At 52.5% G+C, this 55,938-nt stretch carries 55 protein-coding genes, 1 other RNA gene and 1 pseudogene (2 of these 57 cut by a window edge); 29 read left to right on the top strand and 28 right to left on the bottom strand.

Translation table 11 applies throughout. The annotated features are described in order from the left end of the window. Positions 1-560 carry the 3' portion of a thiamine-phosphate kinase gene (gene thiL, locus WHR59_RS18200; RefSeq protein ID WP_043015387.1) on the top strand. Its footprint begins 418 nt before the window's first position, so the window shows 560 of its 978 coding nt (coding positions 419-978); its start codon lies off the left edge, out of view; it ends in the stop codon at positions 558-560. After that, entirely contained in the window at positions 538-1,056 is a 519-nt protein-coding gene (gene pgpA, locus WHR59_RS18195) for a phosphatidylglycerophosphatase A (protein ID WP_003021578.1), read from the top strand. Before thiL ends, pgpA begins: the two co-directional genes overlap by 23 nt. Before the next feature lie 57 nt (positions 1,057-1,113). Here pgpA and yajO read toward each other — a convergent pair whose 3' ends face one another. Genes yajO through xseB form a run of 4 tightly spaced genes read right to left on the bottom strand, consistent with a single transcriptional unit; the run spans position 1,114 to position 5,174 of the window. Next, a complete protein-coding gene (yajO, locus tag WHR59_RS18190) occupies positions 1,114-2,088 on the bottom strand; it encodes a 1-deoxyxylulose-5-phosphate synthase YajO (RefSeq protein WP_043015388.1) in 975 nt (324 codons plus the stop codon). Between the two features lie 56 nt (positions 2,089-2,144). Further along, the gene (gene dxs, locus WHR59_RS18185; RefSeq protein WP_043015389.1) at positions 2,145-4,007 is read right to left on the bottom strand and encodes a 1-deoxy-D-xylulose-5-phosphate synthase; all 1,863 of its coding nucleotides are present in this window, start codon (positions 4,005-4,007) and stop codon (positions 2,145-2,147) included. Between the two features lie 24 nt (positions 4,008-4,031). After that, positions 4,032-4,931: a (2E,6E)-farnesyl diphosphate synthase gene (gene ispA / locus WHR59_RS18180; protein WP_043015390.1), complete on the bottom strand. Its 900-nt coding sequence runs from the start codon at positions 4,929-4,931 to the stop codon at positions 4,032-4,034. Further along, entirely contained in the window at positions 4,932-5,174 is a 243-nt protein-coding gene (gene xseB, locus WHR59_RS18175) for an exodeoxyribonuclease VII small subunit (RefSeq protein WP_038638224.1), read from the bottom strand. Between the two features lie 208 nt (positions 5,175-5,382). On the opposite strand from xseB, the gene thiI reads away from it, so the two are divergent. Beyond that, on the top strand, positions 5,383-6,831 hold the full coding sequence (thiI, locus tag WHR59_RS18170; protein ID WP_043015391.1) for a tRNA uracil 4-sulfurtransferase ThiI: 1,449 nt from the start codon (positions 5,383-5,385) through the stop codon (positions 6,829-6,831). A 65-nt stretch (positions 6,832-6,896) separates the two neighbouring features. Here thiI and WHR59_RS18165 read toward each other — a convergent pair whose 3' ends face one another. The 3 genes from WHR59_RS18165 to panE are packed head-to-tail and all read right to left on the bottom strand — an operon-like array spanning position 6,897 to position 9,446. Beyond that, complete coding sequence (locus WHR59_RS18165) at positions 6,897-7,949, bottom strand: hypothetical protein (protein ID WP_043015392.1); 1,053 nt, start codon at positions 7,947-7,949, stop codon at positions 6,897-6,899. 32 nt (positions 7,950-7,981) lie between these two features. Next, positions 7,982-8,572 carry a protein deglycase YajL gene (gene yajL, locus WHR59_RS18160; RefSeq protein WP_043015393.1) on the bottom strand — a complete coding sequence of 197 codons (591 nt, stop codon included), beginning with the start codon at positions 8,570-8,572 and terminating at the stop codon, positions 7,982-7,984. After that, positions 8,535-9,446 carry a 2-dehydropantoate 2-reductase gene (gene panE / locus WHR59_RS18155; RefSeq protein ID WP_043015394.1) on the bottom strand — a complete coding sequence of 304 codons (912 nt, stop codon included), beginning with the start codon at positions 9,444-9,446 and terminating at the stop codon, positions 8,535-8,537. The genes yajL and panE overlap by 38 nt, the downstream gene beginning before the upstream one ends. Positions 9,447-9,620: 174 nt before the next feature. Between panE and WHR59_RS18150 the strand changes: the two genes are divergently transcribed. Further along, complete coding sequence (locus WHR59_RS18150) at positions 9,621-10,112, top strand: YajQ family cyclic di-GMP-binding protein (RefSeq protein ID WP_003831002.1); 492 nt, start codon at positions 9,621-9,623, stop codon at positions 10,110-10,112. 94 nt (positions 10,113-10,206) lie between these two features. On the opposite strand, the gene WHR59_RS18145 is transcribed toward WHR59_RS18150, so the two are convergent. Further along, positions 10,207-11,571, bottom strand: coding sequence for an MFS transporter (locus tag WHR59_RS18145; RefSeq protein WP_043015395.1), 1,365 nt, complete (start codon positions 11,569-11,571; stop codon positions 10,207-10,209). Positions 11,572-11,820: 249 nt separating this feature from the next. On the opposite strand from WHR59_RS18145, the gene WHR59_RS18140 reads away from it, so the two are divergent. Beyond that, a complete protein-coding gene (locus WHR59_RS18140; RefSeq protein ID WP_043015396.1) occupies positions 11,821-12,180 on the top strand; it encodes a DUF1493 family protein in 360 nt (119 codons plus the stop codon). A 64-nt stretch (positions 12,181-12,244) separates the two neighbouring features. Here WHR59_RS18140 and cyoE read toward each other — a convergent pair whose 3' ends face one another. The 7 genes from cyoE to WHR59_RS18105 form a co-directional block, all read right to left on the bottom strand. Continuing rightward, a complete protein-coding gene (gene cyoE, locus WHR59_RS18135; RefSeq protein ID WP_100194043.1) occupies positions 12,245-13,135 on the bottom strand; it encodes a heme o synthase in 891 nt (296 codons plus the stop codon). Between the two features lie 11 nt (positions 13,136-13,146). Then, positions 13,147-13,476, bottom strand: coding sequence for a cytochrome o ubiquinol oxidase subunit IV (locus WHR59_RS18130; RefSeq protein WP_043015398.1), 330 nt, complete (start codon positions 13,474-13,476; stop codon positions 13,147-13,149). Beyond that, a complete protein-coding gene (locus WHR59_RS18125) occupies positions 13,476-14,090 on the bottom strand; it encodes a cytochrome o ubiquinol oxidase subunit III (protein ID WP_003021608.1) in 615 nt (204 codons plus the stop codon). The genes WHR59_RS18130 and WHR59_RS18125 overlap by 1 nt, the downstream gene beginning before the upstream one ends. Then, positions 14,080-16,071, bottom strand: coding sequence for a cytochrome o ubiquinol oxidase subunit I (cyoB, locus tag WHR59_RS18120; RefSeq protein ID WP_043015399.1), 1,992 nt, complete (start codon positions 16,069-16,071; stop codon positions 14,080-14,082). Before cyoB ends, WHR59_RS18125 begins: the two co-directional genes overlap by 11 nt. Before the next feature lie 19 nt (positions 16,072-16,090). Further along, positions 16,091-17,038, bottom strand: a complete 948-nt coding sequence (cyoA, locus tag WHR59_RS18115) for a cytochrome o ubiquinol oxidase subunit II (protein WP_043015400.1) — start codon at positions 17,036-17,038, stop codon at positions 16,091-16,093. 459 nt (positions 17,039-17,497) lie between these two features. After that, complete coding sequence (gene ampG / locus WHR59_RS18110; protein WP_043015401.1) at positions 17,498-18,973, bottom strand: muropeptide MFS transporter AmpG; 1,476 nt, start codon at positions 18,971-18,973, stop codon at positions 17,498-17,500. A 44-nt stretch (positions 18,974-19,017) separates the two neighbouring features. Next, the gene (locus WHR59_RS18105; protein ID WP_016152050.1) at positions 19,018-19,596 is read right to left on the bottom strand and encodes a lipoprotein; all 579 of its coding nucleotides are present in this window, start codon (positions 19,594-19,596) and stop codon (positions 19,018-19,020) included. 306 nt (positions 19,597-19,902) lie between these two features. Here WHR59_RS18105 and bolA point away from each other — a divergent pair, with 306 nt between their 5' ends. The 9 genes from bolA to fadM all read left to right on the top strand — a co-directional run bounded on the left by bolA (position 19,903) and on the right by fadM (position 30,319). Continuing rightward, a complete protein-coding gene (gene bolA / locus WHR59_RS18100) occupies positions 19,903-20,220 on the top strand; it encodes a transcriptional regulator BolA (RefSeq protein WP_003021619.1) in 318 nt (105 codons plus the stop codon). Positions 20,221-20,564: 344 nt separating this feature from the next. Further along, the gene (gene tig, locus WHR59_RS18095; protein WP_003021622.1) at positions 20,565-21,863 is read left to right on the top strand and encodes a trigger factor; all 1,299 of its coding nucleotides are present in this window, start codon (positions 20,565-20,567) and stop codon (positions 21,861-21,863) included. A 247-nt stretch (positions 21,864-22,110) separates the two neighbouring features. Beyond that, positions 22,111-22,734 carry an ATP-dependent Clp endopeptidase proteolytic subunit ClpP gene (gene clpP, locus WHR59_RS18090; RefSeq protein ID WP_003021624.1) on the top strand — a complete coding sequence of 208 codons (624 nt, stop codon included), beginning with the start codon at positions 22,111-22,113 and terminating at the stop codon, positions 22,732-22,734. A 126-nt stretch (positions 22,735-22,860) separates the two neighbouring features. After that, a complete protein-coding gene (gene clpX / locus WHR59_RS18085) occupies positions 22,861-24,135 on the top strand; it encodes an ATP-dependent protease ATP-binding subunit ClpX (protein ID WP_003831013.1) in 1,275 nt (424 codons plus the stop codon). A 184-nt stretch (positions 24,136-24,319) separates the two neighbouring features. Continuing rightward, positions 24,320-26,674, top strand: a complete 2,355-nt coding sequence (lon, locus tag WHR59_RS18080; RefSeq protein ID WP_038638272.1) for an endopeptidase La — start codon at positions 24,320-24,322, stop codon at positions 26,672-26,674. 208 nt (positions 26,675-26,882) lie between these two features. After that, positions 26,883-27,155, top strand: coding sequence for a nucleoid-associated protein HU-beta (gene hupB, locus WHR59_RS18075; RefSeq protein ID WP_003021629.1), 273 nt, complete (start codon positions 26,883-26,885; stop codon positions 27,153-27,155). 267 nt (positions 27,156-27,422) lie between these two features. Beyond that, entirely contained in the window at positions 27,423-29,297 is a 1,875-nt protein-coding gene (gene ppiD / locus WHR59_RS18070; RefSeq protein WP_043015402.1) for a peptidylprolyl isomerase, read from the top strand. A gap of 146 nt (positions 29,298-29,443) precedes the next feature. Next, the gene (locus WHR59_RS18065) at positions 29,444-29,818 is read left to right on the top strand and encodes a helix-hairpin-helix domain-containing protein (protein ID WP_043015403.1); all 375 of its coding nucleotides are present in this window, start codon (positions 29,444-29,446) and stop codon (positions 29,816-29,818) included. 102 nt (positions 29,819-29,920) lie between these two features. After that, a complete protein-coding gene (gene fadM / locus WHR59_RS18060) occupies positions 29,921-30,319 on the top strand; it encodes a long-chain acyl-CoA thioesterase FadM (RefSeq protein WP_016152055.1) in 399 nt (132 codons plus the stop codon). A 59-nt stretch (positions 30,320-30,378) separates the two neighbouring features. On the opposite strand, the gene queC is transcribed toward fadM, so the two are convergent. Both queC and WHR59_RS18050 read right to left on the bottom strand, forming a co-directional pair. Further along, positions 30,379-31,074, bottom strand: a complete 696-nt coding sequence (queC, locus tag WHR59_RS18055) for a 7-cyano-7-deazaguanine synthase QueC (protein WP_043015404.1) — start codon at positions 31,072-31,074, stop codon at positions 30,379-30,381. Positions 31,075-31,139: 65 nt separating this feature from the next. After that, complete coding sequence (locus WHR59_RS18050) at positions 31,140-32,840, bottom strand: SgrR family transcriptional regulator (protein ID WP_100194046.1); 1,701 nt, start codon at positions 32,838-32,840, stop codon at positions 31,140-31,142. A gap of 100 nt (positions 32,841-32,940) precedes the next feature. Between WHR59_RS18050 and cof the strand changes: the two genes are divergently transcribed. Then, on the top strand, positions 32,941-33,759 hold the full coding sequence (cof, locus tag WHR59_RS18045) for an HMP-PP phosphatase (protein ID WP_047413023.1): 819 nt from the start codon (positions 32,941-32,943) through the stop codon (positions 33,757-33,759). A gap of 50 nt (positions 33,760-33,809) precedes the next feature. Here the strand turns inward: cof and WHR59_RS18040 are convergent, their stop codons facing one another. Further along, positions 33,810-34,865 (bottom strand): PLP-dependent cysteine synthase family protein, encoded by a 1,056-nt coding sequence (locus WHR59_RS18040; RefSeq protein WP_220133950.1) that lies wholly within the window; start codon positions 34,863-34,865, stop codon positions 33,810-33,812. Positions 34,866-34,981: 116 nt separating this feature from the next. Here WHR59_RS18040 and decR point away from each other — a divergent pair, with 116 nt between their 5' ends. From decR to amtB, 5 genes are all read left to right on the top strand, one after another. Next, positions 34,982-35,440: a DNA-binding transcriptional regulator DecR gene (decR, locus tag WHR59_RS18035; protein ID WP_003831023.1), complete on the top strand. Its 459-nt coding sequence runs from the start codon at positions 34,982-34,984 to the stop codon at positions 35,438-35,440. A gap of 44 nt (positions 35,441-35,484) precedes the next feature. Then, positions 35,485-37,257: a SmdA family multidrug ABC transporter permease/ATP-binding protein gene (locus tag WHR59_RS18030; RefSeq protein WP_043015407.1), complete on the top strand. Its 1,773-nt coding sequence runs from the start codon at positions 35,485-35,487 to the stop codon at positions 37,255-37,257. Further along, complete coding sequence (locus tag WHR59_RS18025; RefSeq protein WP_338843348.1) at positions 37,250-39,028, top strand: SmdB family multidrug efflux ABC transporter permease/ATP-binding protein; 1,779 nt, start codon at positions 37,250-37,252, stop codon at positions 39,026-39,028. Before WHR59_RS18030 ends, WHR59_RS18025 begins: the two co-directional genes overlap by 8 nt. A 248-nt stretch (positions 39,029-39,276) precedes the next feature. Continuing rightward, a complete protein-coding gene (gene glnK / locus WHR59_RS18020) occupies positions 39,277-39,615 on the top strand; it encodes a P-II family nitrogen regulator (protein ID WP_003021657.1) in 339 nt (112 codons plus the stop codon). A 31-nt stretch (positions 39,616-39,646) separates the two neighbouring features. After that, the gene (gene amtB, locus WHR59_RS18015) at positions 39,647-40,933 is read left to right on the top strand and encodes an ammonium transporter AmtB (RefSeq protein ID WP_008783954.1); all 1,287 of its coding nucleotides are present in this window, start codon (positions 39,647-39,649) and stop codon (positions 40,931-40,933) included. A gap of 50 nt (positions 40,934-40,983) precedes the next feature. On the opposite strand, the gene tesB is transcribed toward amtB, so the two are convergent. Next, a complete protein-coding gene (tesB, locus tag WHR59_RS18010) occupies positions 40,984-41,844 on the bottom strand; it encodes an acyl-CoA thioesterase II (RefSeq protein WP_003831027.1) in 861 nt (286 codons plus the stop codon). A 212-nt stretch (positions 41,845-42,056) separates the two neighbouring features. Here tesB and WHR59_RS18005 point away from each other — a divergent pair, with 212 nt between their 5' ends. Beyond that, positions 42,057-42,626, top strand: a complete 570-nt coding sequence (locus WHR59_RS18005) for a YbaY family lipoprotein (protein ID WP_043015409.1) — start codon at positions 42,057-42,059, stop codon at positions 42,624-42,626. A 31-nt stretch (positions 42,627-42,657) separates the two neighbouring features. On the opposite strand, the pseudogene WHR59_RS18000 reads toward WHR59_RS18005, so the two are convergent. Continuing rightward, a pseudogene (locus tag WHR59_RS18000) lies at positions 42,658-43,047 on the bottom strand (MGMT family protein). Between the two features lie 84 nt (positions 43,048-43,131). Here WHR59_RS18000 and ffs point away from each other — a divergent pair. The 3 genes from ffs to WHR59_RS17985 all read left to right on the top strand — a co-directional run bounded on the left by ffs (position 43,132) and on the right by WHR59_RS17985 (position 43,892). Then, positions 43,132-43,228: signal recognition particle sRNA small type (ffs, locus tag WHR59_RS17995), an RNA gene on the top strand. Between the two features lie 197 nt (positions 43,229-43,425). Then, the gene (locus tag WHR59_RS17990) at positions 43,426-43,677 is read left to right on the top strand and encodes a hypothetical protein (protein ID WP_043015410.1); all 252 of its coding nucleotides are present in this window, start codon (positions 43,426-43,428) and stop codon (positions 43,675-43,677) included. Beyond that, complete coding sequence (locus WHR59_RS17985; RefSeq protein ID WP_016152066.1) at positions 43,674-43,892, top strand: hypothetical protein; 219 nt, start codon at positions 43,674-43,676, stop codon at positions 43,890-43,892. The genes WHR59_RS17990 and WHR59_RS17985 overlap by 4 nt, the downstream gene beginning before the upstream one ends. Positions 43,893-43,951: 59 nt before the next feature. Here WHR59_RS17985 and WHR59_RS17980 read toward each other — a convergent pair whose 3' ends face one another. Beyond that, positions 43,952-45,379, bottom strand: coding sequence for a PLP-dependent aminotransferase family protein (locus WHR59_RS17980; RefSeq protein ID WP_172862783.1), 1,428 nt, complete (start codon positions 45,377-45,379; stop codon positions 43,952-43,954). A gap of 87 nt (positions 45,380-45,466) precedes the next feature. Here WHR59_RS17980 and WHR59_RS17975 point away from each other — a divergent pair, with 87 nt between their 5' ends. Together WHR59_RS17975 and WHR59_RS17970 are read left to right on the top strand one after the other, a co-directional pair. Next, positions 45,467-46,096, top strand: a complete 630-nt coding sequence (locus WHR59_RS17975; protein ID WP_043015412.1) for a YczE/YyaS/YitT family protein — start codon at positions 45,467-45,469, stop codon at positions 46,094-46,096. A 64-nt stretch (positions 46,097-46,160) separates the two neighbouring features. Further along, positions 46,161-46,514, top strand: coding sequence for a DUF1428 domain-containing protein (locus WHR59_RS17970; protein ID WP_003831033.1), 354 nt, complete (start codon positions 46,161-46,163; stop codon positions 46,512-46,514). 51 nt (positions 46,515-46,565) lie between these two features. Here the strand turns inward: WHR59_RS17970 and WHR59_RS17965 are convergent, their stop codons facing one another. After that, on the bottom strand, positions 46,566-48,119 hold the full coding sequence (locus WHR59_RS17965) for an EAL domain-containing protein (RefSeq protein ID WP_172862784.1): 1,554 nt from the start codon (positions 48,117-48,119) through the stop codon (positions 46,566-46,568). Positions 48,120-48,307: 188 nt separating this feature from the next. Here WHR59_RS17965 and WHR59_RS17960 point away from each other — a divergent pair, with 188 nt between their 5' ends. Together WHR59_RS17960 and ykgO are read left to right on the top strand one after the other, a co-directional pair. Next, the gene (locus WHR59_RS17960; protein ID WP_043015414.1) at positions 48,308-48,568 is read left to right on the top strand and encodes a type B 50S ribosomal protein L31; all 261 of its coding nucleotides are present in this window, start codon (positions 48,308-48,310) and stop codon (positions 48,566-48,568) included. A gap of 1 nt (position 48,569) precedes the next feature. Then, the gene (gene ykgO, locus WHR59_RS17955) at positions 48,570-48,710 is read left to right on the top strand and encodes a type B 50S ribosomal protein L36 (protein WP_005125190.1); all 141 of its coding nucleotides are present in this window, start codon (positions 48,570-48,572) and stop codon (positions 48,708-48,710) included. Between the two features lie 79 nt (positions 48,711-48,789). Here the strand turns inward: ykgO and WHR59_RS17950 are convergent, their stop codons facing one another. The 6 genes from WHR59_RS17950 to acrA form a co-directional block, all read right to left on the bottom strand. Beyond that, positions 48,790-49,260: a YlaC family protein gene (locus WHR59_RS17950; RefSeq protein ID WP_043015415.1), complete on the bottom strand. Its 471-nt coding sequence runs from the start codon at positions 49,258-49,260 to the stop codon at positions 48,790-48,792. A gap of 116 nt (positions 49,261-49,376) precedes the next feature. Then, complete coding sequence (maa, locus tag WHR59_RS17945) at positions 49,377-49,928, bottom strand: maltose O-acetyltransferase (RefSeq protein ID WP_043015416.1); 552 nt, start codon at positions 49,926-49,928, stop codon at positions 49,377-49,379. A 180-nt stretch (positions 49,929-50,108) separates the two neighbouring features. After that, complete coding sequence (locus WHR59_RS17940; RefSeq protein WP_002892050.1) at positions 50,109-50,327, bottom strand: HHA domain-containing protein; 219 nt, start codon at positions 50,325-50,327, stop codon at positions 50,109-50,111. A 27-nt stretch (positions 50,328-50,354) separates the two neighbouring features. Beyond that, positions 50,355-50,729 carry an Hha toxicity modulator TomB gene (gene tomB / locus WHR59_RS17935; RefSeq protein WP_003021733.1) on the bottom strand — a complete coding sequence of 125 codons (375 nt, stop codon included), beginning with the start codon at positions 50,727-50,729 and terminating at the stop codon, positions 50,355-50,357. 488 nt (positions 50,730-51,217) lie between these two features. Then, a complete protein-coding gene (gene acrB / locus WHR59_RS17930) occupies positions 51,218-54,367 on the bottom strand; it encodes an efflux RND transporter permease AcrB (RefSeq protein ID WP_043015417.1) in 3,150 nt (1,049 codons plus the stop codon). 22 nt (positions 54,368-54,389) lie between these two features. Further along, the gene (acrA, locus tag WHR59_RS17925) at positions 54,390-55,583 is read right to left on the bottom strand and encodes a multidrug efflux RND transporter periplasmic adaptor subunit AcrA (protein WP_043015418.1); all 1,194 of its coding nucleotides are present in this window, start codon (positions 55,581-55,583) and stop codon (positions 54,390-54,392) included. 141 nt (positions 55,584-55,724) lie between these two features. On the opposite strand from acrA, the gene acrR reads away from it, so the two are divergent. After that, on the top strand, positions 55,725-55,938 hold the beginning of the coding sequence (gene acrR / locus WHR59_RS17920; protein ID WP_043015419.1) for a multidrug efflux transporter transcriptional repressor AcrR. Its footprint extends 437 nt past the window's final position; the window shows 214 of its 651 coding nt (coding positions 1-214); the start codon lies at positions 55,725-55,727; its stop codon lies off the right edge, out of view.

Here is a 55,938-nt window from a genome sequence, read left to right as displayed (position 1 = left end):
TTGGGCGTGCCTTAAAACGCTCCGGTGCGAAACCGGGTGACTGGATTTATGTGACCGGCACGCCGGGCGACAGCGCTGCCGGGCTGGCGATTTTGCAGGATCGCTTGCAGGTTGCAGAGGTAAAAGACGCAGACTATCTGCTGAAACGCCATCTGCGTCCCACGCCGCGTATTTTGCAGGGACAAGCCCTGCGCGATCTGGCCAGTGCGGCTATCGATATCTCCGACGGTCTGATTTCCGATCTGGGGCATATCGTTAATGCCAGCGGCTGCGGCGCACGGGTTAACGTTGATGCGCTGCCTTACTCCGCGGCGTTTGCCCGGCACGTGGAGCCGGAACAGGCCCTGCGCTGGGCACTCTCGGGTGGTGAAGATTATGAGTTATGCTTTACCGTACCGGAAATTAATCGTGGCGCGCTGGACGTAGCGCTGGGAAATCTCGGCGCAACGTTTACCTGCATAGGACAGATGAGCGCGGACGTGGAAGGTATTCACTTTACGCGCGATGGAAAATCCGTCACGTTCGACTGGAAAGGATATGACCATTTTGCCGCGCCTTAAAAAAGATGTCGCCAAAAGCCGCCTGAGTATGCGCAATCCGTGGCATCTGTTAGCCACCGGTTTTGGCAGCGGGCTGAGCCCAATTGTTCCTGGCACCATGGGATCGCTGGCGGCGATCCCTTTTTGGTATTTAATGACGTTTCTGCCGTGGCAGCTGTATTCACTGGTGGTGATGTTATCTATCTGTATCGGCGTTTATCTGTGCCATCAAACGGCGAAAGATATGGGCGTGCACGATCACGGTAGCATTGTCTGGGACGAGTTTGTCGGGATGTGGATAACCCTGATGGCGCTGCCGACCAACGACTGGCAGTGGGTTGCCGCCGGATTTGTGATTTTCCGTATTCTGGATATGTGGAAGCCGTGGCCGATTCGTTGGTTCGATCGCAACGTACATGGCGGTACGGGAATTATGATCGACGATATCGTGGCCGGGATACTGTCCGCTGGGATACTGTACTTTATTGGCCATCACTGGCCGGTAGGGATCATTTAACGGGTTTGCCGGATGGCGGCGTAAATGCCTTATCCGGCCTACAATCTACAATCGCGCTTATTTAAATCCCACCACCGGATGCTGTTTGTACGGCGTTTCCAGCTCGGCAATCTGCTCCGGCTTCAGCGTTAAATCCACCGCATTGAGCAACTCATCCAGCTGTTCCTCGCGCGATGTGCCGATAATCGGCGCTGCCACACCCGGTTTGCTCAGCAGCCAGGCCAGCGCGACCTGCGCACGGGTTACGCCCAGTTCCTCACTGACGCCGGTCAGCCGTTCGGCGATTTGCGCGTCGTTTTCATCGCTCTCGCTGTACAAATTTTTACCGACCTCATCGGAAACCAGACGGGCGGTCGTTTCTCCCCAGGGGCGCGTCAGGCGACCACGCGCCAGCGGACTCCATGGGATCACTGCCACACCCTCCTGATAGCAAAGCGGCAGCATTTCGCGTTCTTCTTCGCGATAGATCAGGTTGTAGTGATCCTGCATGCTGACGAACTGCGCCCAGCCGTGTTGCTTCTGTAAGGCCAGCGCCTGAGCAAACTGTGAAGCGTGCATGGATGAGGCGCCGATATAGCGCGCTTTACCGGCTTTCACTACGTCGTTAAGGGCTTCCAGCGTTTCTTCGATCGGCGTGTTGTAATCCCAGCGGTGAATTTGCAGGATGTCCACATAGTCCATACCCAGGCGTCTGAGGCTGTCGTCGATTGAGCGCAGGATTTGTGCGCGGGATAAACCTTCCGCTAAATCATCCACCTGGTGAAAAACCTTGGTCGCCACCACGACATCTTCGCGGCGGGCGAAATCACGCAGCGCGCGGCCGACAATCTCTTCGCTGCTGCCAGCGGAGTAGCTGTTGGCGGTATCGAAAAAGTTAATGCCGCCTTCAAGAGCGTGTTTGATTATCGGGCGGCTACTTTCTTCAGGTAGCGTCCAGGCATGATTGCCGCGATTGGGCTCGCCAAACGTCATGCAACCCAGGCAAAGGCGGGAGACCCGAAGGTCGGTTTTTCCTAAGGTGTTGTATTTCATCAATCCACTCCTGCTTAGCTCGTGATGAGTTAAGCATAGCAGGAGCGGAGAGAGGATTATGCCAGCCAGGCCTTGATTTTGGCCTCAATGCCGGCGGCATCAAGACCCAGATCGGCGCGAGCCTCGTCCTGAGTCCCCTGCGGGATGAAGAAGTCAGGCAGGCCAATGTTCAGCACCGGAACGGGTTTGCGATGGGCCATCAGCACTTCGTTTACGCCGCTGCCAGCGCCGCCCATAATGGCGTTCTCTTCGAGGGTGACCAGCACCTCGTGTTGGGCTGCCATTTCCAGAATCAACGTTTCATCCAGCGGTTTGACAAAGCGCATATCAACCAGCGTGGCGTTCAGCGACTCTGCGACCTGCGCGGCTTCCGGCATTAGGGTACCGAAGTTCAGTATCGCCACTTTCTTCCCGTGACGCTTCACGATGCCTTTCCCAATTGGCAGTTGCTCCAGCGGCGTCAGCTCAACGCCCACCGCGTTACCGCGTGGGTAGCGTACAACCGTTGGGCCGTCGTTGTAGTGATAGCCGGTGAACAGCATCTGGCGACATTCGTTCTCATCGCTCGGGGTCATAATGACCATTTCCGGGATGCAGCGCAGGAAGGAGAGATCGAACGCCCCCTGGTGGGTTTGCCCATCTGCGCCAACAATACCAGCCCGGTCAACGGCGAACAGGACCGGCAGTTTCTGAATGGCGACATCATGCAGCACCTGATCGTAGGCGCGTTGCAGGAAGGTAGAGTAAATAGCCACGACCGGCTTATAGCCGCCAATTGCCAGACCGGCAGCAAACGTCACCGCGTGCTGCTCGGCAATCGCCACATCGAAGTAGCGGTCCGGGAACTTACGTGAGAACTCCACCATACCGGAGCCTTCACGCATCGCCGGAGTGATCGCCATCAGCTTATTGTCTTTCGCTGCGGTTTCGCACAGCCAGTCACCGAAGATTTTTGAATAGCTTGGCAGGCCGCCGCTGCTTTTCGGCAGGCATCCGCTGGACGGATCGAATTTTGGTACCGCGTGGAAGGTAATCGGATCTTTTTCCGCAGGCTCGTAACCACGACCTTTTTTGGTCATGATGTGCAGGAACTGCGGACCTTTAAGGTCGCGCATGTTCTTCAGCGTAGTGATAAGCCCCAGCACGTCGTGACCGTCTACCGGACCAATATAGTTAAAGCCCAGCTCTTCAAACAGCGTACCCGGCACAACCATGCCTTTGATGTGTTCTTCGGTACGCTTGAGCAGCTCTTTAATCGGCGGCACGCCGGAGAACACTTTTTTCCCGCCTTCGCGCAGCGAGGAGTAGAGTTTGCCAGAGAGCAGTTGCGCCAGGTGGTTGTTCAGCGCGCCGACGTTCTCTGAAATCGACATTTCGTTGTCGTTGAGGATAACCAGCATGTCGGGCTTAATATCACCCGCGTGGTTCATCGCTTCAAACGCCATCCCGGCGGTGATAGCGCCGTCGCCAATCACACAAACGGTACGACGATCTTTGCCTTCTTTCTCGGCGGCAACCGCAATACCAATACCGGCGCTGATGGACGTTGAGGAGTGCCCAACGCTCAGTACGTCATACTCGCTCTCACCGCGCCACGGGAACGGATGCAAACCGCCTTTCTGACGAATGGTGCCGATTTTATCGCGGCGGCCGGTCAGAATTTTGTGCGGGTAAGCCTGATGTCCCACATCCCAGATTAACTGGTCAAACGGGGTGTTGTAGACATAGTGCAGCGCGACGGTGAGTTCCACCGTGCCCAGACCAGAGGCGAAGTGCCCGCTGGAACGGCTTACGCTGTCGAGCAAATAGCGGCGCAGTTCGTCGCAAAGCTTTGGCAGACTCTCTTTTGGCAGCAGGCGTAACTCCTGGGTGGAGTCGACCAGCGCCAGGGTCGGGTATTTGGCTATATCAAAACTCATCGCAAGCTCATGGGATATGTTGGTTTATTTATCACGCTGGATTATATAGTCCGCTAGCGCTTCCAGTGCCGAGGTATCGAGTGACTGTGCGGCCAGCAAACTTAGCGACTCGCGGGCATCCTCAATTAAATCCCGGGCTTTGTTCTGGGCTTGCTCAAGACCCAGAAGTGCAGGATAGGTACTTTTGCCAAGCTGCTGGTCAGCACCCTGACGTTTACCCAATGTTGCAGTATCGCCTACCACATCCAGGATGTCATCCTGAACCTGGAAGGCCAGACCGATGCTTTCTGCGTATTTGTCGAGTATTGCCAGGCATTCTCGCCCTTTATCGCCAGCGCTTAATGCTCCCAGACGTACGGCGGCGCGAATCAGTGCCCCGGTTTTATGGCGGTGAATACGCTCCAGCGCATCCAGCTCAACCTGATGACCTTCAGCTTCCAGATCCAGCGCCTGACCGCCGCACATACCGGCAATACCGCTGGCCCGGGCCAGTTCAGAGATCATCGCGATGCGGTCACGATCGGACACTTCCGGCATCGGGGCATCGCTGATAATAGAGAACGCCAGCGTTTGCAGCGCATCTCCGGCCAGGATCGCGTTTGCCTCGCCAAATTTTACGTGGCAGGTCGGCAGACCGCGGCGCAGGTCATCGTCGTCCATCGCGGGTAAATCATCATGCATTAGCGAATAGGCATGAATGCACTCGACGGCGGCAGCGGGAGCATCAAGCGTACTCAGGCTGACGCCAAACATCTGACCGGTCGCATACACCAGGAACGGGCGCAGACGCTTACCGCCTAATAATGCGCCATATTGCATGGTTTCGACCACGGGAGTGTTCTGAAAGGGCAATGGCGCAATAAAACGGCTCAGTGCCTGGTTGGCCTGCTCAACGCATGCCTGTAGCTGCTGCGTAAAATCCATTTACTCATTATCCGGTGTGAAAGGCGTAAGGGCGGCGTCTTCAGTATCTGACAGCAGGATTTGTACGCGCTGTTCAGCCTGTTGCAATTTGACCTGTCCCTGACGCGCCAACTGTACGCCACGTTCGAATTCGTTCAGCGCTTCTTCCAGCGGCAGGTCGCCGCTTTCCAGGCGGGTAACAATCTGTTCCAGCTCGCTCAGCGCTGTTTCAAAACTGGCTGGCGCTTCATTTTTCTTCGGCATAATGAATGTCTGACTCTCTGTATTGGCAGCACAAGACTATGGTAACGGACTCGTACTGATAAGCAAATAACGCGCAATGGTAAGGCGATGTGCACAGGATGACCATGATAGTGGTATACTTGCGCGCCTGGATGCAGCCGCAGGGTATGGGCTGCTGTATTTTTTTCCATTACAAGTCGTTCAGACTTGCCAAAGAACCATTGCCGCCATGAAGTTTATCATTAAATTGTTCCCAGAAATCACCATCAAAAGCCAATCTGTGCGTTTGCGCTTTATAAAAATTCTGACAGGGAACATTCGTAACGTTTTAAAGCATTATGATGAAGACCTTGCCGTTGTCCGTCACTGGGATCACGTTGAGGTTCGCGCTAAAGATGAAAGCCAGCGCCTGGATATACGCGACGCGTTGACCCGTATTCCGGGGATCCACCATATTCTCGAAGTAGAAGACGTGCCGTTTACCGACATGCACGATATTTTCGAGAAAGCGCTGGTGCAGTATCGCGATCAACTGGAAGGTAAAACCTTCTGCGTACGCGTTAAGCGTCGCGGTAAGCATGAGTTTAGCTCCATTGAGGTGGAACGCTATGTTGGCGGTGGACTGAACCAGCATATTGAATCCGCACGCGTGAAGCTGACGAAGCCGGACGTGACGGTTAATCTTGAAATCGAAAACGACCGTCTGCTGCTGGTTAAAGGCCGCTATGAAGGTATTGGCGGTTTCCCGATTGGTACGCAGGAAGACGTACTGTCGCTGATCTCCGGTGGTTTCGACTCCGGCGTGTCCAGCTACATGCTGATGCGTCGCGGCTGCCGCGTACACTATTGCTTCTTCAACCTCGGCGGCGCAGCGCATGAAATCGGCGTTCGCCAGGTGGCGCATTATCTGTGGAATCGCTTTGGCAGCTCGCATCGCGTGCGTTTTGTTGCAATCAACTTTGAGCCGGTGGTTGGCGAGATCCTGGAGAAAGTCGACGACGGCCAGATGGGCGTGGTCCTCAAACGCATGATGGTACGCGCGGCGTCGAAAGTCGCTGAGCGCTACGGCGTACAGGCGTTGGTCACCGGTGAAGCACTGGGTCAGGTGTCCAGCCAGACGCTGACCAACCTGCGCCTGATCGATAACGTATCTGACACCCTGATCCTGCGCCCGCTTATCTCCCATGATAAAGAGCACATCATCAATCTGGCGCGTGAAATTGGTACCGAGGACTTTGCCCGTACCATGCCGGAATACTGTGGTGTGATTTCAAAAAGCCCGACGGTGAAAGCGGTTAAAGCGAAGATTGAGGCTGAAGAAGAAAACTTCGATTTCTCTATCCTCGATAAGGTGGTTGAAGAAGCCAACAATATCGATATTCGCGATATCGCTCAGCAGACACAGCAGACCGTGGTGGAAGTTGAAACCGTGAGCGGCTTCGGCCCGAACGATGTGATTCTGGATATCCGTTCGGTGGATGAACAGGATGACAAACCGCTGAAAGTTGCCGGTGTGGACGTCGTTTCTCTGCCGTTCTACAAACTGAGCACTAAATTCGGCGATTTGGACCAGAGTAAAACCTGGCTGCTGTGGTGTGAACGCGGGGTGATGAGCCGCCTGCAGGCGCTGTATCTGCGCGAGCAGGGCTTTGAAAACGTGAAGGTGTACCGCCCGTAATTGACTAAACACCGTGTTGTAAGCCGGATAAGGCGGTTACGCCGCCATCCGGCAATATAACGATATTATTCAAAACGCACGGGAAGTGTCTTCCCGTTCGACTCCCAGACGCCCTGATAGACACCGTCTTTTAACTCCAGCGTTATCTTCTCTTCCGATTGTTCAGCGGCAGACGTCTTCAGTTCATAATGTCGATTGTCGGCTGTGTCGCACTTACCGGTTAATTCAATCGGTACGCCAAATTTCTGGTAAAAGTAAGCCCCTTCAAAAAAATCACCGTATTTGCAGTCCACCTTCAGCACAATACGCATGCTTTTTCCCAACGTGCCGTACATGACCTTGCCGTCAATGCCGGGAGTGGGCTCAACCGGTGTTGTACTCTTTGCACCAGTCAGATACTGGCCGTATGGCGTGAACTGTTTATGCAGTTCACCGGTAGGGATTTTCGTGGTGAAATCGCCCAGCTCGTCACCCGCGCGGTTGGCATGGTTGCTACAGCGTCCGTTCAGGAAAGCCAGATGATCTTTTTGCAGGGAGAATCTGTCGATGTAGTACAACCCGTCAATGTAGGTTGCGCATGAGGCGTAGAATTCGGCATAGCCAGGATCTCCACCGTCCTTCTGTGCCGTAACAAAGGTATCAATTTGGCTGCGGATATCTTTTCTGATGCGGGTGTTTAATTCGGCCATCGTGGAGCGGGAAAAAAGATCGTTAAGGGTAATTGCCGCGCCGCTGGCCAAATCGAAGCTGATCGGCACATTGTATGACTCGCAATACGCTCCGCAGCCTTCGACAAACATATTCAGGGTCAGGACATTGGCATCGCGATACTCAATCGTGTAGTCAAGGTTTGCGGTAGGGTTCATCTCTGAATTTGCAAACTGATTCACTGTCGTTTGCGGATTATTTCCCGGTAGCTGATTGATAAAGCTGGCGAAAATATAATCGTTAATGCGTTTTGCAACCTGTGGGCTTTCCTTTGAAGTAAACCACGGCACGCGATACTGCATCTCAGTGCTTGCGGGATAGCGATACTCAAGGTTTTTTATTTCAAGCTGTGTTGCACAGGCGTAACCAGAAAAGAGCAGTAAAGCCACTGTGCTCAGATATCCTTTCATTATAATTCCTTGTATGTGAGTGGCCTGAAAGTTTACTCGTAGTAGTTATAAATTCCCGCGGCCATCACCAGCTGTGACGCCACCTCGTGAGCTTTTTCGCGACTCACCAGCAGATCAATGATTTTTAAACCGAAATCGATTGAGGTTCCCGGTCCCTGGCTGGTTAACAGATTGACGCGCGGATCCCATACGACGCGCTTGTCCTGCCACTGGTCAGCGGGGATCTTGTCTTTCAGCGCCGGGAAGCCCGTCATATTTCCGATGGGGAAAATATCGTGTGGGACGAGGACGGTGGCGGCAGCGGCGCAAATTGCTGCGACAATGCGCCCGGAGCGATGAAACTGTTTCACGGTTTCGACCAGCAGAGGGCTGTCGCGAAAACACTCGGCGCCTTTAATTCCGCCCGGCAGCACGATGATATCGAAATCGCCGTCAGCAACTTCCACTAATGGCGCATCCGCCAGCAGCTTCACTCCGCGTGAACACACAATAGCCAAGCCGCCATCGCTGGCGACGCTTGCGGTCGTGACCTTAATTCCGCCGCGAACCAGCAGATCGATAGTGGTGACCGCTTCGGTTTCTTCACTACCAGGGGCGAGACATACCAGTGCTTGAGCGCTCATACTCACTTTCCTTTCTCTTAACCATTTCAAACAGGCGGGCATTTTCCGGGACGGCGATGCCGTGCGCGCGGGCGCGTTTTAACAAATAGCCGGTAATGTAATCGATCTCAGTATGGCGCAGCGCACGAATGTCTTGCAGCATCGATGAGATATTTTCCGCAGTACTGTCAATTACTTGCTCGACATAATAGCGTAAATCATCCGCTGATGTGTGGTGGCCTTCGCGTTCAATGACCGCTGCTACTTCCTCGCAGATGAGTGCTATTTTTTCTGGATGATGGCGTAACTCGCCGTTTGGGCAATCCCATAATGCGGTCAGCGGATTAATAACGCAGTTAACGGCCAGCTTGCGCCATAGCTCGGCGCGGATAGTGTTGTGCCAGGCGACGTCCGGCAGCACTTCTTGCAGGACTTCAGCCAGATAGCTGAAATCACCGTCTTGTTCACGCGCCGGACCAATCCTTGTAGTACCCTGAGCGACATGAATGATGACGTTCCCGTCACGGCGTGCCGCGTGGGTGGTGGTGCCCATCAGCAGAGGTTGCTTAATGTTATGCAGTTCTTCAATCGTCCCCATACCGTTGTGAATCAGCAGAATGGGAGTGGTTTCAGGCAGTATTGCGGCCAGGCCTTTTACCGCATCAGAAACCTGCCAGGCTTTCAGGGTGACCAGCAGCAGGTCGCTTTTCGCCAAAAAATCGGGGTCGTTTGCCGTCAGGGATTCATTAAAAACTGACCCATCCGTGTCGATCAGGTTAACGCTGCAATAGGGTTGCGGTACGCGTAGCCACCCCTGAACTTCATGTCCATGTTTGCACAGCGCGGTTAGCCAAAGCTGCCCTAACGCTCCACATCCCAGTACGGTAATTTTCATTCTTCCTCCTCACCTGCAACAGCACCAGGTGTTAATCCATATCGGCCGTACCCCATTATTGTTCGCAGGTGTCAGTACCACGTACAATTAAAGGATACAGCCTAGTATAGCGCTGTCTGTTGTGTAACTTTGCAGGTATTATGCTTCGCATCAAAAATGAAGGGAGAGGAAAAGATGCCATCTTTCGATATTGTTTCTGAAGTTGATCTTCAGGAAGCCCGTAACGCGGTAGATAACGCCAGCCGTGAAGTGGAATCACGCTTTGATTTTCGTGGCGTTGAAGCGACTTTTGAGCTGAATGAGTCAAATAAGACGATTAAGGTGCTGAGCGAGTCTGATTTTCAGGTCAACCAGTTGCTGGATATTTTACGTGCCAAGCTGTTGAAGCGCGGTATTGAAGGCACGTCGCTGGACGTACCAGAAACCTTCGTGCACAGCGGTAAAACCTGGTTTGTGGAAGCTAAGCTGAAGCAGGGCATTGAAAGCGCGGTGCAAAAGAAAATCGTTAAGCTGATTAAAGACAGCAAACTGAAGGTGCAGGCGCAGATTCAGGGCGAAGAAATTCGTGTGACCGGTAAGGCGCGTGACGATCTGCAATCCGTTATGGCGCTGGTTCGCGGTGGCGATCTCGGCCAGCCATTCCAGTTTAAGAACTTCCGCGATTAAGTCGTAATGCCTGATGGCGCTACGCTTATCAGGCCTACAGGTAGCACACGCTATTGGTAGGCCGGATAAGGTGATAGCCGCCATCCGGCAATCTTCACGCCTGGCTGATGGCCTGCTCAACCTCAAATCGATTCGTCACTTTGCTGTCGATTTTCACGTAGGCCGAGTGCTCTTTCGCGACAATTAACACTTCGCTTATCCCTTCTTTAGCCAGCAGATGCTGCTTCAGGGTGTCATCCGCAGCAATTTCAGGTGGGATTTCCACCCGCAGGCTGCTGACATACGGCGGCTCTTTCATTGTACTTGCCACCAATAACCACACTGCTGCCAGAAGCGCACCAGCCAGGAATACCGCCTGACCATCAAACATTTCGACTACCCAACCGCCGAGCGAACCGCCAATCGCCACGCCGATGAACTGGCTGGTGGAGTAAACGCCCATCGCCGTGCCTTTATAGCCAGCCGGAGATTCTTTACTGATAAGCGAGGGGAGGAGGGCTTCCATCAGGTTGAAGGCGAGGAAGAATATCTGAACGCCCGCAATCAGCCCCCAGAAACGAATGTTAGCGCTCCACAATACAATCTCTGCAATAAGAATCAGTAACACGCAGGCGAGGAACACGCGTTTCATCCGGCGCTTCACTTCGGCGTAAATGATGAACGGCACCACGGAAACAAAGGACAGCAGCATCGTCACCAGATAAATTTTCCAGTGTTCGGCGGCGGGGAAGCCTGCTTTCGCCAGTTGGCCCGGTAAGGCGACGAAGGTAGACATCAGCAAAATGTGCAGACACATGATGCCGAAGTTGAGCTTCAGCAGTTTAGGTTCCGCCAGCACTTTGCTGAAGCTGCCTTTTACCATGCCCGACTCGCGGTTCAGCACGTGGTTGGTACTGTTGGGAACGACCCAAATAGTCAGCACGATACCCGTGGTAGCAAGAGCGGCAATCATCCAGAACAGCGCGTGTAGCCCCAGCGCGTGGGTAACGATCGGCCCCAGCACCATCGCAATGGCGAAAGTGATACCAAAGCTGACGCCGATAAACGCCATCGCTTTCGTTCGGTTTTGCTCACGGGTTAAGTCGGAAAGCAGCGCCATCACAGCGGCGGCAATCGCGCCAGAGCCTTGCAGAGCCCGGCCGAGAATAATTCCCCAGATTGAATCGGATAGGGCGGCAATTACGCTGCCGAGAACGAATACCGCCAGCCCGCCGACGATAAGCGGCTTACGACCTATGCGGTCAGAGAGCAGACCAAAGGGGATCTGGAAAACGGCCTGCGCCAGACCGTAAATGCCGATGGCAAGGCCTATCAACGCTTCGCTGGCGCCCTGTAGCGCCATACCGTATGTGGTCAGAACCGGCAGGACCATAAACATGCCAAGCATGCGCAACGAGAATACGGTCCCTAAACCCCAGGTGGCGCGCAACTCACCGGGCGTCATTTTGTAATCGTTCATTCCCACCTCTGTATTAATTTCGCGCCTAGTGTAAAGCGGGGAAGGGGTGGGGTAAACCTCTACGATATGTGGAATTGTGTAGTGGGATAATTGAAATAGTTACCGCTGCAACTAATTTACTTGCGATAATTACGGGTGTAGTCTTTTTGTGGTGATTTCTAATGGAAAGTGGGAAAAGGAAATGGTATTTCGCGATAAATATAACCAATTGTTTCAAGCTGATGACTGTATTCAGTGGACATCATTCTAATGAGTATTCAAGACGATGTGTTAAAGCTTTTCAGGGAAGAAATACCAGGGTATTTGGATGAAAACTGGAAGGAGGTTTCTTTAGAACTCGACTCAGAATTGTTTGATGTCCCCGGAGATGATCTCCACAGCGCTCTGGATCGATATGAGAAAGAGTTCAAAGTTGATTTATCATGTGTGAACTGGAAACCTTATTATCCATGGCACAATCTGCCACTATTCACGAGATGGTTCAAAGCTAACCGGGAAGAAGTGGAAGCAACACGCATACCGTTAACCGTAAGGATGTTTGCTGAGTCGGCTGAAGCGGGGAAATGGTTGTTTGAGAGCTGGCCTGAAGAACAAAAAGACGAGACCTGACGCTCTCAAAATAACGTAGTAAATAAAAAGGGTGCCGGGGCACCCTTTTCGTATCTGCAGATTCTTACCAGACGTAAGTCAGCAGGTTCTGCGAGTTTGGCACCATAAAGTCGACGGACATCATCACGGAAAGCGCGGTAATGGCGATGATGGAGAAACCGAACAGCTTGCGCGCCCAGACTCTGTCATCTTCCACTTTATAACCGCGCAGCGCCATGCCCAACCACCAGACGCTCACCGCCGCAGCAACAATCAGGTATTTATAGCCTGCATAGCCGCCCAGGGTTAGCATCAGCGTGGCGATAGCAAACGCCACGATGTACAGCGTGATATGGTTTTTCGCGACCGAAATACCTTTCACCACCGGCAGCACCGGGATGTTGGCAGCCTGATAATCCTTGAAGCGGAAAATCGCAATCGCGTAAGAGTGCGGCATCTGCCACAGGCTGAAAATAGCCAGCAGAATCAGCGCACCGCTATCGAACACACCGGTTACGGCGCAGTAGCCAATCACCGGCGGCGCTGCGCCGGAGAGTGAGCCAATCAGCGTACCGTAAACGGAATGGCGCTTCATATACAGGCTATAGACGCCCACATAGACCACGAAGCCCATTACCCCCAGCCAGCAGGCCAGAGGGTTCGCGCCAAACCACAGCAGCATAAAGCCAGCAATACCCAGCAGGGTGGCGTATACCAGCGAGACCGCAGGGGAAATCAGACCTTTAACCAGCACGCGGTTTTTGGTCCTCTCCATCTTCCTGTCGATATCCCTGTCGATGTAGTTGTTAAATACACAACCCGACGCCACAACCAGTGACACCCCAACCAACGTGTAGATAAACAGGGGATAGTCGATGCTGCCTTTCGAGGCCAGCAGGAACCCCCCAATCACCGAGATCAGGTTGCCAAAGATGATGCCTGGTTTCGTTACTTGCAGGTATTGCTTAAACATCATAATCGCCGCTCTTAGTGCATCATCATGTTGTAGTTAAGGTTCCACATAATCCAGATGGAGCCCACAACCAGGATGGCGATGATTAGCACAGTAAAGACAAAGGCCGTCATGTTCCAACCTTCATCAGATTTGCTATTCATGTGCAGGAAGCACACCAGGTGCACCAGAATCTGTACCACTGCCATTGCCAGAATAGTTCCCAGAATGACGGCCGGAGAGGCAGCACCCGTCATGACCATCCAGAACGGAATGACCGTCAGGATTACCGACAGGATAAAACCTGTCATGTAGGTCTTTACGCTGCCATGGGATGCGCCGCCGCTCTCGTTAGAATGACTCATTACATCGCCCCCATCAGATAAACAACAGTGAACACACAGATCCACACCACATCAAGGAAGTGCCAGAACAGACTCAGACACATGATGCGGGTGCGGTTAGTACTGGTCAGGCCGCGACGAGCAACTTGCACCATCAGCACCGCCATCCAGATAAGACCGGAGGTAACGTGCAGACCGTGCGTGCCGACCAGCGCGAAGAACGCAGACAGGAAGCCGCTGCGATCCGGGCCCATACCGTTAACAATCAGGTGATGGAATTCATAGAGTTCCATCCCGATGAATCCGGCACCGAACAAGAAGGTCAACGCCAGCCAGGAGATAACCTGGCTCTTGTTGTTCTTGTACATGGCAATCGCTGCCATGCCGTAAGTAATGGAGCTGAATAACAGCAGGAATGTTTCAACCAGAACGAACGGCAGTTCAAAAATGTCCTTACCTGTTGGGCCACCTGCGGTGCCGTTCACCAGAACGGCATAGGTTGCAAACAGAATAGAGAACAGAATGCAGTCGCTCATCAGGTAGATCCAGAATCCGAAGATCTTGGTCTGGCCTGCATCGTGGTGCCCGTGTTCGTGCGCGTGGGCAGTCGCGTGCGTTAAAGTATCAGTTGCCATTTTTCAGCCCTGCCTTAGTAATCTCATCGAAATGCTGATTTTCCAGTTTTTCGACTTCCGGGACCGGCACGTAGTAATCCACGTCTTCATCAAAGCTTTTCACAATCCAGCTGATGATCATGCCTGCGAAGCTTGCAATCGCCAGCCACCAGATATGCCAGATCATGGCGAAACCAAACAGTGTTGCGAAGGCGGTAATGACGATACCGGCACCGCTGTTCTTCGGCATATGAATTTCTTCATAGTGCGCAGGCTGTTTGTACGCTTCACCTTTTTCTTTCATTTCCCAGAAGGCATCACGCTCGTGAACGTGCGGCACAATGGCAAAGTTATAGAACGGAGGCGGGGAAGACGTTGCCCACTCCAGCGTACGACCACCCCATGGGTCACCGGTCAGGTCACGGTTCTGCTCGCGGTCGCGAATAGACACGTAAATCTGAATCAACTGGCACAGGATACCCAGTGCAATCAGCGCGGCACCGCAGGCGGCAACGACCAGCATCGGATGGAACTGCGGGTCAATCTGCTGGCTGAGGCGACGGGTCATACCCATGAAGCCCAGCACGTACAGCGGCATAAATGCCACGAAGAAGCCGATGATCCAGAACCAGAATGCGCGTTTACCCCAGGTTTCGTTCAGCGTGAAGCCAAACGCTTTTGGCCACCAGTAGGTCATACCAGCGAAGCATCCAAATACAACGCCGCCGATGATAACGTTATGGAAGTGCGCAATCAGGAACAGACTGTTGTGCAGTACGAAGTCCGCACCCGGCACCGCCAGCAGTACGCCGGTCATGCCGCCGACTGAGAAGGTGACGATAAAGCCAATCGTCCACAGCATCGCTGAGTGGAATACGATACGGCCCTGATACATGGTGAACAGCCAGTTGAAAATCTTCACCCCGGTTGGGATAGCGATAATCATGGTGGTAATACCGAAGAAGGCGTTTACGTTAGCGCCCGCACCCATGGTGAAGAAGTGGTGCAGCCAAACAACGAACGACAGAACGGTGATACACACGGTTGCCCACACCAGTGAGGTGTAGCCAAACAGACGTTTACGCGAGAAGGTTGCAGCGATTTCGGAGAATACACCGAACACCGGCAGAACCAGAATGTACACTTCCGGATGGCCCCAGGCCCAAATCAGGTTGATGTACATCATCATGTTGCCGCCCATATCGTTGGTAAAGAAATGGGTACCCAGATAGCGATCCAGGGTCAGCAACGCGACGGTAACCGTCAGGATTGGGAAAGAAGCGATAATCAGGATGTTCGCACACAGAGATGCCCAGCTAAATACCGGCATCTTGAACATGGTCATTCCTGGCGCACGCATCTTAATGATGGTCACAAAGAAGTTGATACCGGTCAGAGTGGTACCAATACCTGACAACTGAACTGCCCATATCCAATAATCGACCCCGACGCTTGGACTGTACTCTATTCCCGAGAGCGGCGGGTACGCCAGCCAACCGGTCTGTGCGAACTCTCCCACGCCCAGAGACAGGTTAACCAGGATTACGCCGACAACGGTGAACCAGAAGCTCAGGTTGTTCAGGAATGGGAACGCAACGTCACGAGCGCCGATCTGCAGCGGAACCACCAGGTTCATCAGACCGATAACAAATGGCATTGCCACGAAGAAGATCATAATCACGCCGTGAGCCGTGAAGATCTGATCGTAGTGGTGAGGTGGCAGGAAGCCCGCTTCACCTGCAGAAGCCAGCGCTTGCTGGCTACGCATCATGATGGCGTCGGCAAAGCCACGAATCAACATGACGATTGCAACGATGACATACATGATGCCAAGGCGTTTGTGGTCAACAGAAGTCAGCCACTCTTTCCATAGATAGGTCCACTTACCGAAGTAAGTGATTAGGCCCAGTAAGGCCGCACCACCGATGATTATTGCAGCGATCGTAACCATGACAATAGGTTCATGGAACGGCACTGCATCCAGCGTCAATTTTCCGAACATCGTATTCTTCCTCGGCCCCTTAGTGAGCGGATTCCGCGTGGCTCATGTCCATGCCTTCCATTCCTTCGTGTGCGCTGTGCTCACCTTCGGGTTGGGTCATGTCCATGCTCTTACCGTGAGCCATAAATTTGTTAATAACGTCTTTAAACAAATCGGGTTTCACGTTGGAGAAGTATTCCACCTGGTTGTATTCACTTGGCACAGCCACTTTCTCGAACGCTGCCATGTCGCTCATGGTGTTCGTGGACTGTTTAGCTTTAGCAACCCATTGGTCGAATTCGGCGCGGTCCTTTGTTGCGATAGCCTTGAACTTCATACCGGAGAAGCCAGGTCCGCTATAGCTTGCGGAGATACCATCATAAGTACCGGCTTCGTTGGCGATCAGATGCAGTCGAGTCTGCATACCGGCCATGGCATAAATCTGGCTACCCAGACGCGGGATAAAGAAGGAGTTCATCACGGAGTTAGATGTCACTTTGAACTCAACCGGAGTATTCGCCGGGAAGGCGATTTCATTCACGGTAGCGATACCCTGTTCCGGATAGATGAAGAACCATTTCCAGTCCATGGAAACCACTTCGATGGTAATGGGCTTCTCGTCATGCGCCAGCGGTTTGCTTGGCTCAAGAGCGTGAGTGGTTTTCCAGGTCAGTACGGCAAGGAAAATGATGATTAAGATCGGCACCGTCCAGACCACAGCTTCCACTTTATTGGAGTGTGACCAGTTCGGGCTGTACTTCGCATCTTTATTGCTTGCACGATACTTCCAGGCAAAACCAACAGCCATCAAGATGGCGGGAATAACGACAATCAACATCAGGCCAAATGCCGTCAGTATCAATGAACGTTGTTCCAGTCCAATCTGTCCTTTAGGGTCAAGCAGCGCAGAATTACAGCCACTGAGTAACGCAGTGCCTGCAATTAATGACAACCATCCCAAACTTTTATTGTATTTCCTGAGTCTCATTTAACGACCTCAATTCCACGGGACCGGGTGGCGTTTAAAGTGTGAGGTCATTTTACGGGAAGGTTACATTACTGTAAACATCCTTGGATCTGTGTTACTGGGTTCTGCCGCGCATGTCACATATGTTGCAATATATGTCGCTTTGGCTTTAAGAACCTGTTGCAACATCACGTTATAACGAAAGCGGGCAGGCGAGGGACTTGCTGAGGGCAATTGGTATAACCAATACGAAAATAAAACAATTGTTTAACAATTGATTATCAATAAAAAGACAATTAAAGAACAAAAAATAAATCTGTAGTGGCTGAATCGAGTAAGGAAAATAGTATATATAAAAGGCGTCAATAATTTCCAAATTCTTTGGCGCACAAAATAACAAATTATATTTTTAGCGATTGTTGTTTATTTAGCCGTTATAATTACGCAAGGTGATTACAACGGCGATATTAATGCGGATTGTTACGCCAGACGGGTTTTGCGCAGTGCCAGATAATCCAGCAATCCACCAAAAACGACTCCACAGACCGCGACCACCACTGAGACTTCAAGCAGTTCCGGCAGGAAGGAGAAGCTGGTGTAATCCAGCGTGTTCATAGTTAACAGCAGTAGCCAAACCAGCAGTAAGCAGCAGCCCGCTACCAACGTCATTAATGCCAGGCTGTACGCCCCACGAAATTCCGTGCGTGGAATAAAGCTTTCATTTTTCCAGCTATGCTCCAGCGTCTGACGACAAACCAGCAGCAGTATGAGGCCGGGGATCGCGGCAAACACGGAGAACAAATAAAACGTTGGCCAACCGTGCGCTTCGACAAACCAACCCGCTACCGGGCCAACGTAAACGCGACCAACGGCTGAAAGCGCGGAGAGCAGGGCGAACTGAGTCGCTGAGAAGGACTTATTGCACAGCGTCATTAATAAGGCGACAAACGCTGCCGTGCCCATTCCACCGCACAGGTTTTCAAAGAAGACGGCGGCCGCCATACTGAACATGTGTTTGTCAGTGATGGACAATAGCCAATAACCCGCATTCGACGCCCCCTGCAGAATGCCGAAAATCAGCAAGGCGCGAAACAGCGAAAGGCGCTGCATCAGGATCCCGCCGTACAGCGCGCCAACGATGGTGGCCAGCAGCCCGAGCGTTTTATTTACCACGCCAACTTCACCCGCATCAAACCCAACGCCGCGAATTAAAAAGGTGGTGGTCAGGCTCATGGCGAAAGCGTCCCCAAGCTTATACAACACAATCAGCAGCAGGATCAGCCAGGCGTTGTTACGACCAAAGAAGTCGCGCAGCGGGGCGACTACCGCCTGCTCCAGCGTTTTGGGCACCGGAATGGCATCAGTTGGTTCGGGCGCTAACAGAGTCGCGATGATACAAGGTATCATCAGCGCCGCCATCAGCCAGTACATGCCCTGCCAGCCCAGCCAGCGATCGGCCATCCACAGGGCCAGACCGCCGGAAACCAGCATCCCTAAGCGATAGCCCAGCACGCTGATAGCCGCACCGGTGCCGCGTTCTTCGGCGGGCAACACGTCGGTTTTCCAGGCATCAAAGACGATGTCCTGCGATGCTGAGCAAAACGCGATCACCACCGCAAGCGCGGCCATCCAGCGCAGCTGCGTACCAGGTTCCAGAAAACCCATCGCGGCGATAGAAATCAGTAACAGTACCTGGGTTGCCAGCAGCCAACCCCGGCGTCGACCTAAAAACGGCGGAGTGTAGCGGTCCATTAGCGGGGACCAGAGGAACTTAAACACGTAGGCCTGGCCGACCAGAGAAAAGAATCCAATGGTTTTAAGATCGATATTCTCGACCGTCATCCACGCCTGAAGCGTACCCGAGGTCAGAGCGAGCGGTAAACCGGAGGCGAATCCCAGTATGAGCAGGATAGCTGAACGTGGTTGCTGAAAAATACGTAAGTAATGACTGGACATGGGCTTCTATAGGCCCGACGAGCGCCGGGCCATATGGGCAGAAATTAACGAGCGTTCTGCTTGATGAAATCGTGAACGCTGGTGTCCTGAGACATATCAGCGATGGTGTCGGTCAGTACGCTGTTAACGGCGTCAGCGATATTTTTGTTAGAGGCCTGCAGTGCGCCTTCAACAGAATAGCTTGCGCGGTAGTTTTTGGTCATCTTGTTGCCGTTAGCGGCGGTCGCGATGATGGCGATGTCTGCCTTGGTGGCGATGTTGTAACGCACGCTACCCTGAGACACGTCAGCATACAGTTGGCTAACAATAATTTGCAGGTTGACTGCACCGTTTGGCCCAATCATATAACCGCGTGCGGTCATCTGTTTTTCCAGTACTTCTTGCAGCAGGAAGCGCAGATCGCGAGACGCGGTCAGGGTAACCAACTGGTTGTCACGGGTGACTTTTGCCAGCGCCTGATCCTGACGCTGGTCGGCACCGTTGATGCTAACGGTCACGCCCATCAGGCTTGGGTCCTGCTGCGGCAGAGTGATTTTTGGGGAAACTTCAATAGTGGTCGGCGGCGTTGCGCATCCAGCTAACATAAACAGCGCGACAAACGGGACGAGGATTTTTTTAAACATGCCAGGGCTCTCAGCGAATCTAAATTGTATGGTTGGAGAAAATTCCCGCCATCATAACATCGCCAACGATGAGGGGAAGTGGGTAACGCATGTAAATTCATTGTGTTGTCCGTTTTATGACTTTGTGGAGACCATAAACGGACTTTTTGCAATAAATCGAAGGGTAGATTCAGTGAACTTCATCCGTTTGGCTGAGAAAATCAGACAAGGGCTAATTTTTTGTTGCTAAGGTGTAATGAAAACGGTAAAAGCGGCTAGTATTTAAAGGGATGGGTGACATCTCAGCGTTGTCGGAGGAAAAATTTCATGATGATTCGTGAGCAAATAGAAGAAAAATTAAGGGCAGCGTTCGAACCCGTATTCCTCGAAGTTGTGGATGAAAGCTATCGTCACAATGTCCCGGCTGGTTCTGAAAGCCACTTTAAGGTTGTGCTGGTTAGCGATCGCTTTACAGGTGAACGTTTTCTTAATCGTCATCGGATGATTTACAGCACATTAACGGCGGAGCTTTCCACAACCGTTCATGCGCTTGCCCTGCATACCTATACCATTAAGGAGTGGGAAGCGTTGCAGGATACGATTTTTGCATCGCCTCCGTGTCGTGGGGCGGGAAGCATCGCGTAAAAACGGATTTGCAACAACCGACGCTTTTCCAGTATGTTGCTACAGATTATGTGAAAACGGCCTGCGGGCCGTTTTGTTTTGTCTGAATTCTGGGGCGCTCGTACAGTATTCAGACAAAAATTAGCCGGGAATTGTGAAAAAAGCCGCAGCAACGCGCGATAACCGTTCTCGACTCATAAAAGTGATGCCGCTATAATGCGCGTCTTATTTTTCGGAATGTCTTCGGGATGATTCTGACGACAGGGAATGTGATTGCTTATGAGAACATCCCAGTTCCGCGAAGCCAACAACCTGTGCTTGCGGAGAAGAGTTGACCGAGCACTGTGATTTTTTGAGGTAACAAGATGCAAGTTTCAGTTGAAACCACTCAAGGCCTTGGCCGCCGTGTAACGATTACTATCGCTGCTGACAGCATCGAGACCGCTGTGAAAAGCGAGCTGGTCAACGTAGCGAAGAAAGTGCGTATTGACGGTTTCCGCAAAGGAAAAGTACCGATGAATGTTGTTGCTCAGCGTTATGGCGCATCTGTTCGCCAGGACGTTCTGGGTGACCTGATGAGCCGCAACTTCGTTGACGCGATCATCAAAGAAAAAATCAATCCGGCTGGCGCACCGAACTACGTTCCGGGCGAATACAAACTGGGTGAAGATTTTACTTACGCGGTAGAGTTCGAAGTTTACCCGGAAGTTGAGCTGACTGGCCTGGAAGCAATCGAAGTTGAAAAACCGGTTGTTGAAGTCACCGACGCTGACGTTGACGTGATGCTGGATACCCTGCGTAAGCAGCAGGCTACCTGGAAAGACAAAGACGGCGCTGCAGATGCAGAAGACCGTGTAACCATCGACTTCACCGGTTCTGTAGACGGCGAAGAGTTCGAAGGCGGCAAAGCGTCTGACTTCGTACTGGCGATGGGCCAGGGTCGTATGATCCCGGGCTTTGAAGAAGGCGTTAAAGGCCACAAAGCTGGCGAAGAGTTCACTATCGACGTGACTTTCCCAGAAGAGTACCACGCTGAAAACCTGAAAGGTAAAGCCGCTAAGTTCGTTATCAACCTGAAGAAAGTTGAAGAACGCGAGCTGCCGGAACTGACTGAAGAATTCATCAAACGTTTCGGCGTTGAAGATGGTTCCGTAGCAGGTCTGCGCGCCGAAGTACGCAAAAACATGGAACGCGAGCTGAAAGGCGCTGTGCGTAACCGCGTTAAGTCTCAGGCGATCGAAGGTCTGGTAAAAGCTAACGACATCGACGTTCCGGCTGCTCTGATCGACAGCGAAATCGACGTTCTGCGTCGTCAGGCTGCACAGCGTTTCGGCGGCAACGAGAAACAAGCTCTGGAACTGCCGCGTGAACTGTTCGAAGAACAGGCTAAGCGTCGCGTAGTTGTCGGTCTGCTGCTGGGCGAAGTGATTCGCACCAACGAGCTGAAAGCTGATGAAGATCGCGTTAAAGGCCTGATCGAAGAGATGGCTTCTGCTTACGAAGATCCGAAAGAAGTTGTTGAGTTCTACAGCAAAAATAAAGAGCTGATGGACAATATGCGTAACGTCGCTCTGGAAGAGCAGGCTGTTGAAGCCGTTCTGGCGAAAGCGAAAGTGACTGAAAAAGCCACTTCCTTCAACGAGCTGATGAACCAGCAGGCGTAATTCGTCGCTTTTTTAGCTCGAATTTCGTACGCAAGCCCGTCACCTTTTGGTGGCGGGTTTTTTTTTGTCACGCATTTTGCATGGGAAGAGTGCGAAAACAGCGTTTCAGTGTTAGCGTTACAACAAAAGATTGTTATGCTTGAATTATGGCGATGTCGTACCCATTACTGAGGGACTAGCTGATAATCCGTCCATAAGGTTACAATCAGCACAGCAGGTTTTTTCAAATTTTATCCAGGAGACGGAAATGTCATACAGCGGCGAACGAGATAACTTTGCACCCCATATGGCGCTGGTGCCGATGGTCATTGAACAGACCTCACGTGGTGAGCGCTCTTTTGATATCTATTCTCGTCTACTTAAGGAACGCGTCATTTTTCTGACCGGCCAGGTCGAAGACCATATGGCTAACCTGATCGTGGCGCAGATGCTGTTCCTGGAAGCAGAAAACCCAGAAAAAGATATCTACCTGTACATCAACTCCCCTGGTGGAGTGATCACCGCCGGGATGTCTATCTATGACACCATGCAGTTTATTAAGCCGGACGTCAGCACCATTTGTATGGGCCAGGCGGCCTCAATGGGCGCGTTCCTGCTGACTGCCGGGGCGAAAGGTAAACGTTTTTGCCTGCCTAACTCTCGCGTCATGATCCACCAGCCTCTGGGCGGTTACCAGGGCCAGGCAACGGATATTGAAATTCATGCCCGTGAAATCCTGAAGGTAAAAGGGCGCATGAACGAACTTATGGCGCATCATACGGGTCAATCTCTTGAGCAGATTGAACGTGATACCGAGCGCGATCGCTTCCTCTCCGCTTCTGAAGCGGTAGAGTACGGTCTGGTCGACTCGATTTTGACCCATCGTAATTAATGCCCAGCGCGCAGGTGTGCCGCTATAATTACCTGGAGCGGCACAACGCTGACTAGCGTCTTGCGCCTGAGAATGGCATTTGCGTCGTCGTGTGCGGCACAAAGAACAAAGAAGAGGTTTTGACCCATGACAGATAAACGCAAAGATGGCTCGGGCAAATTGTTGTACTGCTCTTTTTGCGGCAAAAGCCAGCATGAAGTGCGTAAGCTGATTGCCGGACCATCCGTGTATATCTGCGACGAATGTGTTGATTTATGTAACGACATCATTCGCGAAGAGATTAAGGAAGTAGCACCGCACCGTGAACGCAGTGCGCTGCCGACGCCACATGAAATTCGCAACCACCTGGACGATTACGTTATCGGTCAGGAGCAGGCGAAGAAAGTGCTGGCGGTCGCGGTATACAACCATTACAAACGTCTGCGCAACGGCGACACCAGCAATGGCGTCGAGTTGGGCAAAAGTAACATCCTGCTGATTGGCCCGACGGGTTCCGGTAAAACGCTGCTGGCTGAAACGCTGGCGCGCCTGCTGGACGTTCCGTTCACCATGGCCGACGCCACCACGCTGACCGAAGCCGGTTATGTGGGGGAAGATGTTGAGAACATTATTCAGAAACTGCTGCAGAAATGCGATTACGATGTGCAGAAAGCACAGCGCGGGATCGTCTATATCGATGAAATTGACAAGATTTCTCGTAAGTCCGATAACCCGTCCATTACCCGTGACGTTTCCGGCGAAGGCGTACAGCAGGCGCTGTTGAAACTGATCGAAGGTACGGTTGCTGCCGTTCCGCCTCAGGGTGGTCGTAAACATCCTCAACAGGAATTCCTGCAGGTTGACACCTCTAAGATCCTGTTTATCTGTGGCGGTGCCTTTGCCGGTCTGGATAAAGTGATTGCTAACCGTGTTGAAACCGGCTCCGGCATTGGTTTTGGCGCAACGGTAAAAGCGCAGTCTGACAAAGCCAGCGAAGGTGAACTGCTGTCGCAGGTAGAACCAGAAGATCTGATCAAATTTGGTCTGATCCCTGAGTTCATTGGTCGTCTGCCGGTTGTCGCGACGCTGAGCGAGCTGAGCGAAGAAGCATTGATCCAGATCCTCAAAGAGCCGAAAAACGCCCTGACCAAGCAGTACCAGGCGCTGTTCAATCTTGAAGGTGTCGATCTGGAATTCCGTGAGGAAGCGCTGGATGCGATCGCCAAGAAAGCGATGGCGCGTAAAACTGGTGCTCGTGGTCTGCGTTCAATTGTCGAAGCCGCGCTGCTCGACACCATGTACGATCTGCCGTCTATGGAAGACGTCGAAAAAGTGGTGATCGATGAGTCGGTGATTGGCGGTCAGAGCAAGCCGTTGCTGATTTACGGTAAGCCGGAAGCGCAGCAGGCATCTGGCGAATAATTCATCAATTCATACAGACATTTAATTAAAAAGGGGGGATTTTATCTCCCCTTTTATTTTTCCGTAAACATGGCGTTGAATGTGTGGGAAACATCCCCATATACTGACATACATGTTAAAGGTGGTGTGGAGCACAGTCGTACCACCTGATTACCTGGCGGAAACTAAACTAAGAGAGAGCTCTATGAATCCTGAGCGTTCTGAACGCATTGAAATCCCCGTATTGCCGTTGCGCGATGTGGTGGTTTATCCGCACATGGTCATACCCTTATTTGTAGGGCGGGAAAAATCTATCCGTTGTCTGGAAGCGGCTATGGACCATGATAAAAAAATCATGCTGGTCGCACAGAAAGAAGCGTCAACGGATGAGCCGGGTGTAAACGATCTTTTCACCGTCGGGACCGTGGCCTCTATTTTGCAGATGCTGAAACTGCCTGACGGCACCGTAAAAGTGCTGGTCGAGGGGTTACAGCGCGCGCGTATTTCTGCGCTGTCTGACAACGGCGAGCATTTCTCTGCGAAAGCGGAGTACCTTGACTCGCCAGCCATTGATGAGCGCGAACAGGAAGTGCTGGTGCGTACCGCTATCAGCCAGTTCGAAGGCTATATCAAGCTGAACAAGAAAATCCCACCAGAAGTGCTGACGTCGCTGAACAGCATTGACGATCCTGCACGTCTGGCGGACACCATCGCTGCACACATGCCGCTGAAACTGGCTGACAAGCAGTCCGTGCTGGAGATGTCCGACGTTAACGAACGTCTGGAATATCTGATGGCGATGATGGAGTCTGAAATTGATCTGCTGCAGGTTGAGAAACGCATTCGCAACCGCGTGAAAAAGCAGATGGAAAAATCCCAGCGTGAGTACTATCTGAACGAGCAGATGAAAGCCATTCAGAAAGAGCTCGGCGAGATGGACGACGCGCCGGACGAAAACGAAGCGTTGAAGCGTAAAATCGACGCGGCGAAAATGCCGAAAGAGGCAAAAGAGAAAGCGGAAGCAGAACTGCAGAAGCTGAAAATGATGTCTCCGATGTCCGCGGAAGCGACCGTAGTGCGTGGCTACATCGACTGGATGGTTCAGGTACCGTGGAATGCGCGTAGCAAGGTCAAAAAAGACCTTCGTCAGGCGCAGGAAATCCTCGATACTGACCACTACGGTCTGGAACGCGTCAAAGATCGTATCCTTGAGTATCTCGCGGTTCAAAGCCGTGTGAACAAAATCAAGGGACCGATCCTGTGCCTGGTTGGGCCGCCGGGGGTAGGTAAAACTTCTCTGGGACAGTCCATCGCTAAAGCCACCGGACGTAAATATATTCGTATGGCGCTGGGCGGCGTGCGTGATGAAGCTGAAATTCGCGGTCACCGCCGGACCTATATTGGCTCTATGCCGGGTAAACTGATCCAGAAAATGGCTAAAGTGGGCGTTAAAAACCCGCTGTTCCTGCTCGATGAGATCGACAAAATGTCTTCTGACATGCGTGGCGATCCGGCTTCCGCACTGCTTGAGGTGCTGGATCCAGAGCAGAACGTGGCGTTCAGCGATCACTACCTGGAAGTGGACTACGACCTCAGCGACGTGATGTTCGTTGCGACCTCTAACTCCATGAATATTCCAGCGCCGTTGCTGGATCGTATGGAAGTGATCCGTCTGTCCGGTTATACCGAAGACGAGAAGCTGAACATTGCTAAACGTCACCTGTTGCCGAAACAGATTGAGCGTAATGCGCTGAAAAAAGGAGAGCTAACGGTCGACGATAGCGCCATTGTGGGCATTATTCGTTACTACACCCGTGAAGCCGGCGTGCGTAGTCTGGAGCGCGAAATCTCCAAACTGTGCCGTAAAGCGGTGAAACAGCTGCTGCTCGACAAGTCGCTGAAACACATCGTGATCAATGGTGATAACCTGCACGACTACCTGGGCGTTCAACGCTTTGACTATGGCCGCGCGGACAACGAAAACCGCGTTGGTCAGGTAACGGGTCTGGCGTGGACGGAAGTGGGCGGCGATCTGCTGACTATCGAAACCGCCTGCGTACCGGGTAAAGGTAAGCTGACCTACACCGGTTCGCTGGGTGAAGTCATGCAGGAATCCATTCAGGCAGCACTGACCGTGGTGCGGGCGCGTGCGGAAAAACTGGGTATTAATCCGGACTTTTACGAAAAACGCGACATCCACGTTCACGTACCTGAAGGGGCGACGCCGAAAGATGGTCCAAGTGCGGGTATTGCCATGTGTACCGCGCTGGTGTCTTGTCTGACCGGTAACCCGGTACGCGCCGACGTGGCGATGACCGGCGAGATCACCCTGCGTGGTCAGGTTCTGCCTATTGGTGGTTTGAAAGAAAAACTGCTGGCGGCACACCGTGGTGGTATTAAAACGGTCTTAATTCCAGACGAAAACAAACGTGACCTGGAAGAGATTCCGGACAACGTGATTGCCGATCTGGACATCCATCCGGTGAAACGCATTGAGGAGGTTCTGACGCTTGCGTTGCAAAATGAGCCCTCCGGAATGCAGGTTGTGACCGCAAAATAGTGACCTCGCGCAAAGAGCACTAATAAAAACAGGGCTGGCAGGCCATTTCGGACTTGCCAGCCTTTTTTTGTATAGCTAATTTAGATGACGGATTGGGCTTGCCATCATTAACGGGTGTTGTAAGGGCATGGCAGGCCTGATATAACTGCTGCGCGTTCGCACTTTGAAGGATTCAGGTGCGATATAAATTATAAAGAGGAAGAGAAGAGTGAATAAATCTCAACTGATCGACAAAATTGCTGCAGGGGCTGATATCTCTAAAGCTGCGGCTGGACGTGCGTTAGATGCAATTATTGCTTCTGTTACTGAATCTCTGAAAGAAGGTGATGACGTAGCGCTGGTAGGTTTTGGTACTTTTGCCGTTAAAGAGCGTGCTGCCCGTACTGGTCGCAACCCGCAAACAGGTAAAGAGATCACCATCGCCGCGGCTAAAGTACCGGGCTTCCGTGCAGGTAAAGCACTGAAAGACGCGGTAAACTAAGTGATTTCCCCTTTGGGGATGTGACGAAGTACAAGGGCGCATCGACTGATGTGCCTTTTTTATTTGTAATTCCGGTACTTTCTACGCGTTGTGGGCTGACAATTGCCCCTGTTTCTTGTCACAATAGACCTTTGTGCGCAGCGTTCAGGAAACGCTATGCTGCGTGAAGCATATATACTCAAAATCCTTGCCGCCGTTGTTGTGCCTGCGCGCAGGCGGCTTGAGAGATAACGCGTATAGTCATCTACAGCGGAGTGTGGTTACACCATGATGGACAGCTTACGCACGGCTGCTAACAGTCTCGTGCTCAAGATTATTTTCGGTATCATTATCGTGTCGTTCATTTTGACCGGCGTGAGTGGTTACCTGATTGGCGGGGGCAATAACTTCGCCGCCAAAGTGAATGGCCAGGAGATCAGCCGCGGGCAGTTCGAGAATGCGTTCAACAGCGAACGTAACCGCATGCAGCAACAGCTGGGCGATCAATACTCCGAACTGGCTGCGAACGAAGGCTACATGAAAACGCTGCGTCAGCAGGTGCTGAATCGTCTTATTGACGAAGCGCTGCTGGATCAGTACTCCCACGAGCTTAAGCTCAACATCAGCGACGATCAGGTCAAACAGGCTATTTTCGCCACGCCTGCGTTCCAGGTGGACGGCAAATTTGATAACAACCGCTACAATGCGATTGTTAATCAGATGGGTATGACCGCCGATCAGTATGCTCAGGCATTACGTAATCAGCTCACTACCCAGCAGCTGATCAACGGTGTTGCCGGTACGGACTTCATGCTGAAAGGCGAAACGGACGAGCTGGCGGCGCTGGTTGCACAGCAGCGTATCGTTCGCGAGGCGACGATTGACGTTAACGCACTGGCCGCGAAGCAGTCTGTTACCGAGCAGGAAGTTGCCAGCTACTACGAGCAAAATAAAAACAACTTTATGACGCCGGAACAGTTCCGCGTGAGCTACATCAAGCTGGACGCCGCTGCTATGCAGGAGACGGCCAGCGATGCGGATATTCAGTCTTACTACGACCAGCATCAGGACCAGTTCACTCAGCCGCAGCGTAACCGCTACAGCATCATTCAGACCAAAACGGAAGATGAAGCCAAAGCGGTGCTGGACGAGCTGAACAAAGGCGGTGATTTCGCTGCGCTGGCAAAAGAAAAATCTGCTGACATCATCTCTGCCCGTAAAGGCGGCGACATGGGATGGCTGGAAGATTCCACCACTCCGGATGAGCTGAAAAGTGCTGGTCTGAAAGAAAAAGGCCAGCTGTCAGGCGTGATTAAGTCTTCCGTTGGTTTCCTCGTTGCGCGTCTTGACGACGTACAACCTGCACAGGTTAAACCGCTGAGCGAAGCCCGTGACGACATTGCGGCGAAAGTGAAGCAGGAAAAAGCGCTGGACGCGTATTACGCACTGCAGCAGAAAGTGAGCGATGCCGCCAGCAACGATAACGAATCCCTGGCGGGCGCGGAGCAGGCTGCTGGCATGAAAGCGGTTGAGACGGGCTGGTTTAGTCGTGACAGCCTGCCAGAAGAACTGAACTTCAAACCGGTCGCTGACATCATTTTCAATGGTGGTCTGGTTGGCGAAAACGGTACGCCTGGCAGTAACTCCGACATCATCACCGTGGACGGCGATCGTGCGTTTGTATTGCGTATTGCAGAACACAAAGCCGAAGCCGTTAAGCCACTGGCTGAAGTGAAAGATCAGGTAACTGCGCTCGTTAAGCACAATAAAGCAGAGCAGCAGGCGAAGCTTGATGCCGATAAACTGCTGGCGGATCTGAAAGCCGGTAAAGGCGATGAAGCGATGAAAGCGGCGGGTCTGAGCTTTGGCGAAGCGAAAACGCTGAGCCGTACCGGGCAGGATCCGCTGAGCCAGGCGGCCTTTGGCCTGAGTCTGCCAGCGAAAGACAAACCGAGCTACGGCGTGGCGAACGATATGCAGGGTAATGTTGTTCTGCTGGCGCTGGACGAGGTGAAAGCCGGTTCTATGCCTGAAGCGCAGAAGAAAGCGATGGTTCAGGGGATTACCCAGAACAACGCGCAGATTGTCTTCGAAGCGCTGATGAGCAACCTGCGTAAAGCCGCAAAAATTAAAGTCGGTGACGCGCTGGAACAGCAGCAATAACCGAGGCTGCTCGCAAAAAATTGCAAAAAGTTGTATCGACAAAAGGCCGCTTTCGCGGCCTTTTCCATTTCTGATATTTGCCGTTTGTCTGTCGTTGTGCACCCCGCTATCGTGATTCCACTGTTAACAAACACGGAGAAAACAGTATGAAACATGGAATCAAAACCCTTCTTATCACTCTTTCATTGACCTGTGCCGGCATGGCTCAAAGCGCACTGGCTGCAGAGCCTGTCGCCAAAAGTCAGGCGACTCAAGCCAAAGCGGATGCTTCCACAGTGGCGCAAAGCAAAGCCACGTCAGCGGCTAAAGCGAGCGACGATGAAGGTACCAGGGTAAGCATCAACAGTGCTTCTGCTGAGGATTTAGCTCGAGTCATGAATGGCGTTGGTCTGAAGAAAGCGCAGGCGATTGTGAGCTATCGTGAAGAGTACGGACCGTTTAAAACGGTGGAGGACTTAAAGCAGGTGCCGGGCATGGGTAGCTCGCTGGTTGAGCGTAATTTGGCAGTTTTAACACTTTAATAACTTGCGCAGTGGCCAATATTTGCCACACTAGAGAGGTCATACCAGTTATGGCCTCACTACCCTGAATATATTCCTATAAAAACGTAAGGTTCCTGCGCTATGCAAACACAAATCAAAGTTCGTGGTTTTCATCTTGATGTCTATCAGCACGTTAACAATGCCCGCTATCTGGAGTTTCTGGAAGAAGCCCGCTGGGATGGTCTGGAAAACAGCGACAGCTTTCAGTGGATGACCGCACACAACATCGCTTTTGTGGTCGTGAATATTAATATTAACTACCGCCGACCTGCGGTGCTGAGTGACCTGCTGACCATCACCAGCCAGGTCCAACAGCTAAATGGTAAAAGCGGCGTGTTGAACCAGACCATCACCCTGGAGCCGGAAGGACAGGTGGTGGCAGACGCGTTGATTACCTTCGTCTGCATTGATTTAAAGACGCAAAAAGCGCTGCCGCTGGAAGGGGAGTTGCGCGAAAAATTGGAGCAGATGGTGAAGTAGTGGCTGCGAGTGTCTGCAGGCCGGATAAGCAAAAGCGCCATCCGGCATCACTCAACGTATTACTTTAACCCGGTTTTCTGCTTCATTGCCGCCATCACCGCCGATTTATCCGCCAGATAATGGTTCAGGCCGTTGGCGCGCAGATTACACGCCGCACAGTGACCGCAACCGTCACCTTTGATGCCGTTATAACAGGTCAGCGTTTCTTCGCGTACCAGGTCCAGCTTGCCCCAGTAATCGGCCAGTGCCCAGGTTTCGGCTTTATCGATCCACATTAACGGTGTTTCAAAGCGGATATCTTTTGCCATCCCCAGGCTTACGGCATGGTTCAGGGCTTTGACGAACTCATCGCGACAGTCCGGGTATCCGGAGAAATCCGTTTCGCAAACGCCGGTAATGACCGCTTCTGCCTGTACCTGATACGCGTAAATCGCCGCCAGCGTTAAAAACAGAATATTGCGTCCAGGCACAAAGGTGTTGGGGATGCCGTTGGCATCAGGTTCGTAATCAGGTACCGGAATGTTATCGCGGGTCAGGCTGCTGACGGCCAGTTCGCTGAGCAGCGTGACATCAAGGACTTTGTGCGCACGCGCGCCGAGTTTTAAGGCCAGGTCACGTGCGACATCAATCTCAGCGCGGTGGCGCTGACCATAATCAAAGGTCACGCAATGCACTTCATCATACTGATGCAGCGCTTGCGCCAGACAGGTTGTGGAGTCCTGGCCTCCACTGAATACAACAACGGCACGTTTCATGGCTTTTCCTGACTAGTAACGAAAGCGCTTATGGTAGCGCCTGGGCGTGTCGCCGACCAGCTTCTTCACGCTGAAGGCGGCGGCAGCCAGGCTTCGGTAAACTCGAACCAGCCGCGAGGGTTCAGGCGTACGCCGTTCACACCTGGAGGGGCGCTAATACGATAGTGATAATTGAACAGCGGCGTCAGGGTCGCGTCATGCATCAGCGTGGCGAAAACTTGTTGTAAAGCCGCGTGACGATCGTCTTCATCAGCCTGAATTTGCAAGGCATCCAGAGTGGTTTGCAGATGAGTATAAGCCGGCGCGCTCAATACGTGTGACCAGAGCTGATCGCAGCGCAGCCACTGTTCGAGGGTATATTCAGGCGCTTCGCCAATTAGCCTGTCGCCCATCATCAGGTCGGCCTGGGCTAAAGGATGATCGCCATCCCAGTTCTTGGCATTATGAAAAATAAGCGTTAATTCACAACCGAGCAGCGCCAGCGCCTGGCGAAGCTGTTCAGCCATCGCATGCAGTTCTACCGGCAGATGATAGGCCAGCGTTAGTTTTTTCGGCAGCGCTACCTCGTCCAGTTCATCCCATTGTGGGATAGTCCATCCTGGCAGCAGCGCATTGCTTGGCGTAATCAGGTTTTCATCCACTTCAAGCGTTTGTAGTAGGGAAGAGCGGTGGATAATATTGACCAGTCGGCGGGCCTGCTGCGTATTCAGGCGCGCGCTTTTTCTGAGCGTAAGATAGCAAAAACCGAGGCTGATGCCGCTGCTTACCTGGCTTAGCATGGGCAATTCTTCGGGCTTACCAATCGCAATTTGCACCGGATGGCGACAGCTGGTGCCCAAATCCTGGGAGAAGAGTTGCGGGGTTATCCAGTATTCAATGGCTTTTAGCAGCGGATGACTCAGGTGGTAGTGATCGTGACTTTCGATACGCACCAGTTCAGGAGTAAACAGCGTCAATCGGAACGGACCAGTACCCACAAACGGATGTTCAGGATGCGCCAGATGACTGCTGTAGCTTGCCAGACGATGCGCCAGCCAGAAGTCGGGGCGATGCAGAATAAAGGTCAGGCACTGGGGATGCGTCACTTCAATGCGCTTCACGCTGATAAACAGCTTATTCAGCGCGGGTAGCGCTAACAGCTTCTGCAATTGTTGATGTAGCTGCGTGCTGCTGACCGCATCGCCGTTATGCCAGTGCAGGGTGGAACGAATATAGAAATCCCAGCGCAGGCCATCGGCGGAGATATTCCAGTGGTGGGCTAAATCTCCGCAGGGGCGTTGCGTCTTGCTGTCGAACCGTGTCAGGCCAGAAAATAGTTGTCCGGCGAGATGCTGCTCCGCGCGACCGGGGAGAAATCCAGGGTGCAAAGGGTCGAGCTGGCGGTAATAGGGGATACGCAGGGTTGGCGTGTCGTTTTGCCACTGACCCCCCATAAACGGTTGTAGCAACGTTCTTAATTCGCCTGGCGCCAGTTGAGCCAGTTCAAGTACGCTGAGCTGTTCTCCCTTTTGCAGCGCCTGTTCCATCATGGTGTTGCGCAGCGAATCTGGCGTCACCAAAAAACGTAGCAGCCCGCGTTTCCCGCGCCCCGACTGAGCGTACCACTCCAGCCAGCCAGCATCCTGCGCTTGCTTTAGCAAGGTTCGCACGTGGCGCTCGCTGCAAAAACAGCGTTTGGCCAGTTCGCCCACGGTCACTGACTGTGGTTCGCCGTTCGATGGTTGCCACAGGCGCTGGTACTGATTCAGTCGATTCAATAATCGCATATAAACCCGGAACAATTCATTTTATCTATTCACTATTACTTCCGTATATCTCAGGTGATACTGAATCACAAGTTAACCGCGTCACAGTGTGGAGAAAGAAATGGCTCGTCTGGCTGCATTTGATATGGATGGCACCCTTTTGATGCCGAATCACCATTTAGGTGACGAAACGCTTTCAACGCTGGCGCGCCTGCGTGAACGCGATATCACCCTGACCTTTGCCACCGGTCGCCATGTGCTGGAGATGCGCCATATTTTGGGGTCTGTGTCACTGGACGCTTTTTTGATCACGGGTAATGGCACGCGTATTCACTCTCTTGAGGGCGATGTGCTGCACCGTCAGGATCTGGATCCGAATGTTGCGGATATCGTGCTACATCAGAAGTGGGATACCACCGCCAGCATGCATGTCTTTAATGACAACGGTTGGTTCACCGGACAAGAGATCCCCTCGCTGCTGCAGGCGCATGTATATAGCGGATTTCGCTACCAGATTGTCGATGTGAAACGTATTCCTGCTCATCAGGTCACGAAAGTTTGTTTCTGCGGCGATCATGACTCCCTGATCCAATTACGCATTCAGCTGAATGAAGCGCTGGGTGAACAGGCGAATCTCTGTTTTTCCGCGTTTGATTGTCTTGAGGTACTGCCGTTGGGCTGTAACAAAGGATCTGCGCTGGCGGTACTAAGCGACCACTTAGGTTATTCAATGGCCGAGTGTATGGCGTTTGGCGATGCCATGAACGATCGCGAAATGTTAGGCAGCGTTGGTCGCGGTCTGATTATGGGTAACGCGATGCCGCAACTGATTGCCGAACTGCCTCATTTATCGGTGATTGGGCATTGCCGCAATCAGGCAGTATCACACTTTTTGACGCATTGGCTGGACAATCCGCATCTACCTTATTCCCCCGAATGAGAGATCCCTTCCAGCAAGCCAGACTTCGCGTCTGGCTTTTTTTTATCCTGTTAATGGGTGTTCAGAAGTCGGGCGAGTTCCCCTTTCCACGGCGTTAAATCACCGATCTGCGCGTCGACCCATTGTGGGTTGTAGTAGGTTTCCAGATAGCGTTCGCCACTGTCGCACAGTAGCGTTACCAGTGAACCGGTAACGCCTGCATCGCGCATACGAGCGGCAAGCTGCAGGGTTCCCCACATGTTGGTACCGGTTGAAGCGCCGACTTTGCGGCCCAACTGCGTTTCCAGCCAGTGCGCGGTGGCCACGCTTGCGGCATCCGGTACGCGCAACATTTCATCAACCACGTCAGGAATGAAAGACGGTTCGACACGCGGGCGGCCAATGCCTTCGATTTTACTTCCTACCGGGCTGCGCAACGTTGCATCGCGATCCTGCCAGAAGGGCAGAAAGACCGAGTTTTCCGGGTCCACTACCATCAGTTGAGTGTCGTAGCCCTGACAGCGGATATAGCGGCCAATGGTTGCTGAGGTGCCGCCGGTTCCGGCGCTCATCACGATATGGCGGGGAACGGGGTTGGGCTCGCACTGCATCTGACGAAAGATGCTGTCGGCAATATTATTATTGCCACGCCAGTCGGTGGCGCGTTCAGCGTAAGTGAACTGATCCATGTAATGACCGTTCAGCTCACGCGCCAGCTGTTCAGAAGCCGCATAGATTTCGCAGGCGCTTTCCACGAAATGACAGCGACCGCCGTAGAATTCAATCTGTTCAATTTTACGTTTCGCCGTACAGGAAGGCATGACGGCAATAAACGGCAGTCCTAACAGTCGGGCGAAATAAGCCTCGGAAACCGCCGTTGAACCGGACGATGACTCAATGATGGTGGTGCCTTCTTTGATCCAGCCATTGCACAATCCGTACAAAAACAGTGAGCGCGCCAGACGATGCTTCAGGCTCCCGGTCGGATGCGTGCTCTCATCTTTTAAATAGATCTGAATGCCCGGGAACGCCGGTAGCGACAGACGAATGAGATGCGTATCCGCAGAACGCTGATAATCCGCGTTGATTTCATTGATGGCGTTTTTAACCCAGGAGCTATTCATCATTAATAGATATCCATTTGTCATTTTGTGCCCAGAATAGCGAAAAGCACGGAAAAAATTGTTGCCATTTAGCCTTTAAAATAGAATGTAAGGAGAAAATTCTTCTCTATGGAGTGGTTATGTTAGACAAAATTGACCGCAAGCTGCTTGGCTTACTGCAACAGGACTGCACCCTTTCTTTGCAGGCGTTAGCAGATGCCGTTAATCTGACTACCACCCCCTGCTGGAAACGTCTCAAACGACTTGAGGATGACGGTATCCTGCTAGGCAGAGTCGCGCTGTTGGATCCAGAAAAGCTGGGGCTGGGACTCACCGCGTTTGTGCTGATCAAGACTCAGCATCACAGCAGCGAATGGTATTGCCGCTTTGTCACTGAAGTGACCGGAATGCCCGAGGTTCTGGGATTCTGGCGTATGGCTGGGGAGTATGACTACCTGATGCGAGTGCAGGTTGCCGATATGAAAAGCTACGATGAATTCTATAAGCGCCTGGTGAACAGCGTACCGGGCCTGTCTGATGTCACCTCCAGCTTTGCGATGGAACAGATTAAATACACAACTGCTCTACCTATTGAATAATTCTCCCGGCGCTCATTGCCGGAAATCTTGTCAGGACATAACGCGTGCGATTATTTGCTCAATTAAGCTGGTACTTCCGCCGGGAGTGGCGTCGCTATCTCGGGGCAGTGGCCTTGCTTATCATCATCGCTATCCTTCAGCTTATTCCGCCGAAAGTGGTTGGGATCATTGTCGATGGCGTGACGACACAACGCTTCACCACCGAGCGGCTGCTGATGTGGGTGGGAACAATTGCCCTGATCGCAGTGGTGGTTTATTTGCTGCGCTATGTCTGGCGCGTGCTGCTGTTTGGCGCATCCTACCAACTGGCGGTTGAACTGCGGGAAGATTATTACCGTCAGCTGAGTCGCCAGCATCCAGAATTTTATCTGCGTCACCGTACGGGCGATCTGATGGCGCGTGCAACTAACGATGTCGATCGCGTCGTATTTGCCGCCGGAGAAGGTGTGCTGACGCTGGTGGATTCGCTGGTGATGGGGTGTGCGGTGCTGATCGTGATGTCTACGCAGATAAGCTGGCAATTGACGCTGATTGCGCTACTGCCGATGCCGGTGATGGCGATAATGATCAAACGTTACGGCGATCGACTCCATAATCGCTTTAAGCTGGCGCAGGCGGCGTTTTCCAGTCTCAATGACCGTACTCAGGAAAGCCTGACCAGTATTCGTATGATCAAGGCCTTTGGTCTGGAGGATCGGCAGTCGGCATTATTTGCCGCAGATGCCGAGGATACCGGTAAGAAAAACCTGCGCGTGGCGCGCATTGACGCCCGCTTTGATCCCACGATTTATATTGCCATTGGTATGGCTAACCTGCTGGCGATTGCCGGAGGAAGCTGGATGGTGGTGCACGGTTCGTTGACGCTCGGCCAGCTCACCAGCTTTATGATGTATCTCGGTCTGATGATTTGGCCGATGCTGGCGCTGGCATGGATGTTTAATATCGTCGAACGCGGTAGCGCTGCCTACAGCCGGATTCGCGCTATGCTGGCCGAAGCGCCGGTGGTGGATGACGGCACTGAGTCGGTACCGGAAGGACGCGGCGAGCTGGCGGTGGCGATTCGCGAATTTTGTTACCCGCAGACCACCCACCCGGCGCTGGAAAATGTGAATTTCCAGCTTAAACCTGGACAGATGCTGGGCATCTGTGGTCCGACCGGCGCGGGAAAAAGTACGGTGCTGTCGCTGATCCAGCGTCATTTTGATATCACTCAGGGCGATGTACGCTTTCATAATATCCCGTTAACGCGCTTACAGCTTGATAGCTGGCGCAGCCGACTGGCGGTCGTTAGCCAGACGCCATTCCTGTTTTCAGATACCGTCGGTAATAACATCGCGTTAGGACGCCCGCAGGCCACGCAGGAAGAGATCGAGCATGTGGCGCGCCTTGCCAGCGTTCATGAGGATATTTTACGTCTTCCGCAGGGCTACGACACCGAAGTGGGCGAACGCGGGGTGATGCTGTCTGGTGGGCAAAAACAACGTATTTCTATCGCTCGGGCACTACTGCTGAACGCTGAAATCCTGATTCTGGATGATGCGTTGTCGGCGGTGGACGGTCGTACCGAGCATCAGATCCTGCATAATCTGCGCCAGTGGGGCGAAGGCCGAACCGTCATTATCAGCGCCCACCGCTTATCGGCTCTGACGGAAGCCAGCGAGATTATCGTGATGCAGCATGGGCATATTGCCCAGCGCGGCGAGCATGACGTGCTGGTGCAGCAGGCTGGCTGGTATCGTGATATGTACCGCTATCAGCAACTGGAAGCGGCGCTGTCTGATGCACCAGAGATAAACGAGGAGGCGGCTAATGCGTAGTTTCGGGCAATTATGGCCGACTCTGAAAAGATTACTGGCATACGGTTCCCCATGGCGAAAACAGCTGGCGATTGCGGTCGTCATGCTGTGGGTGGCGGCTGCGGCGGAAGTCAGCGGCCCGCTGCTGATTAGCTATTTTATCGATAACATGGTGGCGAAGAACAATCTGCCGCTGGCGATGGTCGTCGGGCTGGTTGCGGCGTATGTCGGTCTGCAACTGCTGGCAGCAGGCCTGCATTATGCACAGTCATTGCTGTTTAACCAGGCGGCGGTTGGCGTAGTACAACAGCTACGCACCGACGTAATGGACGCTGCGCTGCGCCAGCCGCTCAGCGCCTTTGATACTCAGCCCGTAGGGCAGCTTATCTCCCGCGTGACCAATGACACCGAAGTGATTCGCGACCTGTATGTGACGGTGGTTGCAACGGTTCTGCGCAGCGCGGCATTAATCGGCGCCATGCTGGTCGCGATGTTCAGCCTCGAGTGGCGTATGGCGCTGGTGGCGATGGCTATTTTCCCGGCAGTGCTGGTGGTAATGGTGATTTATCAACGCTACAGCACCCCGATTGTGCGCCGGGTTCGCGCTTATCTGGCGGATATTAACGATGGCTTTAACGAAGTCATCAACGGCATGAGCGTTATCCAGCAGTTCCGCCAGCAGGCGCGGTTTGGCGAGAGAATGGGGGAGGCCAGCCGCTCGCACTATATGGCGCGTATGCAGACCCTGCGACTCGATGGCTTTTTGCTGCGCCCGCTGCTGAGCCTTTTTTCGGCGCTGATCCTCTGCGGTTTATTGATGCTGTTCAGCTTTACCTCTGGCAGCTCCATCGAGGTTGGTGTGCTGTATGCGTTTATCAGCTACCTCGGCCGTTTAAACGAGCCGCTTATCGAACTGACAACCCAGCAGTCAATGCTGCAGCAGGCGGTTGTCGCCGGTGAGCGAGTGTTCGAACTGATGGACGGGCCTCGTCAGCGCTATGGTGAAGATGATCGACCGCTCAAAAGCGGTGACATTGAGGTGGATAACGTTTCATTTGCCTATCGCGACGACAATCTGGTGCTGCAAAACATCAGTCTGTCCGTGCCTTCGCGTAGCTTTGTGGCCCTGGTCGGACACACCGGCAGCGGCAAAAGTACGCTGGCCAGCCTGCTGATGGGGTACTACCCGCTGACGCAGGGTGAAATCCGACTTGACGGACGTCCGTTGTCTTCGCTGAGCCACAGTGCGTTACGTCAGGGCATCGCGATGGTGCAGCAGGATCCCGTGGTGATGGCGGATACCTTCCTGGCAAACGTCACGCTGGGTCGCGATATCTCAGAAGAGCGGGTATGGCAGGCGCTGGAGACCGTGCAACTGGCAGAACTGGCCCGGGGTTTGAGCGAGGGGATTCATACCCGGCTGGGTGAGCAGGGCAATAATCTCTCTGTTGGGCAGAAACAACTGCTGGCGCTGGCGCGAGTGTTGGTTGAAACGCCGCAGGTGCTGATCCTCGATGAAGCCACGGCCAGTATTGATTCCGGTACTGAGCAGGCCATTCAGCAAGCTCTGGCGGCGGTCCGTAAACACACAACGCTTGTGGTGATTGCGCATCGGTTATCGACGATTGTCGATGCGGATACCATTCTGGTGTTACATCGCGGTCAGGCGGTTGAGCGTGGTACGCACCAGCAATTACTGGCGGCGCAAGGCCGTTACTGGCAGATGTATCAGTTGCAGCTGGCGGGCGAAGAGCTGGCAGCCAGTACGCAAGAGGATTCTGTTATCGCCTGACGGCGCAGCGCTTATCCGGCCACGCGGAGTCGTAGGTCGGGTAAGGCGTAAACGCCGCCATCCGGCAATCAACAATCTGGTGCAAAAATGTAACGCACTATGCACCGTTATAGTGCGTTTTTTCTTTTTCTCTCCAGGCAGTACCCTGCAAACCTGAATCATTCCGCGTTTTTCATTCCTGGCACATCCCTTGCAATATTCCTCTCGTGTATCTGCAGCCACTACTGAATTCTGACTGGAGGGGATCTATGAAGCTGGTTACCGTGGTAATCAAACCGTTCAAACTGGAAGACGTCCGTGAAGCACTGTCGTCTATTGGTATTCAGGGGCTGACCGTCACCGAAGTGAAGGGGTTTGGCCGACAGAAAGGTCATGCTGAGCTGTACCGTGGGGCTGAATATAGCGTCAATTTTCTGCCAAAGGTGAAGATTGATGTGGCGATTGCCGACGACCAACTGGATGGCGTGATTGATGTCATCAGTAAGGCGGCATACACCGGAAAAATTGGCGACGGCAAAATCTTCGTCGCCGAGCTGCAACGTGTGATTCGTATTCGTACCGGCGAAGCCGACGAAGCCGCACTGTAACTTCTGGCACACAGTGATAGGAAACCAAAAAATGAAGATAGCAACGATGAAAACGGGTATTGCTTCACTGGCGCTACTGCCGGGACTGGCGATGGCGGCACCGGCGGTTGCGGATAAAGCAGATAACGCTTTTATGATGATCTGTACCGCGCTGGTGCTGTTTATGACTATCCCTGGCATTGCGCTGTTCTACGGCGGTTTGATTCGCGGTAAGAACGTGCTGTCGATGCTGACTCAGGTAACAGTGACATTCGCTCTGGTTTGTATTTTATGGGTAGTTTATGGCTACTCGCTGGCCTTTGGCGAAGGGAATAATTTCTTCGGCAACTTCAACTGGGTATTGCTGAAGAACATCGCGCTGACGGCGGTCACGGGGAGTTTCTACCAGTACATTCACGTTGCTTTTCAGGGTTCGTTCGCCTGTATTACCGTTGGGCTGATTGTCGGGGCGCTGGCTGAGCGTATTCGCTTCTCTGCGGTGCTGATTTTCGTGGTGGTGTGGTTAACGCTGTCGTACATCCCGATTGCCCATATGGTGTGGGGCGGCGGCTTGCTGGCTTCCCATGGCGCGCTGGATTTTGCCGGCGGAACGGTCGTGCACATCAACGCGGCGATAGCCGGTCTGGTTGGTGCGTATCTGATTGGCAAACGCGTCGGTTTTGGCAAAGAAGCCTTTAAACCGCACAACCTGCCAATGGTCTTCACCGGCACCGCTATTCTCTACATTGGTTGGTTTGGCTTTAACGCCGGTTCAGCGGGAACGGCGAATGAGATCGCCGCACTGGCCTTCGTCAATACCGTGGTCGCCACCGCTGCTGCCATCCTCGGATGGATCTTCGGTGAATGGGCACTGCGTGGCAAACCGTCTCTGCTGGGCGCTTGTTCTGGCGCTATTGCGGGTCTGGTAGGCGTAACACCGGCATGTGGCTACATTGGTGTCGGCGGCGCGCTGATTATCGGTGTCGTTGCGGGGCTGGCTGGCCTGTGGGGCGTAACCATGCTGAAGCGTTTTCTGCGCGTGGACGATCCGTGCGACGTGTTTGGCGTTCACGGCGTGTGCGGCATTGTTGGTTGCATCCTGACCGGCGTTTTCGCTGCCAGCTCTCTGGGCGGCGTGGGCTTTGCTGAGGGCGTGACCATGGGGCATCAGCTGCTGGTGCAACTGGAAAGCGTGGCGATCACTATCGTCTGGTCCGGCGTGGTGGCCTTCATTGGCTATAAGCTGGCGGATATGACGGTGGGTCTGCGCGTACCGGAAGAACAGGAACGCGAAGGTCTGGATGTGAACAGCCACGGCGAAAACGCCTACAACGCTTGATGTTTCAATCTGCCGGATGACAACGCTTTTGCGCCACCATCCGGTAATTCTTAATTGCGATTACGCATTACCCCTTCCTGCACGGTAGAGGCGACCAGCACACCGTCCTGGGTATAAAACTCCCCGCGAACAAAGCCCCTGGCTCCGGAGGCCGAAGTGCTCTCGACGTTATACAGCAGCCACTCATTGATATTGAATGGACGGTGGAACCACATTGAGTGGTCAATGGTAGCGATCTGAATTCCTTTTTCCAGGAAGCCAATCCCGTAAGGCTGCAACGCTACAGGCAGGAAGTTCAGGTCTGAGGCATAACCCAGCAGATACTGATGGACGCGCAGATCGTCCTGCAGTTCGCCGTTAGCGCGGATCCAGACCTGGCGCGCCGGAGGTGCGACGTGACCTTTTAAGGGGTTATGAAACTCTACCGGACGCACTTCCAATGGACGATCGTTGATAAATTTTTCTTTCAACAGCGGTGGCAGCAAATGCGCCACTGAGCGGGCAATTTCCGTTTCTGATTTCAACTCATCGGGACCCGGCGCATCCGGCATGGTTTTCTGATGTTCAAATCCGTCTTCCGGTGCCTGAAAAGAGGCGGTCATATAAAAAATGGGTTTACCATTCTGGATCGCGGCAACGCGACGTGCGCTGAAGCTGTTACCATCACGCAGGACTTCTACATCATAGATGATGGGCTTCTGGCTATCGCCGGGACGTAAAAAGTAGCTGTGAAAAGAGTGCACCAGACGCTCTTCTGGTACGGTTTCTTTGGCGGCATACAGCGCCTGACCGACAACCTGCCCCCCAAAAACCTGACGTAACCCTAAGTCTTCACTTTGGCCCCGAAAGAGTCCTTCTTCAATTTTTTCCAAATTTAACAATGTCAGCAAATTTTTCAGCGCCAGACTCATACGTGCTCTCCAGGTAATATCGATCTCGCAGCGAGGTAGGCAGAGTATAACGCAATTTTGAAAGTGGTCCGATGGGTGCAATTGTCTGAATTACTGGCCTATTACAGGCAAAAATAGCTGTCTTGTGCCACACTTAGTCACGTTATGTTTTTGTTAACCACTCTTCTGGCGGGGAAAGTTCTCGCTGGTGCATAGATGATAAGGAGAATTTAATGAAACTCGTGCACATGGTAAGTGGTTTAGCGGTTGCGGTCGCTCTGGCAGCCTGCGCCGATAAAAGTGCTGATATTCAGACGCCTGCGCCAAGCCCTAATACGTCAATTTCTGACACACAGTCTAAAATTCAACAACCGAATGTTTCCGGTACGGTATGGATCCGCCAGAAAGTGGCCTTGCCACCCGATGCGGTGCTGACCGTTACGCTGTCGGATGCTTCACTGGCCGATGCGCCGTCAAAAGTGCTGTCGCAAAAAGCGGTCCGTACTGAAGGTAAACAGGCGCCATTCAGCTTCGTATTACCGTTTAACCCGGCAGATATTCAGCCTAACGCTCGTATTCTGCTGAGTGCGGCGATTACGGTGAATGATAAACTGGTCTTTATTACTGATACCGTTCAGACGGTCATTAATCAGGGTGGTAAAAAAGCCGACCTGACGCTGGTGCCTGTACAGCAAACAGCAGTACCGGTTCAGGCGAGCGGTGGGGCGACAACCACGGTACCGTCAACGTCACCAACCCAGGTGAATCCGTCGTCTGCGGTTCCAGCTCCCACGCAGTACTAAGGCAGTTGTAACCCTCTCCGCCAGGAGAGGGTTAGTACACCCAGCGATAGCGCTGTAAATCGATCTGTCCGCTTCCTGAAACCACTATTCCTTCTGCCAGCAGCGCCTGACGCTGTCGTTGCAGATCGGGACCCGTCAGCGAAATAGCTCCGTGGCGATTAACCACCCGATGCCAGGGGAGAGTGCTGCCTTCAGGTAGACGCTTGAGCACGCCGCCTACCTGGCGCGCAGCACGCGGCGAACCGGCAAGCCTGGCAACATCGCCATAGGTAGTGACGAAACCTTCGGGGATTGACGCGACGATTTGCCAGACGCGTTGGGGGAAAGTGTCTTGTATATCCATCATTTATTCCTGCGCTAATCCTCCAGCATAATGCCGAAAAGCGAAGGAGTGAAGCCGCATTGCGCAAGAAAACAGCATCCGATGCTGGATGGGTTGCAATTACAGGGTGCAGCAGTGATAATGCGCCTGCGCGTTGGTTAACGACGCTCTCAATGGGGGCTCTGTTGGTTCTCCCGCAACACTACTCTGTTTACCAGGTCAGGTCCGGAAGGAAGCAGCCAAGGCAGATGACGTGTGTGCCGGGATGTAGCTGGCAGGGCCCCCACCCATTTCTGCCGTTCGACATTTCCCTTCTGTTTATCTTCTTTTCTTTGTCATCGTATTGTCATTTTATTGTCATCAAATACTGCCAATGTGTTTCGGGGATGTTATTTGATGCTTTTGCCGCCGCCATCGCGCTGTAACGACATGGTCTTACTTTCGGTGTGTTTTGGCTGACCACAAGGATTTTCTACGATGTCGACCGCTGTATTGAATGTCAAAATTGATGAGGCGCTAAAAGAAAAGCTTCGCCATTACGCTGAAGTACATAATGAAAATTTAAGTATTGCGACGGAAAAACTACTGCTGATCGCGTTTTCCGCCGTTGAAGAGGCGGGAGTCTCCGCTGAGGATATCGATAGCCAGCACACGGAAGAATCCGTAGTTGAAGCACTGACTCCTAAAGAAATCAAAGCATTGCGAAGATTACTGAAGAAGAAAAAATGAAACAACAATCGCTCTCAACCGCCTGTAATTACGGCGAAGCCTGTGAAATGCTGCGCTCCGGTTATGTGAAACATGTTCGTCTGAGCTGGAACGTCGGCAGCGATGAGTTCTTCCGTATAGCCTCCGACTGGTGTGATGCCGGGGCAAAGATTAAGAAGGATGGTGAGAATTTCGTGATTTCCCTGAAGGGGTTCCCGGTTCCTCCTCAACGGTAATATTGCCGGGGCATCCTCGCCCATCACGGCATTCAAAGACGAGTCCTTTGACTCGTCGTTTAGATTATTTTACGCATTTTCCCGCTGCTGGCCTGCAAACGCAGGTTATCCCAAATGGGTTGCAATACCTGGAAGGCGGCACGCGTTGTATCATCCGGTAACGTGAAAGGCATACGCAAAAAGCGGTCGAATGCGCCATCAAGGCCAAACCGCGTACCGGTTCCCAACTGAATGCCAGCGCTTTCGGCGCGCGTAGCGAACAGCGTTGCCAGCGTATCGGGCAGTTCAACCCAGAAAGAGAGCCCTCCCTGCGGCTGGGTAAATTGCCATTCCGGGAAATGTGAGTTCATCAGGTCCGAGCACAGATCTCGCTGGGATGTGAGCAGGCGTCTTCTGTCAGGAAGAAAGTCGGCGGCGTTATCCAGTAGCCAACTGGTGGCGAGTTGTTCAAGCACCGGTGAGCCCAGGTCGAAAGTGTCGCGGGTTTGTACCAGCGCGGCAATGGTTCGCGCCGATGCCCGGATCCAGCCCAGACGTAATCCTCCCCAAAAGCTTTTCCCTGCCGAACCGAGCAGGATGATCGGCGCATCGCGGTTGAATGCGGCAAGCGGTGGCGGCGGCGGGGCGTCATACCACAGGTTCACCATGGTCTCATCGACCACTAACGTAGTGTGGGTTCTTTCAGCAATATCCGCCACGACCTGGCGAGTTGCGGCATCCATACAGCGTCCGGTCGGGTTGTGAAAGTCCGGCATCAGATAAGCCATTCTCGGCGCAGTTTGCGCAAGGGTGGCGACCAGGCCCGCCGTATCCCAACCGTGCTCGGGCAGCGAGACGCCGATGGGGCGACATGATGCCCCTTGTATTGCCGCAATCGCCAGCGGATAAGTGGGGTGATCGACCACTACGCGATCGCCGGGGCCGGTGAGTAACCGCAGGATCAACGCCAGGCCACTGACCGCGCCGTTCACGACCATTATTTCATCTGGCTGTGTCGGGAGTCCGCGTTCGCAATAATGCCGGGCGATGGATTCACGCAAAACCGACAGCCCCTGCGGCAGATACCCGGAGCTCTGCAGGTGCTGCGGCATTGCGAACAGCGCCTGCTGGTAAGCCTGATGAATTTCGGGACCGGCGTTCAGCGCCGCCGTGGACAAATCAAGCGCGGTGCCGGTGCTGGTCCGGGTCGGCACATGGCGAATATGTTCCGGCAGGATCACCCGTGAGCCGCTACCATGACGACTTTCCAGATATCCTTCTTCACGTAGTTGCGCCATAGCGCTGGCGACGGTGGTTCGGCTCACTTGCAGAACGGCGGCGAGCTCGCGTTCACCGGGCAAGCGGCTATCCAGCGCCAGTCGGCCATCGAGGATCAGCAAACGTAACGCTTCTGCCAGCTGCCGCCAGATGGGCGTTCGCGAGGGGCTTTCCTGCCAGTGTCCGAGCAGGCGCTGCAAAGACTGGCTTCCGTAACGGCGAGATGACATAGCAGTCCACTTTTTGAAAACTGGACATTAATCATAGTGCCAATTGCGGTGAAGATGAAAGTTATCTGAGAGTGAGAGGGGAAAAGCATGCTGCGTCGTTTACTTCAGCTGTTTATCGGGCTGACGCTGTACGGTGTGTCGACGGCGATGTTTGTCCGTGCCGATTTAGGGGCCGATCCGTGGAACGTGTTTCACCTGGGGGTGGCAAATTTACTGTCGATGAATATCGGCGTGGTGATTATTGCCGTGGGCGTGTTGGTACTGCTGGCGTGGATACCACTGCGCCAGCGCCCAGGGTTTGGCACGTTGAGCAACGTGATTATGATTGGGCTGGCGGCAGATGCCGCGCTGCTGGTGATTCCGGGATTTGAATCCCTGCTGGCGCGCAGCGGGCTGTTGGTGTCAGCGGTGATCCTGAATGCGTTAGCAACCAGTCTGTACATTGGTGCCGGTTTTGGCGCCGGTCCGCGTGACGGCCTGATGACCGGTATTCACGCGCGTACCGGCTGGCCAGTACGACGAATTCGAACCGCAATCGAAGTGTCGGTGCTGCTTATCGGTTGGTTGCTGGGAGGAACCGTTGGGTTAGGGACCGTGCTGTATGCACTGGCTATCGGGCCGCTCATTCAGATTTGCCTGCCATGGTTTCGCCATCAGCCGCAGGCGCGTATTCGCATCAGGAATGCGCCTGGGGCACGATCGCCTGCTGGCGACTAAACTTAACCTCGACTGACGCGGCCGGAATCGGCTTGCCGCGCAGTACACTTCGGAGGTTTTTCTCATGAAGTATGTTGATGGCTTTGTGGTTGCCGTACCCGCTGAAAACAAGGAGGCGTACATTGCGATGGCGGCAAAAGCAGCTCCGCTTTTCAAGGAGTTCGGTGCATTGCGCGTGGTGGAGTGCTGGGCAGATGATGTCCCCGACGGCAAACTGACCGATTTTCGCATGGCGGTGAAAGCGCAGGATCATGAAGAAGTCGTATTCAGTTGGATTGAATACCCTTCCAAAGAGGTCCGCGATGCGGCAAATCAGAAGATGATGTCCGATCCCCGTATGAAGGAATTCGGTGAATCTATGCCATTTGATGGCAAGCGAATGATCTACGGTGGATTTGCGCCCATTATGGAAGAGTGATGTGACTGGCTGTGCGGCGTGCCGCCAGCCATCTCAACATCAACAGCCATGTTAAAGCCGTTTTTCTGCCCACAGAATAAATTCTGCTTTCGGCAGCGCTTTGCTGTAAAGCCACCCCTGACCGTACTGCACGCCGTGCTGGCGTAGCCAGGCTTCCTGATTCTCGGTTTCGATACCTTCCGCTACCATCTCCAGCTTCAGCGTTTTGGCTATCTCGATAATATGCGGCGTGACGTTGTTGTACTCCAGCGCATCGACGAACGATTTGTCTATCTTCAGGATGTCAACATCCAGATCCTGCAAATAGCTCAGGCTGGAATAGCCGGTACCAAAGTCATCAATATAAATTGAGTGACCCGCCTGACGGTATTTGGCAATAAACGGCGCGCTGTTTTTCGGGTCGGCAAATTCGCGTTCGGTGAGTTCCAGCGCGATTTGCGCAGGTTTTAGCTGCCAGTGGTTCACCTTCTGGCTTAACAGGGCAGGAAGCGTTTCGGAAGACAGATCGGCTGACTCAAGGTTGATGGAGATATGCTGCTCCGGATGCTGGCGCAGCCATTTTCCTAAATCATCAAATACGCTTTCAATAATCAAACGGGTGAGCTGTTCTGAGAGTCCGGTCTCCTGCGCCATGGCGACGAAGATTTCCGGCGACAGATAGCTCCCATCGGCCTGCTGCCAGCGAGCCAGCGCTTCTGCCCCGACCACTTTCCCCGTTTTGAGCGAGATAATCGGTTGGTAGTGGACTTTAATGTCCCGATGCTGGATAGCGTCCTGCAACTGGTGATGGGGCGACTGTAAGCGGCGCAAAATGCGCAGAACAAAGGCGGCGGTGAGCAGGCCGATAAGAATACCTGCCGGGAGCCAGATCAGCGCCTGTCGGTGCCAAGTTTTTTGCAATGGCAGGGTGGAGGCCCAGGTTACGATAGTGATGCCCAGCTCCGGGAAAGGGCGTGCGTTAAAAATGCTGCCATCTTTCTGAAAATGGGTAATCGAGCGTTCTTGCTGTACATGCTGCAAAACGTCCGAAGGCAGATCGGCGCTACTGGCAACCACGACGTTGCGCACAGTGCCAATGATAGTGACTTCAATTGGCCATGAGCCAAACGGGATGACGTCTATGAAAGAGCTCGGATCGACCATCACAACGTAATGTTCGCTCCCTAATGCCGCCATAAAGCGCTTAATCCCCAAATCGTTCTGCGTAGTAAGCCATGCGCGATATCCATCAGGCGTGACTTTCATTGCGGGGGGAAATGCGTCAGCCTGGCTTCTTTTTTCCAGAGATGAGCATTGCGGAACGTTATCTTTGAGGTACAGCACTTCCTGAATATAGCGATAGCTATATGACAAACGACGCATTTCCAGCAGATGCTCTTCACTACAAGGCACCCCCTGAAAGGCTTCAATATGGCGTAATGCTTTTTTTGCCTGCTCGCCTACGCGTTCCGTACGTAATGCGACTCGCGTTGAGAACATATCGAGTTCATCGATAAATTTCGTTTCGACCTGACGATGTGCCAGCCACAAGCTTAAACCTACGGGCGCGAGGATGGAAAGAAACAGTACCCCTGTCACCAGGCTTATCAGATGTCGTGTTGTCACAGTGATATCCTTATTAACACAGCGTAGGGAAAGTATATCCGAAAGCCGAAAAAGCTATTCGATTGGCATCATATATTTACGGCCACTTATCATCCCGTTTAACTCTCTGTAGCGTAAATCAGGTTGTGGTTTGTACAAGAGTGGTGTATTTTGTTGGTTATGTTATAACGTAACAAATTGAGGTTGCCATGAAACCGGATATTCATCCTTTTTACCGTACTGTGGTGTTTCACGATACCAGTGCCAATGAGTTCTTTAAGGTCGGTTCGACCATCAAGACTGAGCGTGAGATTGAGTTTGAGGGGAAAATGTACCCATACGTGACCCTGGATATCTCTTCCAAATCGCATCCGTACTATACCGGGAAACAAAAAACCTTTGATAACGAAGGCAGCGCAGCTCGTTTCCAGAAACGTTTTGGCCATTTTATTGGCGCTAAGCGAGGTTAAGATGCAGGTACTCAATTCACTTCGCAGTGCGAAACAGCGCCATCCTGACTGCCAGATAGTAAAACGCAAAGGGCGTTTGTACGTTATCTGCAAAACGAACCCACGCTTTAAAGCGGTACAGGGGCGTAAAAAAAGACGTTAGTTTCTTTGCCAGCATTTCAGGGACTAAAGTGCGTTTCCTCCACAGGGACGCACTTTTTTTATCTGTACTAAGGCCGCCTTTACTGGCTGGTCTGGGGGCGGGTTAGGGTAAAGACATCGTAAAACGAGAGTTCGCCCTTACGCGATATCATTTTTTGCAGCTGTGCTTTATGTTCACTATCGACGGAGGGGGAGTGCAGGATGGTGTCGATGAGTGAAGGGGGGACAAAGCGCGTGTTGTACCATTCGCCGTTGTAGCAAACTCTGAAATCCAGTACGTCGATATCTTCAAAGCGGTATCGCGGCGCAACGTCGAAAAAGAAAAACGCGTTGAGTATGACGAACAGAACCACCAGCAGCCATACTGAATCGACTAACGTTTCTGACTGTAGCATCACCGCCAGCGTGGCAAACCACGCAACATACATGCCGATGAACAGCCCTGGGTGTTTGCGAATAAAGCTGACGCTAAAGCGCGGTTTGTTGTCGCGCTTTTCGCGAATATTTAAGTCGTCGATTGTTTCAGTAAGCAGGCGCTGTATTTCTGTCATCTCTTGCCTTCGTGGTGTCTGCAAAATTCAAGTGTGATCGCCCTATTTTAAAAGGGGATACCTTTTGAAGAAAGTAACAGATTAACCACAATTTAGCATAACAGTTACATTTAAGATCACAGCGTTTTGATGATCCTCGCGGGATTGCCCCCAACCACGCTGTTGGCCGGAACGCTTTTAGTGACTACCGCGCCTGAGGCCACAACCACGTTATCTCCCAACGTTACGCCGGGGTTTATCACCGCGCGCCCACCTATCCAGACGTTGTTGCCAATCGTCACGGGTTTACCCAGCTCCATGCCGCTGTTTCGCTCGGTGGCATCCAGCGGATGGGTCGCGGTATAGATATGGACGCCCGGCGCTAACATGCAGTTGTCGCCAATATGGATCGGACAGACGTCGAGCATAACGCAGTCGAAGTTGGCGTAAAATTCTTTACCGAGATAGATGTTGTAGCCGTAATCGCAACGAAAAGAGGGTTCAATATAAGCGCCCTCGCTCTGACCCAACAGCTCATGCAGGATAGCTTGTCGCTCGCTTTTTTCATCGGGAGCGGTGTGATTGTAGCGATGGGTCAACTGACGAGCGCGTAGCCGGTCGTTGCGCAATGTTTCATCTGCCGGGCGATAAAGTTCACCGGCGATCATTTTTTGCTTTTCATTACTCATTACGAATTCCCTGTGTCCTGGAGATCATTTCAACACAGTAAAACGCAATGCCAGCAAGGGGAACGTTCCCGTTGTTTCGCTGTGATCGTAGTCACGTGATTTGAATTAAATAACTATTGTAAATACGAAAATGGTCAGCCAGACAAATGTACTGCTATACCTGACTTAACCCGTGAGCAATTAGCGAATGAATTTCCAAACAGAAGTTGGAATCTTGTCGTAGAGCTTATTCATAGTCAATTCAGCAAGGCGGTGATCTGCTGCTGAGTAAAATACAGCCAGTTCGTTGTCGGACAATTCATATTTATTTTTTTCAATAACGCGCTCAAGTGTGTCAATTGTCTGACAACGTCGCAGGCGCATCAAATAATCAGTTTTAGTTAATGGTTTATCGGACATAACTCTTACCTATGATTGTAATAATTTTTAACAAGACAAACTAACAGGATTAGCCCTGGTGGCATTGACAAAACAGCGAAACAGACGATTACCTGACTTCCGCCATTTCTGCAGATCCTGCGTATTAATACCATAACTGCTGAACAACATAAAAGTGTCATCCAGGTATTCATCTATCTGCGCAATCAGCTTATTGTCTTCATTGTACTTAATTTTATAATTAAGTGCGAAGGTTGCAATATGCTCTATCAGTTCATTGAGCTGCAAGCTGGTGGCAGAGGTAGGGTCATTAACCCAGCCATGGTTACTTTGTTCAAGGTTTGCAAGACAGTCATGATACAGGGTTTCGCAGAGAAATTTAAGCTGCGCGATATCATGTCTTTTGGGTGAGTATTCATCCATAACGCATCCCCTTCTTAGTGGCTTAAACTAACCGAACACCTTTCGGGATGGATACAACAAACTACCTGGAACTTGCCCGCGACTCCTGATGATTTAACTATAATCTACTCTAAAAAAGATTTCATCGTCATATCACGAAAAATTACAATTATGCAAAATTATGATGTCAGGTCATTTTTACATTTTAACAGATACGTACGGCTATTCGGAATGGGACAACTTCTTTATTCTTCGGGCAATCATCGGGTTATCTTGATTAGGTTTAGCAACGCAAGGTAACAGTCGACAATGCCAGTCAAAAGCTAGGAATAATCTTAATATTTATTAAAGTAAATAAGAACTCTCAATGTTTTTTAAGAATAGCCTTTAAGCCTACAGGGATTATATCGCTTATTTACCCCAGAGAAAATAAACGATATCGCAATAAGTGGTTTTTATGATTTTTCCAGAAAAAAGGCCGCTTGCGCGGCCTTATCTTTAGAGAGCTATCAATGATGGTCTACTGAGTGGCTATGCTCAACATCTTCGCTTTTGCGGCTAAAGCGGCGGCGTACCACCACAAAGAACACCGGAACAAAGAAGATAGCCAACACGGTTGCCGTCACCATCCCGCCCATTACGCCTGTACCTACTGCGTTCTGCGCGCCGGAGCCTGCACCGGAGCTGATTACCAGCGGCATTACGCCCAGAATAAAGGCCAGCGATGTCATCAGGATTGGACGTAAACGCATACGTACCGCGTCCAGCGTCGCCTCTATCAGACCTTTGCCTTCTTTATCCATCAAGTCTTTGGCGAATTCGACGATAAGTATCGCGTTCTTCGCCGACAACCCAATGGTTGTGAGCAGGCCTACCTGGAAGTAAACGTCGTTGGTCAGGCCGCGGAACGTCGCCGCCAGCAATGCGCCAATAACACCCAACGGTACTACCAGCATTACGGAGAACGGAATTGACCAGCTCTCGTACAATGCCGCCAGACACAGGAATACGACAATCAGTGAAATGGCATACAGGGCAGGGGCCTGGTTGCCGGACAGTCGTTCCTGGTAGGACATACCGGTCCAGTCATAGCCGATACCGGATGGCAGTTTACTGGCCAGTTGCTCCATCATTGCCATCGCTTCACCGGTACTTTTACCCGGTGCGGCCTGGCCTAAGATTTCCATGGAAGGCAGACCGTTATAGCGTTCCAGACGCGGTGAACCATATTCCCAACGTGAGGTAGAGAAGGCGGAGAACGGCACCATCTGCCCGTCGCTGCCGCGAACATACCAGTTGCCAATATCTTCCGGCAACATACGGTATTTCGCTTCAGACATGACGTAAACTTTCTTCACACGACCACGGTCGATGAAGTCATTCACGTAGCTTCCGCCCCATGCTGCACCCAGCGTTGTATTAATGTCACTAATGGAAACACCCAGAGCCTGCGCTTTTTCCTGATCGATATCGATCTTGAACTGCGGCGTATCTTCCAGACCGTTAGGACGTACGCCGACTAACAGATCGGGATGCTTCGCAACTTCACCAAACAGCTGGTTACGCGCCTGGGTTAGTTTCTCATGACCTAAACCTGCCTGGTCAATCAGCTGGAAGTCGAAACCGGTGGCGGTCCCTAACTCCACAATGGCTGGCAGGTTAAAGGCAAAGACCATTGCGTCTTTAATCTGCGAGAATGCGCCCATCGCACGTTGAGTAATCGCCTCAACCTTGTTCTCTTCGCCAGGACGTTCACTCCAGTCTTTCAGAGAAACGAACGCGATACCGGTGTTCTGACCACGACCAGCAAAGCCAAAGCCGTTAACGGCAAACACCGATTCAACGTTCGCTTTTTCTTTGGTCAGATAGTAATCCGTCATTTCGTCCAGCACCTTCTGGGTACGCTCTTGCGTTGCACCCGCTGGCAGCTGAGCCATTGACAGGAATACCCCCTGGTCTTCATCCGGCAGGAACGAGCTTGGCAGACGAACGAACAGATAGGCCATGCCCACGACGATTATCAGATACAGCGCCAGATAACGACCGGTGCTGCGCAGAATTCCGCCCACGCTGTCGGTGTAATGGTGCGTGCTCTTATCGAACATGCGGTTAAACCAGCCGAAGAAGCCTTTTTTGCCTTCTCCGTGATCGCCTTTAGCAATCGGTTTAAGCATGGTCGCACACAGGGCAGGGGTCAGAATCAATGCCACCAGGACTGACAGCGCCATCGCCGAAACAATGGTGATGGAGAACTGACGGTAAATTGCGCCGGTAGAACCCCCGAAGAAAGCCATCGGGATAAATACCGCTGACAGCACCATCGCGATACCCACCAGTGCGCCCTGAATCTGGCCCATCGATTTACGCGTTGCTTCCTTCGGCGGTAGCCCTTCCTCAGCCATTACACGTTCAACGTTCTCGACCACAACGATGGCGTCATCCACCAACAGGCCGATGGCGAGTACCATCCCGAACATCGTCAGCGTGTTTATCGAGAAGCCGAAAATCGCAAGGACGGCAAATGTACCCAATAGCACCACCGGCACGGCGATAGTCGGAATCAGCGTCGCGCGGAAGTTCTGCAGGAACAGATACATTACCAGGAACACGAGAATGATTGCTTCCGCCAGCGTTTTCACTACTTCGTGAATAGAAATTTTCACGAACGGCGTGGTGTCATACGGATAAACGATCTTCAGACCTGACGGGAAGAACGGTTCCATCTTCTTCAGTTCTTCGCGGATAGCGTTAGCGGTGTCCAGGGCGTTAGCGCCTGTCGCCAGCTTGATACCCAGACCGGATGCAGGTTTACCGTTGAACTTCGCAATGATGTCGTAGTTCTCGCCACCCAGTTCGACTTTCGCTACGTCACGCAGACGCACCTGAGAACCGTCCTGATTCACTTTCAGCAAAATTTTGCTGAACTCATCGGCAGAGGTCAGACGGGTTTGCGCGATGATCGACGCGTTAAGCTGCTGGCCTTTCACCGGCGGCGTACCGCCTAACTGACCGGCTGCAACCTGGGCGTTCTGCGCTTTGATGGCGCTGATCACATCAACCGGCGTCAGTTGGAAGTTATTCAGTTTGTTCGGATCCATCCAGATACGCATCGCGTACTGGGAACCGAACAACTGAACGTCACCCACACCTGAAGTACGGCTGATGGCGTCCTTCATGTTGGCGCCCACGTAGTCGGAAATATCCTCCTGCGTCATGGTGCCGTTGGTGTTGATAACACCGACAACCATCAGGAAGCTGCTGGATGATTTCTCAACGCTCACGCCCTGTTGTTGTACTTCCTGCGGCAAAAGCGGCATTGCCAGCTGCAGTTTGTTCTGCACCTGTACCTGTGCGATATCCGCGTCAGTACCAGACTGGAAGGTTAGGGTGATCTGCACGGTACCCGTGGAGTCACTGTTTGAGGACATGTACATCAGGTTATCGATACCGTTCATATTCTGTTCGATAACCTGCGTAACAGTATCCTGTACTGTTTTGGCATCAGCGCCAGGATAGGTCGCGGAGATCGTCACTGCAGGCGGTGCAATAGTTGGATATTGCGCTACCGGCAATTTGAGGATCGCGAGCCCCCCTGCCAACATGATGATAATGGCGATCACCCACGCAAATATTGGGCGATCGATAAAGAAATTAGGCATGTCTTAACGGCTCCTGTTTAAGTTAAGACTTGGACTGTTCAGGCTGGCTACCGCTTGCTGCTTGCTGGTTGTTATCAGCGGTGATTTCCTGCGCTTTTACCTGCGCGCCAGGACGTACTTTTTGCAGCCCAGTGACAATCACGCGGTCGCCCGGTTTAAGTCCATCAGTGACTAACCATTTGTCGCCAATCGCTTGTGAGGCGACAATTTGACGAGTTTCAACTTTGTCGTCTGCACCGACAACCAATGCACTGGCATCGCCACGCGGTGTGCGGGTAACGCCTTGCTGTGGAACCAGTAATGCAGTTGGGTTAGTCCCTTCTTCCAGACGTGCGCGAACGAACATACCTGGCAGTAAGGTGTGATCCGGGTTAGGGAAGATTGCGCGTAACGTAATCGATCCGGTGGTTTGATCAACCGTCACATCAGAAAATTCCAGCGTACCGGACTGCGGGAATTTAATACCGTCATTGGTCACCAGTTCGACTTTCGCTTTACCGTTTTCTTGCTTCAGCGTGCCGTTGGCCAACTCTTGTTTCAGGCGCAGGAAGTCGTTACTTGACTGCGTCACGTCCACATAGATTGGGTCAAGCTGCTGAACGGTCGCCAGTGCGGTCGCCTGACCATTTTGCACCAGAGCGCCTTCAGTAACGGATGACTTACCAATGCGGCCGCTGATCGGCGACGTCACTTTGGTATAGGCCAGATTGATGCGTGCAGTTTCTACCGCGGCTTTCGCGGCGACAACGGCGGCGTTCGCCTGCTGTGCGTCTGCCAGCGCGCTATCGTAATCCTGTTGACTAATGTACTTAGTCCCCAACAGTTTCTGATAACGTTTGACCGTCAGTTGAGCGATATTTGCTGCGGCTTGTGCTTTGGCCAGATCGCCTTTTGCGCTTTCATAAGCGGCCTGGTAAGTAGCAGGATCAATCTGATAGAGAGATACACCCGCTTCGATGTCACCACCTTCCGTGAAATTACGCTTCAGGATAATACCGCTAACCTGAGGACGAACTTCAGCAATGCGATACGCACTGGTGCGACCCGGGAGTTCGGTTGTTATCTGTAGAGGTTCAGTTTTGAGCGTAACAACTCCAACCTCTGGCATCTGCTGGCCCCCTTGTTGGGCCTGTTTGTCGTCACATCCTGTTAGCGCTAAGCTGCCTGAGAGCATCAGAACGACTGCCAGAGGCGTTAACCCTCTGTTTTTGTTCATATGTAAACCTCGAGTGTCCGATTTCAAATTGATCAATGGCTAAAAGCCCATAAACCCATTGCTGCGTTTATATTATCGTCGTGCTATGGTACATACATTCACAAATGTATGTAAATCTAACGCCTGTAAATTCACTGACCTATGGCACGAAAAACCAAACAACAAGCACAGGAAACACGACAGCACATTCTCGATGTCGCTCTGCGTTTGTTTTCGCAACAAGGGGTATCATCCACCTCGCTTGCGGAGATCGCAAAAGCCGCTGGTGTCACGCGCGGCGCAATCTATTGGCATTTCAAAAACAAATCGGATTTATTCAGTGAAATCTGGGAGCTAGCAAAACCTAACATTGATG

The sequence above is a fragment of the Citrobacter europaeus genome, from assembly GCF_037482245.1.
Lineage (GTDB): Bacteria > Pseudomonadota > Gammaproteobacteria > Enterobacterales > Enterobacteriaceae > Citrobacter > Citrobacter europaeus.
The sequence above is the reverse complement of the archived record's forward strand: the minus strand, read 5'-3'. Positions and strand labels throughout refer to the sequence as shown.

What these genes read in the sequence shown, in the direction of transcription:
- pgpA (WP_003021578.1), top strand. Translation starts at nt 538, where the DNA reads ATGACCATTTTGCCGCGCCTTAAAAAAGATGTCGCCAAAAGCCGCCTG.
- yajO (WP_043015388.1), bottom strand. Translation starts at nt 2,088, where the DNA reads ATGAAATACAACACCTTAGGAAAAACCGACCTTCGGGTCTCCCGCCTT.
- dxs (WP_043015389.1), bottom strand. Translation starts at nt 4,007, where the DNA reads ATGAGTTTTGATATAGCCAAATACCCGACCCTGGCGCTGGTCGACTCC.
- ispA (WP_043015390.1), bottom strand. Translation starts at nt 4,931, where the DNA reads ATGGATTTTACGCAGCAGCTACAGGCATGCGTTGAGCAGGCCAACCAG.
- xseB (WP_038638224.1), bottom strand. Translation starts at nt 5,174, where the DNA reads ATGCCGAAGAAAAATGAAGCGCCAGCCAGTTTTGAAACAGCGCTGAGC.
- thiI (WP_043015391.1), top strand. Translation starts at nt 5,383, where the DNA reads ATGAAGTTTATCATTAAATTGTTCCCAGAAATCACCATCAAAAGCCAA.
- WHR59_RS18165 (WP_043015392.1), bottom strand. Translation starts at nt 7,949, where the DNA reads ATGAAAGGATATCTGAGCACAGTGGCTTTACTGCTCTTTTCTGGTTAC.
- yajL (WP_043015393.1), bottom strand. Translation starts at nt 8,572, where the DNA reads ATGAGCGCTCAAGCACTGGTATGTCTCGCCCCTGGTAGTGAAGAAACC.
- panE (WP_043015394.1), bottom strand. Translation starts at nt 9,446, where the DNA reads ATGAAAATTACCGTACTGGGATGTGGAGCGTTAGGGCAGCTTTGGCTA.
- WHR59_RS18150 (WP_003831002.1), top strand. Translation starts at nt 9,621, where the DNA reads ATGCCATCTTTCGATATTGTTTCTGAAGTTGATCTTCAGGAAGCCCGT.
- WHR59_RS18145 (WP_043015395.1), bottom strand. Translation starts at nt 11,571, where the DNA reads ATGAACGATTACAAAATGACGCCCGGTGAGTTGCGCGCCACCTGGGGT.
- WHR59_RS18140 (WP_043015396.1), top strand. Translation starts at nt 11,821, where the DNA reads ATGAGTATTCAAGACGATGTGTTAAAGCTTTTCAGGGAAGAAATACCA.
- cyoE (WP_100194043.1), bottom strand. Translation starts at nt 13,135, where the DNA reads ATGATGTTTAAGCAATACCTGCAAGTAACGAAACCAGGCATCATCTTT.
- WHR59_RS18130 (WP_043015398.1), bottom strand. Translation starts at nt 13,476, where the DNA reads ATGAGTCATTCTAACGAGAGCGGCGGCGCATCCCATGGCAGCGTAAAG.
- WHR59_RS18125 (WP_003021608.1), bottom strand. Translation starts at nt 14,090, where the DNA reads ATGGCAACTGATACTTTAACGCACGCGACTGCCCACGCGCACGAACAC.
- cyoB (WP_043015399.1), bottom strand. Translation starts at nt 16,071, where the DNA reads ATGTTCGGAAAATTGACGCTGGATGCAGTGCCGTTCCATGAACCTATT.
- cyoA (WP_043015400.1), bottom strand. Translation starts at nt 17,038, where the DNA reads ATGAGACTCAGGAAATACAATAAAAGTTTGGGATGGTTGTCATTAATT.
- ampG (WP_043015401.1), bottom strand. Translation starts at nt 18,973, where the DNA reads ATGTCCAGTCATTACTTACGTATTTTTCAGCAACCACGTTCAGCTATC.
- WHR59_RS18105 (WP_016152050.1), bottom strand. Translation starts at nt 19,596, where the DNA reads ATGTTTAAAAAAATCCTCGTCCCGTTTGTCGCGCTGTTTATGTTAGCT.
- bolA (WP_003021619.1), top strand. Translation starts at nt 19,903, where the DNA reads ATGATGATTCGTGAGCAAATAGAAGAAAAATTAAGGGCAGCGTTCGAA.
- tig (WP_003021622.1), top strand. Translation starts at nt 20,565, where the DNA reads ATGCAAGTTTCAGTTGAAACCACTCAAGGCCTTGGCCGCCGTGTAACG.
- clpP (WP_003021624.1), top strand. Translation starts at nt 22,111, where the DNA reads ATGTCATACAGCGGCGAACGAGATAACTTTGCACCCCATATGGCGCTG.
- clpX (WP_003831013.1), top strand. Translation starts at nt 22,861, where the DNA reads ATGACAGATAAACGCAAAGATGGCTCGGGCAAATTGTTGTACTGCTCT.
- lon (WP_038638272.1), top strand. Translation starts at nt 24,320, where the DNA reads ATGAATCCTGAGCGTTCTGAACGCATTGAAATCCCCGTATTGCCGTTG.
- ppiD (WP_043015402.1), top strand. Translation starts at nt 27,423, where the DNA reads ATGATGGACAGCTTACGCACGGCTGCTAACAGTCTCGTGCTCAAGATT.
- WHR59_RS18065 (WP_043015403.1), top strand. Translation starts at nt 29,444, where the DNA reads ATGAAACATGGAATCAAAACCCTTCTTATCACTCTTTCATTGACCTGT.
- fadM (WP_016152055.1), top strand. Translation starts at nt 29,921, where the DNA reads ATGCAAACACAAATCAAAGTTCGTGGTTTTCATCTTGATGTCTATCAG.
- queC (WP_043015404.1), bottom strand. Translation starts at nt 31,074, where the DNA reads ATGAAACGTGCCGTTGTTGTATTCAGTGGAGGCCAGGACTCCACAACC.
- WHR59_RS18050 (WP_100194046.1), bottom strand. Translation starts at nt 32,840, where the DNA reads ATGCGATTATTGAATCGACTGAATCAGTACCAGCGCCTGTGGCAACCA.
- cof (WP_047413023.1), top strand. Translation starts at nt 32,941, where the DNA reads ATGGCTCGTCTGGCTGCATTTGATATGGATGGCACCCTTTTGATGCCG.
- WHR59_RS18040 (WP_220133950.1), bottom strand. Translation starts at nt 34,865, where the DNA reads ATGATGAATAGCTCCTGGGTTAAAAACGCCATCAATGAAATCAACGCG.
- decR (WP_003831023.1), top strand. Translation starts at nt 34,982, where the DNA reads ATGTTAGACAAAATTGACCGCAAGCTGCTTGGCTTACTGCAACAGGAC.
- WHR59_RS18025 (WP_338843348.1), top strand. Translation starts at nt 37,250, where the DNA reads ATGCGTAGTTTCGGGCAATTATGGCCGACTCTGAAAAGATTACTGGCA.
- glnK (WP_003021657.1), top strand. Translation starts at nt 39,277, where the DNA reads ATGAAGCTGGTTACCGTGGTAATCAAACCGTTCAAACTGGAAGACGTC.
- amtB (WP_008783954.1), top strand. Translation starts at nt 39,647, where the DNA reads ATGAAGATAGCAACGATGAAAACGGGTATTGCTTCACTGGCGCTACTG.
- tesB (WP_003831027.1), bottom strand. Translation starts at nt 41,844, where the DNA reads ATGAGTCTGGCGCTGAAAAATTTGCTGACATTGTTAAATTTGGAAAAA.
- WHR59_RS18005 (WP_043015409.1), top strand. Translation starts at nt 42,057, where the DNA reads ATGAAACTCGTGCACATGGTAAGTGGTTTAGCGGTTGCGGTCGCTCTG.
- WHR59_RS17990 (WP_043015410.1), top strand. Translation starts at nt 43,426, where the DNA reads ATGTCGACCGCTGTATTGAATGTCAAAATTGATGAGGCGCTAAAAGAA.
- WHR59_RS17985 (WP_016152066.1), top strand. Translation starts at nt 43,674, where the DNA reads ATGAAACAACAATCGCTCTCAACCGCCTGTAATTACGGCGAAGCCTGT.
- WHR59_RS17980 (WP_172862783.1), bottom strand. Translation starts at nt 45,379, where the DNA reads ATGTCATCTCGCCGTTACGGAAGCCAGTCTTTGCAGCGCCTGCTCGGA.
- WHR59_RS17975 (WP_043015412.1), top strand. Translation starts at nt 45,467, where the DNA reads ATGCTGCGTCGTTTACTTCAGCTGTTTATCGGGCTGACGCTGTACGGT.
- WHR59_RS17970 (WP_003831033.1), top strand. Translation starts at nt 46,161, where the DNA reads ATGAAGTATGTTGATGGCTTTGTGGTTGCCGTACCCGCTGAAAACAAG.
- WHR59_RS17960 (WP_043015414.1), top strand. Translation starts at nt 48,308, where the DNA reads ATGAAACCGGATATTCATCCTTTTTACCGTACTGTGGTGTTTCACGAT.
- ykgO (WP_005125190.1), top strand. Translation starts at nt 48,570, where the DNA reads ATGCAGGTACTCAATTCACTTCGCAGTGCGAAACAGCGCCATCCTGAC.
- WHR59_RS17950 (WP_043015415.1), bottom strand. Translation starts at nt 49,260, where the DNA reads ATGACAGAAATACAGCGCCTGCTTACTGAAACAATCGACGACTTAAAT.
- maa (WP_043015416.1), bottom strand. Translation starts at nt 49,928, where the DNA reads ATGAGTAATGAAAAGCAAAAAATGATCGCCGGTGAACTTTATCGCCCG.
- WHR59_RS17940 (WP_002892050.1), bottom strand. Translation starts at nt 50,327, where the DNA reads ATGTCCGATAAACCATTAACTAAAACTGATTATTTGATGCGCCTGCGA.
- tomB (WP_003021733.1), bottom strand. Translation starts at nt 50,729, where the DNA reads ATGGATGAATACTCACCCAAAAGACATGATATCGCGCAGCTTAAATTT.
- acrB (WP_043015417.1), bottom strand. Translation starts at nt 54,367, where the DNA reads ATGCCTAATTTCTTTATCGATCGCCCAATATTTGCGTGGGTGATCGCC.
- acrA (WP_043015418.1), bottom strand. Translation starts at nt 55,583, where the DNA reads ATGAACAAAAACAGAGGGTTAACGCCTCTGGCAGTCGTTCTGATGCTC.